The organism is Mesorhizobium sp. WSM4846, from assembly GCF_055811415.1.
In genome coordinates this window covers 1-57,039 of record NZ_JBVVPZ010000019.1, presented here as the reverse complement: position 1 = coordinate 57,039, position 57,039 = coordinate 1, and the positions used below count along the sequence as shown (strand labels likewise).

Genomic DNA, 57,039 nt, shown 5'->3' with positions numbered 1-57,039 from the left:
GCGTAGGTCGGCAAGTCCCAGCGTCGACAGATCGAAGCCAGGACCGAGGGCCTGGTCGATCGACTCGCGATAGAACGGACTGCCGGCATGGGCTTTCTGCAACAGCGCGCGCAGCGCGGCCAGATGAAATTGCCCGGCATAGATAGGATCCTCGGCGGCCATGGCGATCCGGCTCCGCCATGACCGATAGGTCGCACCAAATTTCACCCGCGTTGGCGCCAGCGCCAGCATGGGCGCCAGCAGCCGCCTGACCGCTGGCGGGCTTCGCACATAGGCACCGCGCGCTACGTCAAGAAAATTCATGATTTTGCTCCGGCCTGCCGTTTGCCGCCTCATGCCACACACGGCATATCGATGCTGCAAACGATGAAAGCTCAAGCCGTTCCCGGTGCACCGCCATGGCAGCCGAGCCAAGACGGGCGCGCAACGCCGTGTCGTCAACCAGTTCTGTCAGTGCCTCGGTCAGCGCCGCCACATCGCCGGGCGGCACCAGCAACCCGGTTTTCTTGTGCACGATGATGTCCTCTACCGCGCCGACAGGCGTGGTGACCACCGCGAGGCCGGAGGCCATTCCCTCGATGACCGAGACCGGGAGGTTTTCGGCGAATGAGGGGAGCGCCAGAATGTCGGCCGAAGCGATCAGCGATGCAACCTCGTTCGGACCCACCCAGCCTGGAAAGGCAATACATCCGGCAAGCCCCAGTCCGGCCGATCTTGCCCGTACGGTCTCGACGTCACCATCGCCGGCGATTGTGGCGCGCCACTGCTTGACAGGCTTCATGCGATGCAGTGCGTCCAACAATTGCGGCACGCCCTTGCGGTCGCCGATACGGCCCAGGAATAGGATGTGAACGCTGTCTCCACCACCGACATGGGCCAGGGACGGCACTTCGGTAGCATTGGGCACAATCACTATGTTCGCGGCCGCGCCTGGCGCCCGTGCAGTGACGAAGTCGCGCCAGATACGGCCCAGAACCACGATCCGATCGGCATGCTCGAACATATGCCGGATGCGGCGGCTCATGAAACTGCGCTTTTCCTTCCAGAACGTCTGGTATTGAGCTCCATGCAAATGCAGCACATAGGGGATGCCGAGCAATCGCGCGCACCTCGCGATGACCATCTTGCGGTAGGTACTGCCAAAGCTCGATACGTTGATGTGAACGACGTCGGCACGGCCGGCAATACGCGCGACCAACATCCGAAGGCAAAAGCCAATCATGTAGAAGACCGACAGCGCGACCGAGCCTGAACCGCGACTGGGAAGGAAGCGCGCCTCGATCTTTCCGTCTCCCTGCCGTTGGAGTTCGCGGTCGAGCGCCGCCATGATGCGGTCGATGCCCCCCTGCCCCGACACACCCGACGGGGTCGCGACCAGGACATGTATTTTTCGATCGGGTAAGAGACTTTGCAGCATGGTATTCTCGATAGCACGGACCGCGTAACCACAAAGCAAACGTTCCCGGTAAGTTTACGGCAAATCTTTTAGTTCAAACTGAATCTGTTCACCCTTCGCCGCTGTCGCGCTGGATTTTCCGCCGGTCGACGGTTAGTCGAGGCGGAATTTTCCGGGGACAACCCTTTGCTGCTGCGCTCCACGCTCATCTATGCCCCGGCGATCCTGCTGACGCGGATTTCCGCGCTGCTCCTGCTGGTCATCGTGACGCGGTTGATCGACCAGACCGAGTATGGGCTGCTGACCCTGGTGGTGACCGTCGGCGAAATGACCGACATTGCGGTCACCAACTGGCTGCGCATCGCTATGCTCAGGCTTGGCGGCAAAGGCGACGTCAGCCGCGGCAGCCTGATGCTGGCCGGGCGGGTGTTGCTTGCCAGCACGGCGCTGGCGCTGATCATATCCGTGATCGCCTCTGCAGTGATCGTGCCGGAGCGCTGGGTCGAGTTCGCGATCGCCGTCTGCAGCTACCTGATCGCCGGTTCCATCGGCCGCTACGCGTTGACGGTGCTGCAGATGCAGCAGCGTCATTCGGTCTATTCGATGCTCGAGTTCCTGCGCGCCGTGCTGCAGCTGGCGCTGCCGATCGGCGCCATCGTCATGTTTCAAGATTCCTTTCTGACGGTATCGCTCGGCTCGAGCCTTGGTGTTTTGGTCGCCGGCATCGTGGCGGGCATCATGGCATCCCGACGCGTCGTTGCCGGTCCGCCACGCTTCACCCAAAAGGAGTTCTTCGTCCTCGGCGTGCCCCTGGTCATCATGGCGCTGGTAGGCTTCGGCCTGCACAGCGCCGAGCGTGTGTTCCTCAAGATCTATTACGATGCCGGCGCAGTCGCGATCTTCGCTGCAGCCTATGCACTGGCCCGCCAGCCGATCGATATGGTTGCCAATTCCATCAACATGGGCGCCTTTCCCGAGGTGGTCAGCCGGTTCGACGACGACGGGCCCGCTGCATCGGGCCGGCTGCTGTCGCAATTGATGGCCTTGATGATGCGCCTTTGCCTGCCGGTTGCAGCGATGCTGGTCGCACTCAGCAGCGATATCACGCAACTCCTGCTGCCCGCCGAGTATCACGGCCGTTTCGGCCTGCTCTTTCCGATCATCGCCTTCAGTGTGCTGTGTGCCAATCTCGCCAGCTTCGTCTATGGCACCGTGGTGCACGCACACAAGCGGCCGTGGCTGCTGATCATCGCCAATTCCTTCGGCTCGGTGGCGACAATCGCATTGTCCGTGCTGTTGATCCCGCCGATGGCGGAGGTCGGCGCTGCTTTGGCGCTGGCGGGCGGATCGCTGGCAGGCCTTTTAGCCTGCATCGTCATCAGCGAACGGCTGACGCCGGTGCCGGTGCCATGGCGCGACATCGGCACGTCGGTCGTCATCTCGCTCAGCACCGGGCTGGCCGCCAGCCTTGCCAGCGCTCTGCTCGGCAATATGCCGGCCATCTTCTCGCTCGTTGCCGGCGGTGCCGCTGGCGCAGTGGTTTTCTTCGGGCTGACCTGGCTGTTTTATCCCGCCGCCGCGATGCAATTCGTAGCCAAGCTGAGGGCGCGGCTGCGGCTCGCATAGGCCGCAACGGCATTTGCCGAATTGTCGTTCCATAGTCCTGGAAAAAGCGGCTCCGACTTCGGACTGATGCAGCAGCCCAGGGTCGGCGCCCTGGTAAAGCTATTTATGGATCGACCTTCCGGCGTCCCCGACGGCCCCATAACTCCCGGCACAGCAGTGCCGCGTAGGCGGTGTTGGTGTCATAGTAGCGGCGCCACAAGCGTCGCGGCTCCTGTGCCACGCGAAACAACCACTCCAGACCGGCCGCTTGAACCAGTTTTGGCGCCCGCGCAACCTTGCCGCCATAGACATCGAAACTGCCGCCCACGCCCATGACGAAACTCGGGGTGAGTTCGTCACGATAGCGCTTGATAAAGCGCTCCTTGCGCGGCGTCGGCATCGCCACCAACAGGCAGTTGGCCCCCGAGGCGTTGATCGCCTCGACGATGCCGGCCTCGTCTTCCGGCTTGAAATAGCCATTGCGCATGCCGGCGACGACGAGACCCGGATGATCCTTGGCAAGTCGCATTCCAACGGCATCGAGAACGGATTGTTCGGCGCCCAGGAGGAAGGGCCTGAAGCCACGCTTCGCGCAGAGGCTCAGCAGATTGATCATGATGTCGACGCCGGCCACCCGCTCCGGCAGCGCGACGCCGCAAAGACGCGCCCCCCAAAGCACGCCGATGCCGTCGACGTTGATCACATCCGCCGTCGCGACATCCTCCCGCAGCTCGCTATTGTTGCGCATGTTCACAAGCTTGGCGACATTCACCACCACATGATGCAGCGGCCGCCGCAGGGTCATCGCCTCATCGGCGATGGCCAGTGTCTCGGCCATGGTCAGCGCATGGATCGGCCCGCCGAGGAATTCCCGGCGCCGCGATGCCAACAGGCGATGCTGCGCCCAGGCTGGGTCGTGCGCGTTCATGCGGCCTCCTCTGCACTTGCAGCAAGCGCCTCGAGCGCTGATTTCTTGCCTTCGATGCGGGCGTCGGGCTTGCGTGCCTTGCGCCAGGTCCACAAACCCCTGGTGTCGATGAGCTTCTTGTCCTTGAGCGCTTCGGGATCAACCAGATTGAACTGCCGATGGTCGACCAGCAGGACGACGATATCGCACTGGTCGATGGCGGAAAGCGCATCGGTGAAGACGATGCCCTTGCCCTCGAGCTCATGCGGCAGCCTGCGTGCGTTGGGTTCAGCCGCAATGATCTTCAGGTTGGGGATATCCGACAAAAGCTTCACCACCTCGACGGCCGGGCTCTCGCGCATATCGTCGATATTGGGTTTGAAGCTGAGGCCAAGGCAAGCGATCGTCTGCTTGCGGGATGGGTCGAGCAAGGCTTGTATATCCCTGACCACCGACAACGGACGCTCGGAATTGATCCGGCGTGCCGAAGCCATCAGCCGCGTGCTGTTGGGCGCGGCATCGATGATAAAATACGGATCGACGGCAATGCAGTGGCCGCCGACCCCCGGGCTCGGCTGCAGGATGTTGACGCGGGGGTGCCGGTTGGCGAGATCGATCACCTCCCAGACGTTGAGCGACAGATCCTGGCACACTGCCGCAAGCTCGTTGGCAAAGGCGATGTTGACGTCGCGGAACGCGTTCTCGGTCAGTTTCACCAGTTCCGCGCTTTCGGCCTGGGTCGTGAACAGGTCGCCGGCAACAAAGGTTGAATAGAGTGCCGCGGTGCATTCCGACGACTTGCGCGACAGTCCGCCGATCGAGCGATCGTTGTTGATCAACTCGGTAAGGACCTTTCCCGGCAACACCCGCTCGGGCGAATAGGCGACCAGGACATCGGCCTGTTCGCCATGCGCGAGAGGAAATTTGAGGTCGGGCCGCAACTCGGCAAGCAGTCCGGTCATGATGCGCGTCGTGCCGACCGGCGATGTCGATTCCAGCACCACAAGGTCTCCCCGCTTCAGCACCGAGGCGATGCTTCGTGCCGCCGCGAGCACATAGCTCACGTCAGGCTTGTGGTCCTCGGTCATCGGGGTCGGCACGGCGATGACAAAGGCGTCCGCCGGCTGCGGCGTGCTGAAAGCCCTGAGCTTGCCGTTGGCGACAACCTTCTGGATCAGACCGTCGAGGTCCGGCTCGACGATGTGGATCTCGCCGCGATTGACCTTCTCGACCACCGCTTCGTTGACGTCGACGCCGATGACGTCGAGCCCGCGACTGGCGAAGATGGCACAGGTCGGCAGGCCGATATAGCCCATGCCGATAACGGAAACGGTCTTGATCTCAGTCATGATGCAGCAGTTCCTCAACGATCCGGTCACTGGCCCGGCCATCGCCATATGGGTTGTGTCGTTCCGCCATGCCGCGATAGGCCGCCTGGTCGTCGAGCAGGCTGTTGGCATTCAACAGGATCTTTTGGATATCGGTGCCGACGAGACGGGCGGTGCCCGCCGCGATCCCCTCGGGCCGCTCGGTATTCTCACGCATCACCAGCACCGGCTTGCCGAGCGAAGGCGCTTCTTCCTGCACGCCGCCGCTGTCGGTCAGCACCAGATAGCTCTGCTTTTGGAGGAACAGGAACGGCAGATAGTCCTGCGGGTCGACCAGGTGGATGTTCGGCACGCCGCCCAGTTCTGCGTTCACCACCGAGCGCACATTGGGGTTGGGATGGACCGGATAGACGATCTGCACGTCCTCGCGCATTGCCAGCCCCTTCAGCGCCGTGCAGATACGATGGATGCCGCCGTCGAAATTCTCACGACGATGACCGGTGACGAGCACCATTTTCTTGGCCGGATCGAGGAACGGGAAACCGGCGGCGAGTTTTGCGCTCATCAGACTGTCGGCGTCGATCGCGCCGGAAAAATGCAACAGCGTGTCGATCACCGTGTTGCCGGTCACGAAGATGGTGCTCGCAGCCTTTCCTTCGGCGATGAGATTGTCGCGCGCCTGGATGGTCGGCGCGAAATGCCAAGTCGCGATATCGCCGGCAATCTTGCGGTTCAGTTCCTCTGGAAACGGAGAGTTGATATTGTGGCTGCGCAATCCGGCCTCGATATGGGCGACCGGGATGCGCTTGTAGAAGGCAGCCAAAGCCGCAGTCATCGCCGTGGTCGTGTCGCCTTGCACGAGGACGATATCAGGCTTCGCCTGCTCCAGCACTTCGGCCATGCCCAGCAGCACGCGCGAGGTCACGTCGAACAATGTCTGGCCGGGCTGCATGATGTTGAGATCATGATGCACCGGCAGGCCGGTCAGTTCGATGATCTGGTCGACCATCTCGCGATGCTGGCCGGTGATGCATGTCTCGGTGATGAAACCTGGATGGGCAAGCGCGGCACGCACCACCGGAAAGCATTTGAGCGCCTCAGGCCTGGTGCCGAACACGATCAGCAGTTTTTGCCTGGACGGCAGTTTTGGATGTGAAAGGATGTTCATTGCTGATCCTGGTCGCCAGAAGGCGTCGCGACCTGCCGATTATTCGCCACGAGCTATAATAGCGGCAGAAGCCGCCTCCGTGACCTTAAATCTTAATATATGATTAACAGCCAAGCCCACGTTCGCCCCGGTAACTCTTATGAAAGCCTGAACCGATAGGTATCCTGGCAGAGTAGTCTTGAAAAAGAATATATTCGATTGACTAATATTTTAATTATCGGCCACACGGTCGGATCTCGGCGCTGGGAAAATGCGCTTCTGGTGCGGTTGAGCGCAGGCGGTCACGTGGTTTCGAGCGGCCGCGCGCCGACGCCTGCGCCGATCGCACGCGGCCTGGATAATGTGCTGGCGATCGAGAGCCGGCGCTTCGGTCCCTCATTGGCAAGCCGCTCCGAGCCGTTGCCGTCTGGCGGTTCTGGTCCGGCCGAACTCGTGGTCGATCTTACCGGCACTTTCGCACGGCGAGGCACGCCGGTTCTGACGCTCGAATTTTGCGGCCGCAGCAGCTTCCCTGCCGGTGTGGCCGAGACGCTGGCGAGCGGGCGATTGCCCGAACTTGCCGTGCGCCTCGACGGCGTCACAGTCGCCCGGGGCCGACCGATGCTCGGCGACCGGCTCTGGCTGTCTCGCAGCTGCAACGACCTGCTCGCTGGGGCCATCTCGCTGGTTGCGCAAAGCGTCGCCCGTTTTGCCGCGGGCGAACTTGCGCCAATTGCCGATAGTCCGGCGCCGATGCTGAGGAACGCCGGTTTTGTCCGGCACTATCTGCCCTTTTTCTGCCGCGGGTTGCTCGATCGCGCCGTGCAAAAACTCAGGCTTGGACGGCGTCCCTTCTATTGGCAGGTTGCCTATCGGCTGATCGACGGGCCAGGTGTCGCCGAAACCCGGCAGCTCGACGGTAAGCCGTTCACCGTCCTCGCGGACGATGGCCAGCGATTCTATGCCGATCCGTTCGTCCTCGAGCGGGATGGCCGCCACTATCTGTTTGTCGAGGAATTTCCCTACGCTACCGGTCGCGGCGTGATTTCTGTCGCCGAACTGGGTGCCGACGGCAACTTCGGCGTACCGAGGGTGGTGCTGGAGGAAAAGCACCACCTGTCGTATCCGCAGGTGTTCGCTCACGCCGGCGAGATTTTCATGATTCCTGAAAGTGCGGCGGCGCGCGAGCTTGTGCTCTACCGCGCCGCGCAGTTTCCAGATCGCTGGGTACGCGACACCGTGCTGTTGACGGACAAGGATTTCAATGACGCCACGCTGCTCGAATCGGACGGCCGCTTCTGGCTGTTGGGGACGGAGCGGTTCGGTTATGGCAGCGCGTCGGACACGATGGCGGTCTATTCCGCACCCTCGCTGCGCGGGCCGTGGGTTGCGCACGCGCTCAATCCCATCGCCGTCGATCACTCGGCCGCTCGCCCCGGCGGCGCCTTTATCCGCCACGGTGACGCCCTGGTGCTGCCGGTGCAAAACGGCTCGAGAGCCTATGGCGGCGGTCTCGGGTTGATGCGGCTGGACCGGCTTGACGAACTAGATGTCCGTTTTGCGCCGCCCCGCCCGATCGGTCCGGGGCCGGCATGGGCCCGCGCGGGCATTCACACGCTCAACCGCGCGGGCAATCTCGAGGTTGTGGATAGCGCCGGCTGACGCGTCTGCAGTCTGCGCTATCCAGGCCGATCCAGTGTCGGCTCGGATGCCGCCGCGGCCGACAGTATGCTCCCCTGCGGGTTTCGAAACGGATCGTTTCTATAGGCAAGCAGCAACACCACGATAATGGTGATCTCCGGCGATTTTGACGAGAGCGCGTTGTTCGACAGCGCAGCAAGCAGGAACGTCATGGTGCCGATCCATGCCGGCAGCGGCGCCCCGCGCAGCAACCGGAAAATGAACCAGAATACCAGCACGATAAAGAGCGCGGCTATGGGCAAGCCGAAGAGCATGATGATGACCACCGGCGCGCTCTCGATGTAGGGCAGATGCAACTTCTCGTTGACGATTGCCAAGAGGTCGTCGACGTTCATGCCGAACAGGATGTCTTTCCAGCTGACAAGTCCGAACACCTGGTAGATCGTCACCCGCGCCATGAAGTTTTCGTCAAAGATCGTGTTACCGAATCGGTTCAGCAGCCCGCCCGAAAACAGTATGGCCACCAGCACTGCGCCGCCCGCCACGGCGAACAGCAGCACGACAGACTTGGCCTGCCGCTGATGCTTGAGCGACAGGCGCGGCCAAGGCACGAACATCAGCAGGATGAGGGTTTCTGCGGCAGCGAGCAACAGGGCGGCGCGAGCGCCTGACGCAGCACAGCCGACGAGCAATACGAAGATCGCCAGCACCCGCACCCATATGCGCCAGTTCGTCAGCGGTACGAACCCGATGACTGTGGCGCAGAGCGCGCCCAGGGCCAGCGGGTGCGCCGATAGCCCGATCGGCCTGAACTGCAGTTCGTTGAGACCGTAGGGCAGAAATCGATGCTGAGTCACCGCTTCGATCGTGCCCATCACAGCGCTGAGGACCACCATCCCAAGCACGAGGTCGCCCAAGGCACGCCGCACTTGCGCGTTCAGGGCCAGCATCAACAGGCCCGCGGCGCCCGCCACCAGATAGGTATCGATGATAAACCCGGAGGAGCCGGCACGGCCGGTGATGAACAGATAAGGCACCAGCGCGAAAATCACCGCAGAATAGAGCAGCAGAGCCTTGAATATTCCAATTTCGTCGCCCTGCAGCAGAAACGGTCGGCTGAAAAGGACGACAGGAAGCAGCAGAAAGATAGCATAGGTGCCGACATGCAGTTTCTCGTAGAATGAACCACCGTCGGCGGTATAGTCGACGACCATGTTCATAATCTGCGGTGAGACCGTGAAGCGGAGCAGGAACGCCAACGCAGCGCACAGGAAAAACAGAAGCGACAGCGCGTTCTGACGGCGCGCCTGGCTGGATCGTTCCGATACGGCAGCGGGATAGCTCATGGCCGATCCAAGTGAAGGTATTCAAACGGCATTCTGGCCAACGAGATCCATTCAACGGACCGCTGAACGGACGCGGTGCGTGACTCGGCAAAATATGCCAACTTGGAAAATGACATGTTAACGATCTTTCTGTAGTGCTGGTCCGCGTAGCGAATAACCAGAGTTAGCACCATGTCCGCCGCTTCCGGCACAACCCCTCCCTCTGCAGCGGGTTCCGACGTCAGCGCGTTCGAGCGGATCGCCAATGCACGGCGCGCCAGCAGGGCAAGGCTGCAACAGGATGCTCCGGTCATGGCACGCCCCCCTGCCCCAGTCACTCCGCCCACGCCCGAACCTGTCCCGACGGTGACGCTCGACAAGATCGGCGATTTCCTCGAGCTCGATTTTCGACGCCTTTTTGTCTGGCTGCGTGCCGGGCTCGTCCTGGCATTGATGCTGGCGGTGGCCGGCGGCGTCATCGGCGCCGCCTACGGATTGCTGAGCAAACAGCGTTATACCGTCACGACGGAAATCCTCATCAATCCTGCCAATTTGCAGGTTGTGGAAAACGATGTCTACTCGCAACCGGGCCAGGTCGACAGCCAAATACTGAACGCGCGCAGCAAGCAGCGCATCTTGACCTCCGGCAACGTGCTTGCACGTGTGGTGGACGAACTCGGTCTCGCCAACGATCCGGAGTTTTTCGATCCGGACCAGACCGCTTCCACCTCTGGTGCTGCAGTGAGTGGCGGCAAGTCCGATCCGAAGCTTGTCGCCCAGAAAAGCCTGGCGCAGCGGGTCAGCGTCGCTGCAGATGAAACCTCGTTCGTCACAACCCTCGCGGTATCGGCAGAAACCACCGGCAAGGCGATCCTGATCTCGCAAGCCATGGTGAAGGCTTTCCAGGAAGAACTGGCCACGGCCGAAGCTGTTGGCGCCGGCCGTGCCGCCGCTGCTCTTGAGGGCCGGCTCGGCCAACTCAAGCGCGACGTGCAGGCAGCCGAAGAGAAGGTCGAGAGCTACAGGCGCAGCCACAATTTGTCGGCCAGCAATGGCCAGCTTGTCAGTTCGCAGACGATGACGCAGCTCAATAGCGAAATTGGCGAGGCGCAATCGCGCGTCATCGCGGCGCAGGCAAGTTACGACGCCTTGGTTGCTTCCGGTGTCAATGGGGCCAATCCTGACCCCGCGGTTTCGGCAGCACTCTCAGTGCTGCGCGACAAGGCGAATGGCTTGCGGCAGCAGATCGATTCTCAGTCCATGACCTTTGGTCCGCGCCACCCGACGATCGTCCGGCTCAGGACAGAATTCGAAACCGTCAGTTCTCAACTCAGGGCGGAGTTCTCCCGCACGGTCGGCACGGCAAAAGCCAACCTGGACAAGGCCAACGCCTCGTTGGCTTCTCTCACCGCCAGGATGAACGCTCTGAAGAACAACGTTTTCACCGACAGCGAGTCCCAGGTCGCCCTGCGTGAGCTTGAACGCGACGCCGCCTCGAGAAGGGCGGTCTATGAAAGCTTCCTGTCTCGCGCGCGCCAAATCACCGAGCGCGAGCAGATCGACACCACCAATGTGCAGGTGATTTCCACCGCCGTGCCGCCACCGGGTCGCTCGTGGCCGCCCCGCACCCCTGTGACGGCAGGCCTGGGAGCTTTCGCCGGCTTTGCTCTGGGCATGCTGCTGGCCATTGCCATGGGTATCGTTCGCGACATGCGCCAGCCGCCGAACCGATCGGGCATCGGCGTCAGCCGAGCCTGAATCCAGGCATGGCGAAGCGCATTGTCTTTCACATCGCCAGTCTCAGGGGCGGCGGCGCCGAGCGTGTCTTCGTCCTCATGGCAAATGAATTGGCATCGCGTGGGCACGATGTCACCCTTTTTACCTGGAACGCGCAAGGACCCAACGCCGCGCTGCGCTCCCCCGCCGTGCATCTGGTCGATTTCGACCTTCTCATCCAGGGCGAAGGTTACGGCAAGTGGGAGACGCTGAAAGCCATCGTGCGAAGCGCAGGTTTGTTCAGCCGCCTTGGTCCGCATGCGGTCTACAGCGCCCCGGAATTTGCCAATCTGGTCGTGGCGCTGGCGCTTCTCCTGGCGCGAAGCCGGGCGCGGTTCTTCCCAAGCTTCCACGCAGCCGCCTCACTGCCTTCCAGCAGCCTCGGCGCGAGAATAGCGGTCTGGCTTTCCGCGCTGGTTGCAGCGCGCGCAACCAAAGCCATCGCGGTCTCAGCGGGTGTCGGCCGCGACCTTGCGGCCCGCGGCTTTCCTAAAACCAAAATTGTCGTCATCAACAATCCGCTGCCGCCGGTTGCGGCGCTCGAACGAGATTCCCAAGCATGGCAGGCACAGCTGGCGACGATGGGCGATGGCCCGGTCATCGCCACCGCCGGGCGCCTGGTGCCAGTCAAGGACCATCGGACCTTGCTGCGGGCTTTCGCCATCCTGCGCGCCGGCCGCCGCGCTCGGCTTGTCATCTTCGGCGAAGGTCCGCTGGCTGTCGAATTGCGCGCCTATGCCGAGGAAACCGGTATCGGCGCGGACGTGCTCTTTGCTGGCTACGTCAACGACCCAGCCGCCTGTTATGCCGCAGCCGATCTGTTCGTCCTTTCCTCGACGAGCGAAGGCTTTGGCAATGTGCTGGTCGAGGCCATGGCTGCGGGCGTCCCGGTAGTCTCCACAGATGCGCCACATGGTCCGCGCGAGATTCTCGGTGACGGTCGTTTCGGCGTCCTGGTGCCGGTCGGCGATGCCGCGGCTATGGCAAAGGCGATGGCTGACATGCTGGACCACCCCACTTCTGCCGCCATCCTGAAAAGCAGGGCGGCGGATTTCGAAGTTGAAAAGATCGGCGATCTGTACGAAGCGCTGCTCTAATGCATGTCGCCCAAAAGTGCGCAGCGGTTTTGGGTCAACGACATGCACAAAAACAAAGACTTAAAGCGCGTCGCATGAATCCCTTCAGACACGACGCGCTTTAGCCTAGAACTTCGCGCTGGCGTCGATTGCCGTCAGCCGCTATCGCCATTCGCGCCGACACCGAAATCTGATAGCAGCGGATGAAGAAAAGCAGCAGGTCGGTCACCGCGGCAGGAGCGCGGGCGGGCCGCACGGCGATTCTTTTTAAAGGAGTGTTCGAATGAGACATGTGTGGCGTTGGTTCGGCCCGGTCGACAAGGTGACGATTGCGGACGCGCGTCAAGCCGGGGCGCAAGGCATCGTCACGGCCCTTCACCACGTTCCTCACGGCGCCGTCTGGCTGCCCGCCGAAATCGACAGGCGTCAACGCGAAGTCGCATCCTTGCCGGATGGCAGCGCAAGCGAACTGAGCTGGGAGATTGTCGAAAGCCTGCCGGTTTCCGAAGCGATCAAGACGCAGGTCGGCGAATGGCGCAGCCATCTTGCCAACTACAGGACATCGCTGGAAAACCTGGCGCGAGCCGGCATTTCGGTCATCTGCTACAATTTCATGCCCGTGCTGGATTGGACCCGCACCGATCTTGCCTGGCGCCTGCCGCATGGCGGCACCACCATGCGCTTCGATCTGATCGACTTCGCCGCATTCGACATCCATATCCTGAAACGCCAGGCGGCGCTCGGCGACTACACACCGGAGATCGCCGCCGAGGCGGAGCGCCGATATGCGCAAATGGATGACCGTGCGCGCAAGGTTCTGGCAAGAAGCGTCAATTCCGGCCTGCCCGGCTCGACCGAAGACACGTCTCTCGACGGTCTCGCGGCTCAACTGTCAAATTATGACCGCATCGACGCAACCGCCCTGCGCCGGCATTTCGTCGATTTCCTGGCGGAGGTCGTGCCCACGGCCGAACGCCTCGGCCTGCGACTCTGCTGTCACCCCGATGATCCGCCGTTTCCGCTGCTCGGCCTGCCGCGCATCATGTCGACCGAGGCCGACTACAGCTACGTTCTGGACGCAGTCGACAGCCCGGCCAACGGCGCGACGCTGTGCACCGGATCGCTCGGCGCAAGACCCGATAATGATCTGCCCGGCATGATCGAGCGGATGGGGCCAAAAATCCATTTCGCCCATCTGCGCAATGTGCGCAAGGAAGCGGCCGGCACCCCCTGCTCGTTCCACGAGGACGAGCACCTTGCCGGCGACACCGACATGGTGGCGGTGGTGGCGGCGCTGCTTCACGAGGAAGCGCGGCGCAAAGTGGAGGGCCGGCCGGACGCCATCATCCCGATGCGCCCCGACCACGGCCAGGATATCCTCGATGACCTGACGCGCGGGGCGCAGCCCGGCTATCCGGCCATCGGTCGGCTCAAGGGATTGGCCGAGCTCCGCGGCGTCGAACATGCCATTCGCAGGCCGACATCAGGAGAGCCGATCTCCACTTACACCGCATAATCCAGAGGGAAATGCCACAGGCCGGTTCCGCGACCTGTGCTCGTTAAACATGCCATCTTCGACCGCTGGGCGTCCGGCAGTCCGCCTCCGGCCTGACGGCACCTTTTCACCCATTTGCGCGGACTTGTGTATAATAGCAGCATGCGGCTTGAGTCCGATTGCAATCCGCTAGGTTACGCTAGTTATTGGTCCACCCGCAGCCGGTGTTGAGAAGAACTCCAGGAGGCGGTTGGGAATTCATATCCTGGGAGGAAGTTGAGATGAGAAGATTCGCCGCCGCTCTGGCCGCCGCCGCCGTCACGCTGTATTCGTTCGCCGCGGGCGCGCAAACCTATCCCGAACGCACCATCACCGTGGTGGTGCCGTTTTCGGCCGGCGGCCCGACCGACACGGTCACGCGCCTCGTCGCGGAAGCCATGTCGAAAGATCTCGGCCAGCAGATCATCGTCGAGAATGTCGGCGGCGCCGGCGGCACGCTGGGCGCCGGTCGCGTCGCGAGCGCCGAGCCCGACGGCTATACGCTTCTCCTCCATCATATCGGCATGGCGACAAGCGCCACGCTGTACAGAAAGCTCGCATACGACACGCTGAACAGCTTCGAATATGTCGGCCTCGTCACCGAGGTGCCGATGACCGTCGTCGGCCGCAAGGACCTCGAGCCGACCGACCTGAAGGGGCTGGTCGACTACGCCAAGGCCAACAAGGATACCGTCACCGTCGCCAATGCCGGCATAGGCGCGGCCTCGCATCTGTGCGGCATGCTGTTCATGAGCGCGATCGGCACGCCGCTGGTCACCGTGCCCTACAAGGGCACCGGACCGGCCATGACCGACCTTCTCGGCGGCCAGGTCGACATCATGTGCGATCAGTCGACCAACACCACCAAGCAGATCCAGGGCGGCACGATCAAGGTCTACGCCGTCACCTCGGCTGAACGCCTCGATGTTCTGCCGGACGTCCCGACGACGACGGAAGCCGGTCTCCCGGAGGTGCAGGTCGGCATCTGGCACGGCCTCTACGCGCCCAAGGGCACGCCGACCGAGGTCACCGAACGCCTGTCGAAGTCGCTTCAGGTCGCGCTGAAGGACCCGAATGTCGTCGCCCGCTTCGCCGAACTCGGCACCAAGCCATCGCCTGAAGCTGATGCGACTCCGGCCGCGCTGAAGGCCAAGCTGGAGGGCGAGATCGCGCGCTGGAAGCCGATCATCGAAGCCGCCGGCCAGTACGCCGACTGAGATTTTGAACGGGGCGCCCACCAGCGCCCCGTTTTTTTCACACCGGCCCCATTTTCACACCGGCATCGGCGCGCCCGCGGCGCGGGCCTGGGAGGACGTCATGAAACCCTTCACAATCGACACGACCAACGGCATATGCGCCGCGCTGTTCATCTTTCTCGGCGGATTTTTCGCGCTGCAGTCGCTCGACCTCGAAATCGGCACCGCCTTCCGCATGGGACCGGGCTATTTCCCGCTGGTCCTGGCAATCGTTTTGATCCTGCTTGGCGCCGTCATCCTCGTCGAAGCGGTGCGCTTCGAGAGCGAGCCGATCGGCCATGTAGCCTGGCGCGGCATGCTGTTCATCCTGCCTGCCCCGATCTTCTTCGGCCTGACCGTGCGCGGCCTCGGCTTCCTCCCCTCGATCTTCCTGACGGCGCTGATCGCATCCTTTGCCAGCGGTCGCATGAGGCCGCTGACCGCGCTCGTGCTCTCCGCCGGCCTGACGCTGTTTGCGTTCCTCGTCTTCAGCTATGCGCTCGGCCTGCCGTTCCGGCGCTTCGGCCCGTGGCTGCAGTTTTGAGGAGATGAACATGGAACTCCTCGACAACCTCGCGCTTGGTTTTTCGACGGCCTCGTCGCTGGCAAATCTCGGTTTCTGCCTGATCGGCGTCCTTCTCGGCACGCTGATCGGCGTTTTGCCCGGTATCGGCGCCACCGCCACCATCGCCATGCTGTTACCGATCACCTTCCAGATCGGCGACCCGGTTTCCTCCCTTATCATGCTCGCCGGCATCTATTACGGCGCGCAATATGGCGGCTCGACCACCGCCATCCTCATCAACATGCCTGGCGAATCCTCGTCGGCTGTCACCGCCATCGACGGCTACCAGATGGCCAAGAACGGCCGCGCCGGGGCGGCACTCGCCATCGCGGCGATAGGCTCATTCTTCGCCGGTACGGTGTCGACCTTTCTCGTCGCCGTCTTTGCCCCGCCGCTGACGGCGATCGCGCTGGAATTCGGCGCGGCCGAGTATTTTTCGCTGATGATCGTCGGCCTCGTCTCGTCCGTCGCGCTCGCCCACGGCTCGATCGTCAAGGCGCTGGCGATGGTCGTGCTTGGCCTGCTGCTCGGCATCGTCGGCACCGACATCTACACCGGCACGCCGCGCTTCACGCTCGGCATCCGCGAATATGCCGACGGGCTGAATTTCGTCGCGGTGGCGGTCGGCGTCTTCGGCGTCGCCGAGATCCTGCGCAACCTCGAAAACGAGCACGAGCGCTCGGTGATGATCCGAAGCGTCTCCGGCCTGATGCCGACCCGCGACGACTTTCGCCGCATGGCGGCGCCGATCGTGCGCGGAACCATCATCGGTTCGGCGCTCGGCATCCTGCCGGGCGGCGGCGCGATCCTTGCAGCCTTCGCCTCCTACACCGTCGAAAAACGCATATCGAAAAACCCCGGGGAATTCGGCAAGGGCGCCGTCGAAGGCGTCGCCGGGCCGGAATCGGCCAACAATGCCGGCGCGCAGACCTCCTTCATCCCGATGCTGACGCTCGGCATTCCGGCCAACCCAGTCATGGCGCTGATGATCGGCGCGATGATCATCCAGGGCATCGTTCCCGGCCCCAATGTCGCGATCGAGCAGCCGGCCCTGTTTTGGGGCATCATCGCCTCGATGTGGATCGGCAATCTGATGCTGATCATCTTGAACCTGCCGCTGATCGGGCTTTGGGTGAAACTCCTGACGATCCCCTATTACGTGCTCTTCCCGATAATCATGGCGTTCTGCTCGATCGGCGTTTACAGCGTCAACACCAACATCTACGACCTCTACGCCGTCGCCTTCTTCGGCTTGCTCGGCTACCTCCTGACCAAGCTGCGCTGCGAACCGGCGCCGCTGCTGCTCGGCTTCGTGCTCGGCCCGCTGCTCGAGGAAAACCTGCGCCGCGCCATGATTCTCGCGCGCGGCGACCCGACCACCTTCGTGACGAGGCCGATCAGCGCCGGCCTGCTGTTCATCGCCTTCGCCGTGCTCGTCATCGTCTTCCTGCCGGCGGTCAAGAAGAAGCGCGAAGAGGTGTTCGTGGAGGAGAATTAATATGTGTCGCGCAAAAGCATGCCCTTGGGCCTGACCCGAGGGTGCGCAGCGGTTTTGCGATAGCGACATCCATACAAACAAGAACTTAAGTCACGCGGCCGCCTGTCTGCCGGCGCGGCCGCCGATGCGGGCTCCGGTTTCCGCATCGAACAGAAAGACGGCGGTATCCTGGAAGGTGATGCCGATCGGCTCATCCATGTCGTAGTGCGCCGATTTATCGGCCTTGACGGTTACGGTGGCCCCACCGAACTGGCAGGTGATCAAGGTATGATCGCCGATCAGCTCCACGGCATAGACCCGCGCCGCAATCTTGCCCTCCGATGGCGCCGTGACCCGGCAATCCTCGGGCCGGAGGCCGGCAGTGACCTTCTTACGGCTTTCGGCAACGCTGGTCGCAAATCGCCCTTCCGCCCAGGCGAAGCTACCCTCGACCAGCTCGCCCCTAAGAAAATTCATCGGCGGCGAGCCGATGAAGCCGGCGACGAACAGGTTCGCCGGATCGTCGTAGATCTGTCGGGGCGTCGCGATCTGCTGCACGACGCCGCGGTTCATGATGGCAACACGGTGCGCCAAGGTCATGGCCTCGATCTGATCGTGGGTGACGTAGATCGTCGTCACGCCCAGATCGGCCTGCAGGCGCTTCAGTTCCGAGCGCATGTGGCCGCGCAGCTTGGCGTCGAGGTTGGAGAGCGGCTCGTCCATCAGGAAGACGCTCGGCCGCCGCACCATGGCGCGGGCGAGCGCGATGCGTTGCCGCTGACCGCCGGAAAGCTGCCGTGGATAGCGGTCGAGGAACTCCTCGAGATGCACCTTGACGGCGGCACTGCGCACGGCGGCGTCGCGCTCAGTGCGCGGCATGCCACGCAGCTTCAGCGGATATGCGATGTTCTCGGCAACCGTCATGTGCGGATAGAGCGCGTAGGACTGGAACACCATCGCCACGTCGCGATATTTGGGCAGCACATGGGTGACGTCGCGGTCGCCGATGAGGACGCGGCCGGAACTCACCGATTCAAGCCCGGCCACCATGCGCAGCGCTGTCGTCTTGCCGCAGCCTGAAGGGCCGAGCAGCACCAGGAACTCGCCGTCCTCGATCTCCAGGTCGAGCCCTTTGACCACCTCGACCGCGCCGAAGGACTTGTAGATATCGGACAGTGTGACCCGCATATTGACTAGCCCTTCACCGCGCCGACCAGCAGTCCGCGCGCGATGTGCTTCTGCAGGATGCTGGAGATAATGATTACGGGGGCGATCATCACGGTGATCAACACCGACATGTTCCACCATTGCGGCCCACGGGTCGTGTTCTGTGCCGATACCAGCACCGGCATGGTCTGCGCATCGGCATTGGAGAGGAAGAGGGCCAGCAGATACTCGTTCCAGGCAAGGATCAGCACCAGCAGGAAGGTCGCGACCAGGCCGGACCGCACCAGCGGCAGCGCGATGGTGAAGAAAACGCGGAACTTGGAGGCGCCATCTATTTGTGCGCTCTCCTCGAGGTCGAGCGGGATGCCGGCGAAGAAATCGCGCGTCAGCCACACGACGATCGGCAGGTTGATGGCGGTGTAGGTGGCGATCAGCGCCACCTGCGTGTCAAGCAGGCGCATCTGCTGGAACATCACGTAGATCGGCAATACGGCGACGATCGGCGGCATGATACGGTTCGAGATGATCCAGAACTCAATGTCGCTGTTGCCGACCGCAAGCTTCGTGCGTCCAACGAGCGTGAACAGCGCAATGACGAAGAGAGCTGCCGCCACGACAATGGCGATCTCCCACCGCACGCCGAAAGTGGCCACCGCCACGATGATTGCGGTGAGCAGGATCAAGAAGATTGCAACCGCGGCGAGCTTCACCTGGAAGCGGATACGCACGAGCGCGTAGGCCGCCAGCGAGCCGATCAGGACTGCGAGCAGCGTGCTGGCGACCGCGACAACGACCGAATTCATGTAAGGGCGCAGCGTGTAATTCTGCACGAGCATGAAGTCCCATGCCTGAAGCGAGGGAGCAAAGTCGATGAACGGGAGATAGAACGGCCCGTTGTCGACCTCGCCAGGCCCCTTGAAGGACGTGATGAACACCCAGTAGAGAGGAACCACCACAACCAGCGTCCACAGGAACAGCAGCACATAGGTCACCACCCTGGCGACCGGCGCCTGGCTGTCGATCGAGGCCGGCTCGAACAGCCGGCGCGCCAGCGAGCGCGGCTCGGTGCTCATGCTTCGAACCGGCGCGCCGGCCGGACCACGAAGTTGAAGAACGAGACGCATACGATGGTCGAGATGAAGAGCAGCATGTAGCCGATAGCGGCCGAGCCGCCGAGATCCTGGGTGCGCCAGGAAATGAAGGAATGGAGCGTCATCGATTCCGTCGCCAAGCCGGGACCGCCGCCGGTGAGCACGTTCGGCAGGTCGATGATCTTGAAAGCCTCGATGAGCCGGATCAGCACGACGGTAGCGGCAATCGGCGCGATCGCTGGCCAGGTAATGTCGCGAAAAATCTGGAAGCCGTTGGCGCCGTCGAGCCGCGCTGCCTCGACCTGATCGCGCGGCTGGTTCTCAATGGCCGCCAGCAGCACGATGAACATGAACGGCGTCCACTGCCAGGTGTCGCCGACCAACACCATGAGGCGCGCCGACCAGGCCTCTGTCGCCCACGACCACTCGCTGATGCCGAAAGCGCGCACGAGCGGGGCGAAAGGCCCCTTCTGCATGTCGGCGAGCATTCGGAACGTGTAGGCGATGCCGACCGGGGTTACCATCAGCGGGATGAAGAAGAGGACGCGAAAGAAATTCCGGCCGCGGATCGGTTGGCCGCACAGCAGCGCGAGGCCGAGCCCCAGTGCGAACTGCACGGACACGCCGACGAACACGTAGAGAAGCGTGTTGACGACAGTCCCCGGCACGCCGCCCGGCGCCATGGTGGCCAGCGCAAGAACCGCCAGGCCCATCGCCATCGCCGTCGCGAGAAGCCGACCAACCGTGCCGACGATGGTCGGCCTGCCACGCAACAAGTAGCGGGCGAGGAGGAAAAACAGCCCTGCCGCGATCAAGGCAAGCAAAGCGGATTGGACAAAGCCGAACGTGCCAAACTTACCGAGCAGGTGATACTGCTGCGAGCCGACCAGCAGCTTGCGGAAGTTCAAAAGTCCGATGAATTTCAGCGTGAATCCGCCCGGCGCGAGCGCAAAGCGCGAAAGCGCGAGGTAGGCCGAGATGATGAGCGGAAAAATTGCGAAGCAGAGAAGCACGATGACGGCTGGCAGCACCATGATCCGGCCGGAGTGACCGTCCAGCCATTCGGCCCAGCTGCGGCGGTCGGCAGCGTCTGGCATCGTGTCGGTTGCGGTCATCATACCCTGAGAAAGTGGGGCAGGCATCAGGCCCGGCGCGGACCGATGCCACGCCGGGTCGTTTGCTTGGCTGCCTATTTGGCGCCGATGGTCGCCTTGTAAAGCTTGAGCTGCTCGTCTTTGCCAATCTCTTCGTTCAGCTCATTCCAGCCTTCCTCGACCGCCGCGACGGTCGCTTCCTTGTCGATTTCGCCGGCGAGAAAGCGCGAGACCGCCTCGTCGAGCACGACCTGCTGGTACTTCTGATTTTGTGGGATGCGCAGGTCGAGGATCATGTTCGGGCTGCTCATGCTGTCGTTGATCGCGCCCAGGTAGACTTTGGCCTCCTCCTCGCTCATGCCGGCCTTCTTCCAAAGATCGCTGTAGCTGAGCTGCGAGGTGCGGTACGGGTTGAAGCCGGTGCCGCCGACGGTGACGTCGGCATTCGACTGTGCCGGCTGCGTCATGAACGAGAAGTAGGCATAGGCGGCGTCCTTCACCTTCGGATCGGCCGCCGCGTTGATGCCGCCGCCCCAGCCGCCAAAGGCGGCGAATGGCGCATGGTTCACGCCGTCGATCGCGTGCGGGCAGTTTTCTGCCGTGCAGGCCTCGAGCTTGCCGGTGTCCCAGTTCAGGACCTCCTTGGATCCGGGCATAATCGCCGCGCCCCATTTGCCCATCACCTTGGACTGCTTCGGATCGATCGAGATCGTGCCTACATCACCCCAGTCGAGGTTCAGCGCGCAGCGGCCGGAAGCGAAGAGCGGCCTTGTATCGCTGACGTCGAGGTTCAACTCGTCCGGCGGGCCGTACTTGGTCGATTCGGACAGGAAGTCGAGCGCCTTGCGGAAGGCGTCGTTGTTGACGAGCGGCGTCATGTCCTTGGTGTTGAAGAAGGTGCCCTGGCTGGTTCCCTTGGACTGGGTCATCGAGCCGACCACATCGGTGACGAACCAATAGCTCTGCGCGTTGCGCTTCTTGGCGATGCAGGAGCCGAAATCCGGCGTGCCATCGCCGTTCATGTCCTTGCCATGCGTGGCCTTGGCGACCTCGAGATACTCGTCCCAGGTTTTCGGCACCGCCAGGCCGGCCGCTTCGAGCACGTCCTTGCGGTAGTACATCATGTGGAAGTCGCCATCGAGCGTGATCATGTAGGTCTTGCCGCTGTACTTCTCGGAGAAGTCACGGAAGAACGCGCCCACATCGTCCTGCTGAATGTCCTTGTCGGCCTCCACTCGCGGCGTCAGGTCCTCGAGATAGCCGCCGGCAATGTAGTCGACCATCCATTGCGGGGCGAACACGCCGGCATCGACCGAGTTGGTGCCGCTCGCCCAATCGGTGAGAATCTTCTGATAGAGATCCGAGAAGGGCACCGCGATGACATTGATCTTGGCGCCGGTGAGCGCTTCGAACTCGGGCGCGCGCCGCTGCAGCGGCTCCTGAATCGCACCGGTCTGCGTAATGACGTTCACGGTAACGCCCGCAAACGGTTTGTCCTGCGCGAAGGCAGGCGCGCCAACCAGCGCGGCAAAAGCCGAAAAGCCGGCCAGAAAGACCCCAATTCTCATCAGACTTCCTCCCGTGTTGACCGGGACTTGTTCCTGCGAAAACCAAGCCGCCGGTATCTCCCCGTCGGCTGCCGTCGCCAGAGCACGGCACCAACGCTCCTCAAGCACAATATCGGCATCGCGCAGCGAGTCCAGTGCCTTGCCGTCACGGAAGGTGAGCTGCCCAGCGGGGCTTCCCGGCTAATGCATGTCGCCCAAAAAGCGCGCAGCGGTTTGAGCGCGGAGCCGCCAGAAAACCGCTCGGTCTTGCCTGGGGAATATTCCACCGCATCGACAATCCCCGTCACCGATGCTCACCACCGTCGGCATGGGCGTCACTGCAAGTTGGTGTGGCGGTGCAACATCAGTCTGTGCGCGTCTGGTATCTGCTGCGCCAAGCCGAGCACAATGCTGTCGAGCAGGATGAGGCAGGATTGCTCGAACAGGCTGCCGCCAAACTGTTTCGAACCCTCGACAGGGACATGCAGCGTGACATCGGCAATGCCGGCCAGGCTCCCGGCTGGCTGATGCGTCAGCGTAACGACCTTGGCGCCCTCCGCCTTGGCGATGCGGGCAAAACCTGTACTGACCGGCGTCTCTCCAGAGCCGGAGACGATCAGCAGCGCATCGCCCTCGCGGATCGATGGCGCCGATACCTCACCGACGAAATGCACCGTTCGGCCAAGATGCATGAAGCGCATCGCACCCATCTGCGCGACAAGGCCGGAGCGTCCCTGCCCGGAAAAGAACCATCGCTGATCGGGGTCATCGAACGCCTGCACCAGCCTTGCAAAGGCGTCGGCGTCGATCCGGCCAAGAACTTCGGTTATCTCCTGTCCCACGGCCAGCCACGGCCTGGATTGGGCAATCTGTCGCGAATCCATCGGGCTACCTCTTTCGAACTTGCGGATTCTGTGATGGCGCTGCCAACCACGAGGATTTCAGGCTCGACTGCGATCACCGCTTCCAGCGTGTCGGGGCCGATCCCGCCGGCGAGCGAAACCAGAAAGCCGCGATCATGCATCTTTCTCACGGCGTCGATATGTGAGGTGGAGGTGTTGCCTGCCAGTCGCGCATCGGTTGGCGAGTGGACCGCGACATAGCCGAAGCTTTCGGGGAAGACAGCATTCAAGGGAAGCAATTCTGCCTTGCCCGCCTCGGTGATGGTGTCGACGACGACCGTCGCGCCGAAGGCGGCGGCACGTTTTCCGACCGCCTCATGCGTGGCGGACGAAGCACATGACAGCACCGTCATGAACGCGGCGCCGGCGCCGAATACCATATCAGCCTCGAACCGGCCGGCGTCGACGGTTTTGGTATCAGCCAACACCATGACTTCAGGGCAGAGCTCGCGCGCTGTGGTGATGGCCGAGAGGCCGAGGCGTTTCAGCAACGGCGTGCCGATCTCGATAATGTCGGCAAATTCCTTCATCTGCGCGAGCAGAGCCAGGTGCTCAGGCTTGTCGAAGGCGACCTGGAGGAGCAAGGCGGGTCTCCTGGATTGCTTAAGACAGCGGATGCGGCATGCCGCCCAACCCACTGTCGTGTGCTTCGTGGTCGAAATCTGCCATAATCCAGCAACCTCCATGCTGGTCTGCATAGGCAGAGCAAATCGTACCCTGCAAAGCAAGTGGTCTTGTCGAAAGCAGGAGGTGCGGGCCAGATCAGCGCCGACGCCCCCGGCGATGCAATATGAGGTAGTCCTTTGACGAGACTGTTTGAGCCCATTGGATGCAAGGTCGACCTGTCGACTGGTGCGATGGGAAATGCAACCGGCAGCTACCAGAAGCGTTTCCGCGATCTGGACGGGCTCTATGCCGACGCCGCGGCGTTCGAAGCCATGCGCGTGACATGGGGTGAGCGCATCGTCTACGAGGTCTCCGAGTTCCGACCGACCGAGCAGTCGGGCGATCTGATTTTCGGCGTCACGCACATGGCGCCAGGCAAGGTCGGCGACGAATATTTCATGACGCGCGGTCACATCCACAGGCAGGCCGACCGGCCCGAGATCTACTATGGCCAGAAAGGGCACGGTCTCATGCTGATGGAGTCGCCAGAGGGCGAGGTTCGCATCCTGCCGATCGACGCCCAGACCGTCTGTTATGTTCCGCCGTTCTGGATCCACCGCTCGATCAATGTCGGGGAAGGCGATCTGGTGATGCTGTTCTGCTACCCCGCCGATTCAGGGCAGGACTACGAGATCATCGCGAGATCGGGAGGCATGCGCTCGCGCGTGGTCGCCGGCGATGGAGGCTGGAGGCAAGTCGACAATCCGGATTGGCGACCGCGTGACGCAAAGCTGATCTCTGCCCTCTATGGGCAGCAATCCGTCACGGTGCCGCCATGAAGATGCGCGCGGAGAAAATCCGGGAGAATGGCAAATGAGCCGCTATCTGCCGGCCACCCAGCCGACATTCTATTTTATCGGCGTCACGACGACGAGCAGCTCGATCATGCGGGTTTTCCCGGCATGGGCGCGCCACCTCGGGCTGAAGGAAGCGGTTCTCAAAGATGCGGTTCTCAGGGGCATCGACTTTCCACTCCATGCCGATCCGGAGGCCTACCGTGAGGTCGTCTCCTTCATAAAATCCGACCCGCAGTCGCTTGGCGCGCTGGTCACCACGCACAAGATCGATCTTTTCAACGCAGCGCGCGACCTGTTCGATGTGATCGATCCGCACGCCCGCCTGATGCACGAGACCAGTTGCCTGTCGAAGCGGGGCGGAAAACTCGTATGCCATGCCAAGGATCCGATCTCTTCGGGCCTTGCGATAGACGGTTTCATTCCGGCGGGATATTTTGCGGACACCGGCGCGGAGGTCCTGTCGATGGGCGCCGGCGGATCGACGATAGCGATCACCTGGCACCTGATGCGCAAGCAACGTGGCGCCGATTTGCCTTCGCGCATCATTGTCAGCGACCGTTCGCAGCCGCGTCTCGATGAAATCGATCGCATCCACAGAGACATGACGTCGGCGGTCGAGCTCAAATATGTCCTGGCGGACCGACCAGAGATCAATGACGAGACGTTGGCGGCGCTGAAGCCAGGCTCGCTGGTGATCAACGCGACCGGACTTGGCAAGGACGCGCCCGGCTCGCCGATTACCGATGACGGCGTGTTCCCCAAGCGCGGCATTGCCTGGGATCTCAACTATCGCGGCGACCTGATCTTCCTCGACCAGGCAAGGCGGCAGCAGGCCCGACAGCAGTTGCAGATCGAGGATGGTTGGACATATTTCCTGCATGGCTGGACGCAGGTGATCGCAGAGGTCTTCGACATCGCGATCCCGGTGTCCGGCCCGGATTTCGACGAGATGTCGCGCATCGCCATCGAAGCGGCGAAAGGCTGATGCCGTGGGTCTCGTCACGCCGCGCTCGCTCTAACCGATAGACGGAGGGTCACATGTTTGCCCATCTCAGGACTCTCCCGAAATGAGCGGCGAGCTTTTCCTCGCCATCGATGTCGGCACCGGCAGCGTCCGCGCCGCACTGATCGATGTCGCCGGCAAGATCCTCGAGCTTGCGTCGCGAGAGCACGACCAGATCGTGCCGGAATTCGGCTGGGCCGAACAGCGGCCGGTCGACTGGTGGGAGGGTGCGCTAGCGAGCGTCAAGGCGGTGCTGGACCGCGTCGATGGCGCCCGCGAAAACATCTCCGCCATCTGCGTCTGCGGGCAGATGCACGGGCTGGTCCTGCTCGACGCGCACGGAGCGCTGACGCGCGAGACGGCACCGCTGTGGAACGACAAGCGCACCGTCGATCTCGTCCGTCGCTTCGAGCAAGCGAACCAGCCGGACAGCTACCTGCCCGAAAGCGGTAACACGCCGACCCCCGCATGGCCGGGCTTCAAACTGCAATGGGTCCGAGACAACGATCCCGCCGCATACGCCCGCAGCGCAGTCGCCATCATGCCGAAGGATTACATCAACTACCGGCTGACCGGCGAGATCGCCATGGATACAGGCGACGCGTCCTGCAGCTTCCTGATGAACCCACAGCGGCTCGACTGGTCGCCGAAGATGATCGAGCGTATGGGTCTGGACGCCGCCAAGCTGCCGCCGATCCGCAACCCGCTGGATGTCGTCGGCCACGTCACCGAACAGGCGGCGCTCGACAGCGGCCTGCGCTCTGGAACCCCGGTGCTGGTCGGTGGCGCCGACTATCCGGTGGCACTGCTCGGCTCAGGCGCCTGTCGCCCGGGACTGGGTTCCGACAGCACCGGCACGGGCGCCATCATCACGGTTATCGCGGAGACGCCGCTGCTTGACCCGGAAATCTCGAACGTTGCGACGGTCGAAGGCAACTGGGCGCAATTCGTGCTGCTGGAGACCGGCGGCGACGGCATGCGCTGGGCACGCCGTGCCTTCCACGGCAACGCGCTGTCCTATGACGAGATCGTCGCCCGCGCCGCCGAGGCGCCGGCCGGTTGCGACGCGCTGCTGTTCATGCCCTTTCTCACCGGCGAACGCCTAGGGCGCCATCGCAACGCCCGCGCGCAGTTCTTCGGATTGGGCGCCGGGCATGGCATGGAGCATCTGCACCGCTCGATCCTGGAAGGCATCGCCTTTGCCATGACCCGCCACATCCGCATCATGGAACACGCGTCGAACAGGCCGCTGGAGCGCGTTATCGCTGCGGGTGGCGGGGCGCGCACCGAACTCTGGCTGAAGATCAAGGCCAGTGCCTTCAACATTCCGATCCTGGTCCCGCGGGAGCCCGAATGCGGCATTGTCGGCTGTGCCGCGATGGCCGCGACGGCGACAGGCCGCTTCTCGCGCGTCGAACAGGCGGCCGAGCGCTTCGTGAGCTACGGCGCCGAAATCCTGCCGAACCCCGGATGGGCCGAAATCTACAGCCGCACTCAACCGGTTTTCGAGCAGCTCTACCACCACAGCCAGGCGCTCTACGACGACATTGACGCACTGGCGGCCGCCACGCGCCAGACGCAGCCGTGACCTCTGCCTGGCGATTGCACGGGGTTTTGCGCAGCTCCGAGGCTCGGGTCCCAGAGCTCGGCAGTCCCGAGGAGAAGCTCGAGGCCGCCGCTGCCTCATGGCATTGCTCGGCGGCCTCGACAGCCTGATGGGGCTTCGGAGGGCCGCCTCAGACGGGTTGATACTCCTGCGACTTGAACGACAGGTGCTTCACGCCTTCCGGCGCATCCGAGATTTTCCGGATGTTCGCCCAGGTCTGCTTGTAGTTCGGCAGGATCAGCTCATTGGTGCCGGCGTTGATGACGTTGCCCTGCACGCCGGTCGGGAATCCGAACAGCATAAAAGTCTCGCCCTTTCTGGCGCTCGGCGTCGGGTAGACCATCGCCTGGGTCGAGCCGCTCTCGTTGTAGACCTCGACGAGGTCGCCGTTCTTCACGCCGAGTTCGCTCATGTCGTCCGGACTCATCTCGATGAACGGATAGGGCCAGCGGTCCATCACGAATTCGCTCTCCTGGTCCAAGAAGGCATTTTGCCAGACCTGGTTGGCGCGCCCGTTGTTGATGAGGTACTTGTTGTTCTTCTTCTGCTCCTCCTTGCCCGGCGCCTGCAGGCCGCGCCATTGCGCTTCCATGAAAGTCGCCTTGCCGTCCTTTGTCCCGAACTTGCCATCGGTATAAAGACGCTTGGTGCCGACGATCTTGCCGTCTTCGAAACCGGTGGCGGGCTCCTGGAAGCCGTTATTGCCCATCGCCTTCAGACGCTCATAGGTGACGAATTCGCCGCCTCCGGCATTTTTGTTGTAGCCGTCCATGAAGGCGTCTTCCTCGGTCTTCCAGTCGTAACCCTTGAAGTGGTCGGCATAGGCATTGTCGCCCATTTCGCGCAGCACCTTCTCCATGTGCTGGGCAAGCCCGGCGGCGATGAGACAGTCCGGCCTGGCGTTGCCGGGCGGGTCCATGTAGCGCTCGACCAGCCGCATGCGCCGTTCACCGTTCATCGACGTCAGGTTCATTTCGCCCGACTCGGCCGCCGGCAGCCAGACATGGCTTGCCGCGCCGATCTTCGACGGGATGATGTCGACGTCGACCGAGAACAGGCCGCCGGCCTTGATGGCGGCCAGGATGGCTTCGACCATCGCCTGCCGGTCGCCATACGCCACCTTGCTCATCGCATCCTTCACGATGTCCGTGCGCTTCTTGTAGACCATGTTGAACTGGTGGGCGTTCAGTGTGGTCTTGTAGTGGTCGCAGGCCCAGATGTGGTGAACGCCGCCCTTGCCCTCGATCAGCAGCTTGTCGACATAGGCGGCGGGTCGGCCGACATGCGCGTCGGAGGGACGGACATAGCCTTCCTGGTGGCCGCCCATGCGCACGCAGCCGCCGCCCTCGCGACCGACATTGCCGGTGGCGAGCGCGACGTTCACCAGCGCCGCATTGGTGCGATAGTTGTCGTTGCCCCAGATCAGGCCTTTCTCGTAGGCGAACATGGTGCGTCGACGCTTACCGTCCTTGGGCTCGGCGATCCATGCCGCCGACTGACGGATCTGGTCGACAGTCAGCCCGGTAATCTTGGCCGCGTCCTCGAGCGTGGTTTTGTTGGCGGCGAGCGCCTTGTCGAAATCGGTGGTCGACGCCTCGATGAACGCCTTGTCGACCCAGCCCTTGTCGGCAATCTCGGTCAGCCAGGCATTGAACAGCACCATGTCGGTGCCGGAATTGATGGCAAGGTGCATGACGTTTTCCTTGCCGGCTTCGGCCTCGGCCGCATTGACCGATACGGTGCGGCGCGGATCGACGAAGATGATGCGTGCCTTGGCATGCGGTTCGTCCGGAAGCTGCGCCTGTTTTTTCTGCATCGAGGTGCCGCGCAGGTTCGGGACCCAGTGGTTGAGGAAATAGTTGGTCTGCGTCTCCAGCGGATTGTTGCCGACCGAGACGAGCGTATCGGCGAGTTCGGCATCCTCGTAGCAGTTGTTCAACTCACCGACGCCCATGTCGCGGGTCGCATGGACTTCGGAATTGTAGGCCGGCCTGTTGTGGATGCGGATGTTCTTCACCTTCATCGAGCCGAAATAGAGTTTTCCGGTGCCCCAGGTGTTTTCGTAGCCGCCGGCTGAACCGCCGTGGTCGAAAACGGAGACGAACAGCCCATCCTCGCCCTGATCCTTGACGACGGCGGCGGTGACACGGGCAACGAGATCGAGGGCATCCTCCCACGAGGTCGGTTGCATCTGGCCGTAGCGCCAGACCATTGGATCGGTCAGACGTTGCTGCTGCGAGCCGCGGGCGGCCGAGTAACGCAGCTCGCCCATGCGGGCGCCGCGCACCGAGCCGAGGCCGGAATTCACTTCGCAGTCGTGGTCCGGCTTGATGACGATGTGGACGTCCTTGCCGTCCTGCTTGACGATGTTGTACATCGACGGCGCATACCAGGCGTCGGTCTCGGCGGCCTGCTGCTTGGACAGCTCGACACCGAACACATTCGAGGCGGCATCGGTGCCGCCCTGCTTGTTGGTCGGCCAGGTGTAGGCGTGATAGCCGCAGCCGACGATGCAATAGTGGCAGGTGACGTTGTGTTTCTTGGCATCCGCCGGAATGATCGGCAGCCGGTCGATGTGACGTTTGTAGGCCATGATCCGATCCTCCTTTAAAGCACGTTGCTCAGACGGCCGTAGAGCAGCTCGTCCACGCCCTCGGCATAGATGTCGCCCTTGTCGTCAATGCGGAGCGCGTATTGCGGCAGGTTGGCGGTCGACTGCCCCCAGATCTGTTGCCCGCCGGCATCCGCGTCGAAGCGCGAATAGTGACCGGGGCAATTGAAGGAGTGGTCTTCGGCGTTGTAGTTGAGCGGGAAGCCCTTGTGCGGGCAGATGGTGGAGAAGCCGACGATGTCGCCGTCAGGACCGGCGCCACCTTCCACCTTCATTCCAAGTTTCAGCAGCACACCGGGCGCGTTCTCATCGGGGTAGCCGACATCGAAAGGCTCATTCGGCTTCAAATCGGCTATATTGGCCAACTTGTTCGACGGGTATTCGACCAGCGCCAGACCGGGTGCAGCCTTGGTCTGGGCTTGCGCCGGCAGCGCCACTGCAGTGGCCATGCCGGCGGCGGCGAACGCCCCTCCCCTCAAGAATTGACGGCGGCCGACGTCGACCAGCCTGTTGCAGCGATCCATGCATTCCTCCCATTGGCGAAATCGTCGCAAGCGGTCCTGCAACGCCTGTGCCAACCGAAGAAGTCACCGATTTCATTGGAGAAACTGCTGGAAAGCCAGCGCCAAGTGGCCTGCATGTTCGGAAATCCGGACATGCTGCACTGCCGAAGGTTCAGGAAGTCGAACGCGCCCGATCGGCAACGCCCAGTCGCGTCATCTTCTCCCAAAGCGTCGTTCGCGAGATCGCCAGCAACCCGGCTGCTTTTGCGATCTGACCGCCGGTTTCGTCCAGCGCGCGCTCTATCTGCCGCCGCTCGGCGGCATCGCGAACGTCGGCCAGCGGGGCGAATGCCGCGTTTCCGGGCTTTGTTGTCCGTTCCGGGAACAGGTCACCGGGCATGATCCATTCACTGGTCGACAACGCCACCGCCCGCTCAACGCGGTTTCTAAGCTCCCGCACATTTCCGGGCCAGGAATAGGCAAGTGCAGCCTCCTCCGCCAGCGCGCTGAAGCCCCGGATCCGGGCATCGGATCGGGCCACTGCATTTTCAAGGAACTTGTCGAGAAGCCAGGTGATGTCCTCATGCCGCTCGCGCAGCGGTGGAATCGTCACCGGCAGGACCGCAAGTCGAAAATACAGATCTTCGCGGAAGCTCGACGGCCCGTCGCGCTGGGCAAGGTCCTGATGGGTGGCTGAAACAACCCGCGCACGGAACGTGCAGGGCGTCTCGCCCCCCACGCGATTGAAACTGTCATCCTCGATGAGCCTGAGCAGTTTTGCCTGGAGCGGCGTTGGCATGTCGCCGATCTCATCCAGGAACAATGTGCCCTTTCCGGCCCGCTCGGCATATCCGAGATGCCGCTGTTGCGCACCGGTAAATGCCCCTTTTTCGTGACCGAAAATCTCGCTTTCCAGCAATTCGGCCGGGATGGCCGCACAGTTCACGGCGATGAACGGCTCCAGGCGCCGAGATGAAACCTCATGGAGCAGGCGGGCCGCGACTTCTTTCCCGCATCCGGTTTCGCCGGTGATCAGCACGGGCAGTTCGTGGCCCGCGTAACGACGCAGCAAGTCTTCGGCATGCTGGATGGCCAGGGACTCGCCGAGAAAGTAGCCCTTGAGACGCAGCTCGCTATGCGTTGTCCGCCGCCCGGCATCGATGCGCCGCAGGAATTCATCCATCGCGAACGGCTTGGTCATGAAATCGACGGCGCCGGAGCGCATCAACCGGACAGCTTGGTCAATCTCGCCATGGCCGGTCACGAAGATAAAGGGTGGGGAATTCGGCAGGTTGGCCAGCTCGCTGAAAACCACTTCGCCGGAAATATCCGGGAGACGAACGTCACAAATCACCAGATCGAGGGAATTGCGCAGGCCTTCAATTCCGGAGATGGCATCTCGCCCTGACTGCCACCAGGTCACTCGCCAGCCCTCGAGCTCTAGGCGCTGGACGATCGAGCCGCCCATGACGGGATCGTCCTCGACGAGGCCTATCCGGGCGCGGTCAGGCAGCATGGGCTTTGACATCCTTCCTGTCGAACGGAATTGTCAGCGTGACCACCGTCCCTCCCCCACTTTTGGCTGCGATACTGGCACGTCCGCCGAGATCGTCAACCACGCGGCGGACCATCCAGAGACCGAGACCACGCCCCGCGCGTACGGCCGGACCGGGGTCCTGATCGATGAGAATCCCCGCTATGTCGGCCGGCATTCCGCAGCCCTGGTCAGCAATCTCGATGTGCAACCGGTCTTCCCAGCTCATCGCCTTCAGCGAAACCGTCCCGTCTTCCGGGGTGACCGCGCTCGCATTGAGGAGGAGATTGAGGACCGCCTGACGGACCGGACCGCCTCGGATGGGCAACTCTCGCGCACCGTTCCATGCGACGCTCCAATCCAGCCGCTGCCACTTGCGGCGCAATTCCGGCTTGAGCAGCAGGCGGACATCATCCAGATCGGCAGCCGTCATCGGGCGCTGCGATCGTTCTGGCCGATACGTCGCAAGCGCGGCCTCGACCACGTCGCGAATGCCGGCAAGGCCGCGCTCGATCAGGCTGATCGATGTGTCGCGAACACCGGGGGTTTCGCCATGGGTCTTCAACGTATCCAATGCGTTGAACAGGCCGCCAAGCGGATTGTTGATCTCGTGCGCCATGCCGGAAGCGAGACGCCCGAGGCTCGACAGCTTCTCTTCCTCGGCGAGCTGCATGGCGAGGTTCGCGCGCTCACGCTCGGCATGGACAAGGGCGTTGTAGCCGCGGAACAGGCCGGCGACTTCGGAGTCCCCGGACGGGATTTCCCGGGACGAGATCGGCTCCGCCGCGCCATGCGCGGCAGCGCGCATGTGATCCTCCAGCACCCGCATCGGGCCGATCATCTGCCTCACCAGCACGAAGCCGCCCAGCGCGAACAACGCCGCGAGGACGCCATTGGTAATGAGCAGGGTACCCAATATCTCACGGCGCTCGGCAAAGAGATGCGAAACATCGAATGTCGCGTGGATGGTGCCGATCGGCTGGCCCTGATAGACGAGATCGCGGTGGGCGAACCCGGTCAGCCTGGCCTCGTCGATGGTGACGACATCGGGCCCATAGCGATTCCGGTAGTCGGCCGACAATTCGGAATAGGTCGCGATCCGGTTCGGATCGCTTGCCGCGAGCACCCTGTCGTCTGAGCCGGTCACCACGGTCTCGATCGGAGCGAGCGATTTATATGACGCCGAGGACCTGTCGAGCGCGTCGAACACCTCCCAGACGTCGGCCCGCAACACGGCCGGCACGACCGCTGACGAAAGCCCGTCCAGATAGGTCTCGGCAAGACCGTTGAGGAAGCTTTCCTGTGTCCGCGACAGCCGGCTGAGCACGCGCTCGGAAATGGCCGCACTGATGACCACCATGAGCAAGGCGACAAGGACCGGCACGCGGTAGGAGACGGGAATCGATCGGAAACGCCAAAACAGTTTCATCCGAACTGCCTCACGGTTTCCACCTTGGCCGCAATCGCGTCGAAGTGCGACGGACCGGTTGCCACGAACCCGTCCAGCCGAAGCAGGGCAAGGACCTTGCGACCCTCGGCATCATCCTGCATGGAAATCAAGGCCTGTTGCAACGCCCTGACACGTCGATCGTTGGGGACGGACTTCGGCGACGCTATGGGCGGAAAGCCCAGCCATTCCGACTTGCGCACGATCCTGGTCTGCTTCACCAGGTCCGGCTCGGTCTCGCGCATGACCTCGTAGACATAGCCGTCGACACTGCCCGACTGAGCGAGGCCGGAGGCGACGGCCCTGATGACGTTTCGGTGGCCATAGGTGAAAAAGCTACGCGCGAAAAAGCTGCCGGGAAGCTGGCGGTTCTCCGCAAGCAGCGCCCGCGTCACCAGAAAACCCGAATTCGAATCAGGATCCGAGAACGCATGGACATCGCCTATTAGTCCGGTCCAGTCATCCACTTTACGATCGGCCGAAGCGATCAGGTACGACTGGTAGAGCGGCTTGCCGTGCCAGACCGGGGTTGCGACAAGGTCGAGATCGGCCTTGAACTGCACGTAGGGATAGCCGCAGATCCATGCCGACTGGATCTGGCCGGAAACCAGCAGCGCGGTGATCTCCTGATAGGTGCGGCGCGTCACGAGCTCGATCCGGCCACCGATCCTGGCGCTGAGATAGCTGCGCAGATGGCCAAGCAGTTCGAGATCGTTCGAGAGGAAGACCGGCGTCAGGCCGAATTTGAAACTCTCTTCTTCGGCGCCGAGCGCAACGGGGGCGAAGACCGCACCCGAAACGGCGGCCGCAATCAGATCACGCCGTGTGATCGGAACGCCGTCGGTGGCCCTGTGCGGGTTGCCTAGGTTCCTCAACAATCGCCTCCCGACCTGAGCGAGAGCGCGCCCGGTCGATCCGATCATATCCGAAAATGCAGAGGTCTAGGAACTGCAAAACGAAGCCGGATTTTGGGCCGGATCTTCGAGCGAGCCGACGCATCCCGTCTGGGATGCATCGGACGATTGACTCGCTGCATGTCGCGCAAAAGTGTGCAGCGGCTTTGCGATAACGACATGCAAAAACAACAACCTAAAGCGCGTCGCATGAGGCCGTCAAACGTGGCGCGCTTCAGTTGTGGCGGATTTCCGTTCCCAGCACCTTCAGGCACTCGCGGATGAACGCGGCAAGTGCGGTCCAGCCCTTTGCCGAGACCATCGTTCCGTCGACATAGGCCTCGGTCGGGGACAGGTCGATATAGGTTCCACCGGCGAGGGTCACTTCCGGCTCGCAGGCGGCCAGTGCACCGACTTTCTTGCCACGCACGACGCCGTCGACGGCGATCAGGATCTGGACACCATGGCAGATCGTGAAGATCGGCTTCTCGTTTTCATGGAAATGGCGGACGATCGCCTGTACGCGCTTATCCGTGCGGATGTACTCGGGGCCACGACCGCCCGCGCAATAGACGGCATGATACTGGTCGAGCTGTCTTTCCGCCTCCGAAAAGGTCTTGTTCAGCAAAGCATAGTGGCCGGGTTTTTCGGTGTAGGTCTGGTCACCTTCGAAATCGTGAAGCGACGTCTTGATCAGGTCGCCAGCGTTCTTGTCAGGACAGACAACGTGGACGATGTGGCCGACCGCCTCCATCGCCTGCTGATAGACGAAGATCTCGTATTCCTCGGTAAACTCACCGGTCAACATCAGTATTTTCTTGCCTGGCATGGTCGGTTCCTCTTTTGTGGATGGAAGGCGGGCATTGCACGCGCCCGGCGGCGCGGGTTTTAGAAAAGGGGATCCGGGACGACGCTGCGTTCAGCTTGACGGCGCCGCTCCCGACGGTGACGAACATCGTGCCAGCCTCAATCGAACGCCGGCAGCAAACGATCACGGGAATGCTCGATATGACGGCGCATCGCCTGTTCCGCCGCCGCGGGGTCGGAGGCAGCGAAGGCGGCCAGGATGGCCTGATGCTCGTCGAGCGCTTCCTCGGTGACGCGCGAATGGAACATCAGGCGGAAGATGTGGAAGTGGGTATGCTGGAACGCGAGCGTCTCGCGCACGAGGCCGTTGTCTGCATATTCCATGATTCGGTCGTGGAAAATGGCGTCCTGCCGCGCGAAGTTGGAGTAACGCAGGCGTTCATCCTTGCCTTCGCGGCGCGCCATGCCCCCTGCGGACTCCTCCAGCACCGTAAGTTTCGTCTCATCCATCAATGCGGCTGCTTTGGCCGCCGCATGCGGCTCGAGCAGCAGGCGAAGCTCATAGAGTTCGTCAAATCGGCGCCTGGTTATCTGCGGCGCGGCGCGGTAGCCGATCAAATGTGTCTTCAGCACAAGGCCTTCGCCTTCGAGGCGGCCAAGCGCTTCACGGATCGGCGTGTGCGATACGTCGAGTTCCTTGACCAGGCTGTCGACGGTGATCCGTGAGCCAGGCGCGATCTTCAGCGACATGAGTTGCGCGAAGATCGCTTCATAGACGTCCTCCACCAGGCTGGTGGATCGCTGGATGCGCCCGCTGGCGGGGTCGACTTCTCGGGCATTGCTTGCGTTCGTGACCTGCATCTTTGCCTCTTGACAGGATCACTGGCTAACACGATGCTTCGCTCAATACAATCCTATATCCTATACGATTTGATAGAGGATATTTTTTTGGGCTTCAACGAGCTTTCGCTTTCCACTCCCAACATCATCGAGAGATGCTGAACATGAGCCTTTTCGCTGCCATAAGGCTGCCGCGTGAAATCCTCTTCGGGAAGGGCCAGCGCCATGTCATTCCAACCGTTGCGGCAAGGCTCGGCCGTCGCGCTCTTGTCTGTACGGACGAGCGCTTTGCCGCCACCGTCGCCTTCGCAGAGATCATGGCGGCGCTCGAGGGCGCATCGATCGATGTGCTGGTGCACGACCGTGTGCTGCCCGATGTGCCACGCGACACGGTTGCCGTCTGCGTCGAGGAGGCGCGGGATTTTGCGCCCGACATGGTGATCGGCATCGGCGGCGGCAGTTGTCTCGACATGGCCAAATGCGCCGCGTTGCTCATCAGTCACGGCGGCCTGCTCCAGGACTACTACGGTGAGTTCAAGGTGCCCGGTCCGACGCTGCCGCTGATCGCGGTGCCAACGACAGCCGGCACCGGCTCGGAAGTGACCCCTGTCGCGGTGATTTCCGATCCGGATCGCACCATGAAGGTAGGCATCTCCAGCCCGCATCTGATCGCGGCAGCCGCCATCTGCGACCCGGAACTGACGATGACATGTCCCCCGGGACTGACGGCGATCGCCGGCGCAGACGCGCTGACCCATGCGGTCGAGGCTTTTACCGCCGCCAGGCGCGGCACCGACCCCAGCCTGCCGCAACAGCATGTCTTCATCGGCAAGAGCGCACTGACCGATCATTTTGCGCTGCTCGCGATCAAGCTGCTTGGCCGCAGTCTCGAGAAGGCCTGCCGCGACCCCGCCGACGAGGACGCTCGCGCCGATGTGATGATGGGCGCGCTTGCAGCCGGCTGTGCGTTCGGGACGGCCGGAACTGCGGCGGCGCACGCGGTGCAATATCCGGTCGGCGCCCTTACCCACACCGCTCACGGGCTGGGTGTAGCCACCATGCTGCCGTATGTCATGAAGTACAACCGGGCCGCCGCGGTCGCCGAGATGGCTGAGATCGGCCTTGCCCTTGGTCTCGACGGCAGGTACCTGAACACCGCTGAGATGGCCGACGCGACGATCGACGAGATCGGCCGGCTGTTTGCAGCGATCGGCATCACGCCTACGCTGGCCGGGCTCGGGCTTCCCGCCGACAAGCTCGATTGGACGGCCGAACAGGCGCTCGGCATCGACCGTCTCATCAAGAACAATCCGCGTCCATTCGATCCGGCAGCCATGCGGGGCCTGATCCAGGCCGCCTATGATGGCGACCTCGCCGGCTCTGTCATGTGAGCAATCGAGGAGCAGGCCATGAACATATCTCATCAGTTGCTGGAGGACGAGCAGGACACTGCCCGCTTCCATAGATTCTCCCACGGCTTGTATATCGCCGGCCGATGGCGGCAATCCGCCGACGGCAGGGAAATCCAGGTCGTCGACCCCTCCACCGAGGCGGTGATCGCTGCAGTTCCCGATGCGACGATCGAAGATGCCGCGGCCGCCGTCGAGGCAGCGGCCAGGGCCGCCGATGGCTGGCGCACGACGGCGCCCCGCAAGCGTTCCGAAATCCTCAGAAATTGCTTCGAGCTGATGACGCAGCGTTGCGAGACGCTGGCCACCCTGATCTCGCTGGAAAACGGCAAGGCACTGCGGGATGCGCGTGGCGAGATCGCCTATGCTGCGGAATTCTTTCGCTGGAATGCCGAGGAAGCCGTTCGCATCACCGGCGAATTCGGAATGGCGCCTTCCGGCACCAACCGCATCGTTGTCGACTACGAACCGATCGGCATCTGCGTCCTGGTCACACCCTGGAATTTTCCTGCCGCCATGGCGACGCGCAAGATCGCGCCCGCCCTGGCTGCAGGGTGCACAGTGATCCTCAAGCCGGCCAGCGAGACCCCGCTTACCGCCTACGCGCTTGCCGCACTCTATGAAGAAGCGGGTGTCCCACCGGGGGTTGTCAACGTTCTGACAACCTCCAAGCCCGGCCCGGTGACCGCCGCGATGCTGGCCGATCCGCGGGTGCGCAAACTCTCCTTCACCGGCTCGACTTCTGTCGGGCGCGTCCTGCTGGCCGAGGCCGCAAAGCACGTGGTTTCGTGTTCGATGGAGCTTGGCGGCAACGCGCCATTCCTTGTGTTCGATGACGCGGACCTCGACGCGGCGGTCGATGGGGCGATGGTGGCGAAGATGCGCAACGCCGGCGAGGCCTGCACGGCTGCAAACCGCATCTATGTCCAGTCCGGCGTTTACGATGCGTTTTGCGAAAGCCTCGCCAGGCGGATGTCGGCACTCAAGGTCGGCTCCGGCACGGACGCGGCCACGGAGTGCGGGCCGATGATCACCAGGAAGGCCGTCGACAAGATCGACCGTCTGGTCAACGATGCCGTCGCCCGTGGCGCGCGGGTGCTGTGCGGAGGCAAGGCAGGCTCGGGAACGGGATACTACTATCCGCCGACCGTGCTCTGCGACGTCCCGGCCGAGGCGGAGATGGCGCACGAGGAAATTTTTGGGCCGGTGGCGCCGATCTCGAGCTTCGAAACGGAAGCCGAAATCATCGCGCGTGCCAACAACACCGAATACGGTCTTGCCGCCTACATATACACGCGCGATCTTGCGCGTGGAATGCGGGTGGCATCCAGGATCGAAGCCGGGATGGTCGCTCTCAACCGCGGCTTGATGTCCGATCCGGCAGCACCGTTCGGCGGGGTCAAGCAGAGCGGCCTCGGCCGCGAGGGCGGCCAGCATCACGGCATTGCCGAGTTCATGGAGGCGAAATACCTCGCCATCAGCATCTGAGCGGAGGAAGAGTGCAAAACGATCCGTTCCGCATCCGCGACCATGTCGCCGATTTCGATCACATCGTCCAGGACATCGTTCACCGCAGCGAGGCCGTCCGCGCAGCCATCCCGATGACTGCCGACGTCGCCTATGGGCCGGGTCAGACCGAAACCATCGACCTGTTCTTTCCCCCGGGCAAAACAAGCGGCCTGCCGGTGCACATGTTTATCCATGGCGGCTACTGGAGAATGTTCTCCAAGCGCGACTACTCATACGTCGCGGCGACGATTACCCAGGCCGGTGCGATTGCCGCCATCGTCGACTATGCTCTGATGCCCAAGGTCAGGATGGCGACGATCGTCGACCAGGTGCGCCGCGCCAAGCAGTGGGTTCTGGCCCATATCGCCGACCATGGCGGAAACCCGGCAGACCTCACCGTCAGCGGCCATTCGGCCGGAGCACATCTTTCAACGTTCCTGTTCAACAGCGAGCATAGCCCTTCGAATGTGCGGGCAGCCCTTCTGCTCGGCGGGCTCTACGATTTGAAACCGCTCCAGGACTCCTTTCTCGCCAACGAAATTGCAATCACCGATGAGGAAGTCGCCAGGTTTACACCGCTTGCCCATCGGCATGATCCTCAAACCAGGGCGATGGTTCTGGTCGGAGCCAACGAGACGCCGCCTTTCCATCAGCAGGCAGATCGATTCAAAGAGCACCTGCTGCAGCAGGGTTCGCCGGTAATTTCGCTTGTTCTCGCCAACCGCAACCACATGGACAGTGTCAGAGATCTCGGCCTGCCGGAGAGCCAGGCGGGTGATTGCCTGACGAGACTGATTGCCAACGACGATCGTTGACCCAGCAGACATGCCGGCCATGGCGGCTTAGCGGCAATGGCGTCAGCAGCACGCCTCAGCGAGGGAAAAGAACCTCCCCCATGCCAAGCACCGCGTTGTCACCGCCGTATTTCTGCGGCGCGTTGCCCAGCAGCGGCCGTTTCAAAATACCCTCGGCGATCAGATGGCGACCGATGACGGCGGCGAAGACGCTTTCCGGGGCGCCGCATTCGACGAAGCTCGGCGACAGGCTTTTCGGCGCGCGATCGAGCAGGATCGAACCGCGACGCATCAGATAGCCGGGCATCTCGCCGGTGCCGCCGGCCACCACCAGCGTGCCGGCGATCATGCGGCTGCCGGCATTGTCGCCTGAGCCTTTCAGCACCGCGATCAGGCCGCGCCGCATGCGGTCGGCGGCAAAAGCGCCGGCTTTGCCCCTGACGATCAGCACGCCGCCATTCATGCCGGCCAGTTCCCCGGCGAGCGGCGCCCCAAGGTGATCACCGGCGTTGCCCGTTATTTCAAGCCTGCCGCCGCGCATGCCGGAGCCGGCATGCGGGCCTGCATTGCCTTCGATGGTGAGCGTGCCGCCGCGCAGGGCGCGCCCGGCCTGGGCGCCGGCATCGCCGACGAGGCGAACCGAACCGCCCCGCATGGCTTCCGCCACGCGGTCGAGGCGCGCGCTGCCGCCTTCGAACACGATGTCCTGCGGATCGTTGCCGGCGACGCGAAAGATATCACCGACCTTCGATCCATGCTTCGACATGCCGATCTGGATCTTTTCGATATCGCGCCTTTCGATCCCGGCAAGCCGCTCCGGCGTCAGCTGCGACAGGTCAAGGCGCTCGGGCGGCTCGGCGACAAGGGTGAAGGTCAGCGCTTTCACGGCAGCATATCCTTCAGCGAATAGATGAACTTGCCGAGCTTGCCACCGTAATTGCCGGCGCTTATGCGAACCGCGCCTCGCTTCGGCCCGAGTTCGATGACGGCCTTGATGCCGGCCTTCATCGCGGCGGCAACGGCATCGTTGGTCTCGCCGTCGATGACGATTTCCAGGACGGCGTTGACGTCGGCACCGAGCTCACTCCTGACGACACCGCGCAGTGTCGGCGCATAGGCTTCGTTGGCCGAGGCGATCATGCCCTTGTATTTACCGCCGATCTTGGAACCCGAACGAGCGATGCCGCCCGGAAACGGCACGATCGCGCCCGGCACTAGGCCGATCGCGGCAACCGCGGCCTCGGCGGCAGCCAAAGCCCTGGCGCTGCTTTCAGCCATGACGAAGAAATTGCCGCCGCCGACGGCGCCCTTCGTCAGCCCGGTCGTCGCTTCGCACAGGAATTCGCCGTCCATGACGGGAACGCGCCAAAAATGCCTGCCGCCGATTTTCTTGGAGATCTGCCAGCCGTCGCCAAAATAACGCAGCGCCGAACCGAGCTTCAGCTCGGCGCTGCCCTGCAGTCCGGCGAAGCAGGCGGAACCCGGCGAGGTCAAGACACACTGGCCGACGCGATTGAGCAGTTGTTTCTGCAGCTCGTCTGTTCCCATCGCAAAGATCATCACGCGGCAGCCGGGCCGGCCATCCGGTGTGGCCGATGGCGCCAGTTCGACATCGATTGCCGCTTCGCAGCCGCAGCCGATCACCGAGGTGGCAAAGCCGGTCATGGTGATCGCCGCCTGGCGCGCCCATTTCCGGTTCGGCGCGGTGATGATGATGGCGGTCGCGCGCATGCCGAAGGCCTCGGCAAAGGTATCGTCGATCACTATGCCATTTACGCTCACGTTCGGCATGCAACCTCGCCGAATGGCTGTTCGCGCGCGATCGCCGATTCCGGGAAATTGAACCAGTCCAGCGACAGGCCGTAGCGCTGCTGGTGATAATCCTCCAGGCGCCGCAGCATCGCCTTGTCCGGCGGCGGATTGAGCCTGAGCGCCTTGCCCCAGCGGTAATGGGTGATCTCTCCGTCCTGCACGACGAGATCGCCATCCTTGAAGACATACGCCGCCTGCCCCAGCATTTTCGCGATATTGTCCTCCCTGCGGTAGACAGCGATATCGGCGATAGCGCCGGCGCCGAGATGGCCTCGATCCGTCAGCCCGAGCAGCTTGGCCGGGGCAGCACGCGTCATGATGGCGATTTCCTCGAACGTGTATTCGCGGTCGATTGCGGCCAGGGTGGAGAGCGCCATGGCGGATTTTGGAAGTCCGGCAATCATTTCGGTGCGCGCTTCCCGGCTCATCAGCAGCTCGAACAGGGCCGGATAGGAGGTAAAGGGCGCGCCGTTGGGATGATCGGTGGTGAAGAAGACACGCCACGGATCGCCGATCAGGAGAAAAAGCTCGAGCCCGATCGCCCACTGCATCGTGCCATAGAAATCCTTGCCATAGCGGTAGGGCACGATGCCGCCGCCATTGCCGTCGCCGTCATGAATGATGGATTTCTTCGGCTGCGCACTGCCACGCGCCGAAAACTGCCGCATGACGTCGGAGGAGACGGTGACCGTCTGGCCGAACATCACCTGGCCGATATCGATGGTGACTTCCGGCGTCGCATTGACCAGTTCGGCAAGGCGCGCGGCGGCCGAGGAAAACCTGCGCTTGCCTTCCGTGCCGTAGCCGTAGAACTGGAGATGGGCGAGGTGCAGCGGCAATCCTTCCGCCGCGGCGATCGTCGCAGCCGCCGTGTCCGCCGATCCGGGGCTGCCCAGATTGTTGCAATGGACATGCAGCGGATGCGGGACGCCAAGGCTGTCGACGGCCGCCTGCAGCGTCTTGACGATCTTGCGCGAGCTGACGCCATAGGAAGGCACCACATCGTCCAGCGAGAAGGTGCGGACGTTTTCCTTGAAGGCGGCCGCCGCGCCGGCATTGATCACCTTGACCCCAAGCGCCCGCGTCGAGGCGACCGTCCAGGCGACATAGTCCTCGATCATCGTTGAGGAGGCGTCGTCGCGGATCATCGACAGCAGGAAATCGTCGTTGCCGAGAATGGCGAGCGTCGCCTTGTCGATGATCGGGATGTCGGCCAGTTCGAGATGGGTGTGAAGCGCGGCTCCCGGCGACATCGCCGGCTCGACCACCGTGGTGAAACCCATCTTGGCGTAGAGGCACCCGGTCTGGAAGGTCGACCAGCCGGCATTGGAAAGCGGCGTCGTCGCCGGTCGCGCCTGGTGCGCCGCATGCTGCTCCGGCAGGAGCAGCCGTGCCGTATTCACGTTGCCGCCGCCGATGTGGGAATGGATGTCGATGGCGCCCGCCATCACGATGCAGCCGGCTGCGTCGATGGTCCGGTCGGCAGCGCCCGCCGCCGGCGCCGCAGCGATCTTGTCGTCGCTGATCCACAGGTCGCCCTTGCCGAGACGGCCGTTGACCGGATCGATGATGTCGCCGCCGGCGATTTTCGTCAGCATGGCAACGCCGCCTCGGCGGAGAAATGACTGGCAACCAGCCGGATAACGGTCGCAGCGGAGGGCAGTTCCGACGCCGCTCGCGCCTCGACCGACCTTAGCGAACCGGTGCGGCTGGAATAGGCCACCGCCTGGTGATCGACGCCGGCTTCGCCGATGGCGATGGTGACCGCAGCACCCGCGACCGGCTCATGCGTTTTCGCGAGGGCGATCAGCGCCATGCGGTTCCTTTTCTTCTGCGGCTGGACAATCGAGGACGAGATCCGCAGGTGCAGGTCGGCTTCGCCGGCGGAGATCATGCGCGCGACATCGTAACGCCAGGGATCGAAGTCCGGGAAGCGGCGCGCAAAGCCGGTGCGCAGCGGAAAACCGGTCATCCAGGTCGAGGCGAGCGCGCTTCCCCAGCCATTTTCGCTCGCCGGCAGATGCAGGCCGGATGCGCGTGATTTGCGGTTGAGATCGCTGACCAGTCCCTGCAGCATCTCCAGCGCCAGCCCTTCGGTTGCGTCGCCTGAAAACAGGAAGACGGGAAAATGCGCAGCCTCCAGAGCTTTGGCGAAATCGTCGAAATTCGACACCGGCTGCGACGTCTGGCGCCCCCTCCACTGCGCCCTCAGTGCCGCCAGCGTCGCGCCGAGGCTTGCCTCGCCGCAGGACAGCAGCGTCGCCGTCCGCCCGTTGCTCAACGGCGGCGCAGCCGTCCCGTTCGACCCGACCAGAAAGATCTCGCGCTGATTCCTGGCCGAGAGATCGGGAACGGTCTCGGCAAGCTCGCCGACAAATTGATGATGGATCTGCGGGAGTTCGCCGACGATCACCACGACATCGGCGCGCCGGCGCGTTTCGCCGGGCGCGACGGTCATCGCGCCTTTGTCGGTAAAAAGCGCGGCCTCCCGGGAAACTGCCGCGCCATCGGCATGATCGTATGCCGCGCCAACCCGCTCAGCCAGCGCGATCGCCGCCCTGGTGCCGTGTATATCCGTATCCAGGCTGAAAACCGGGCACCGGCTTGACCCCAACAGCGCGGCGGCATGTGCGGCCGCGCGCTCGACCAGCGTTACCCGGTTGCCGATCCAAGCAACCGCCATTCACTACGCTACTTTCTGGTGCCGGCCCAATCCTAGACGAAACTGGATTGGCCGTGAACCCCGCCTGTCAGCAGATTAGCGAATGTTTTCTTACGCCATCAACAAATTCCGACCGCGCTTAATCATATTTGATGTAAGCGAAGCGCTGATCGGTCGGCGGAGTGCCTTCCAGCGCGCCGCCTTCCCGGGCCGGCTGCCACTGGACGACATCCTCGATCTTTTTGGCCAGCTCGAAGTCTTTGTCAGTGATGCCCTTGGCTGCATGGTTCATCAGGCGCACCTCGACCCAGGCATAGGAAGCCGTGATGTCGGGGTGGTGCCATGCCGCCTCGGCGAGATGGCCGACCGTGTTGATGACCATCAGTGTCGATTTCCAGCTGTGGGTCTTGTATTTGCGCCGGATCCAGCCGTTCTCGTAATACCATTTCGGCAGTTCCTTCTCGATCCGGTCGGCAATCTCGGCTTCCGAATAGACTTTTTCCCTCGGCGTCTCGTTCATCTCGACCTCCGCGAATTGCCCGGTCCGTTCTCGCGCCGAGCCAAAAGAAGATAAAACGAATGCACTCTCTGCGGCTTGCCCCTTCGACGAAAACAGCTATCATGGCGACGGGCACCTAAACTTCCATGATGCGTCTATGATGCACCCATCGGGGGGTAGATGTCGAATTCTGTTACCATACAAGTGCCCGCCCGCCTGCATCTTGGCTTCCTCGATCTCAACGGCGATACCGGGCGTCGCTTTGGCAGCGTCGGGCTGCCGCTGAGCGAACCCGAAACCGTCGTCACCCTGTCACGGTCCAGCGAGACCATCGTCGAAGGCGCCGACAGCCGGCGCGCCGGCGAACATCTGTCGACGCTCTGCAGCCATCTCGGCATTCGCGGTCAGCACCGTCTGGTGGTCGAACAGTCGATCCCGAGCCATGCCGGCCTGGGCTCCGGCACGCAGATCGCCCTTGCCGTCGCCGCGGCGCTGCGCACGCTCCACAAACTGCCTCTCGATATCGGCAGCGATGCGACCCTGCTCGATCGCGGCGGACGATCCGGCATCGGCATCGCCAGCTTCGAAAGCGGTGGCGTCATTGTCGACGCCGGCAAGGACAACAGCGGCAGGCCGCCGCCGGTCGTGGCGCGACTGCCGTTCCCGGAAGAGTGGCGCGTCATCCTGATCCTCGACCATGGCGGGCATGGACTGCATGGCGATGCCGAGATCGCGGCATTTCGTTCGCTGCCGCCGTTCCCGGCATCCGGCAGCGGCGAGATCTGCCGGCGGGTGCTGATGGGCATCATGCCGGCTCTGGTCGAGCACGACCTGCAAGCCTTCGGCGCCGCCGTCACCGCGATCCAGATGCTGATCGGCACCCATTTCGCGCCGGCGCAAGGCGGCGTGTTCACCTCCAGGCGGGTCGAGAGCGTGGCACACGGCCTCAACGAAGCAGGCGCCGTCGGCATCGGCCAGAGCTCGTGGGGGCCGACAGGGTTTGCCTTCGCCCCATCGCAAGACGCTGCAGTCAGCTTCGTCAGCGCGGTTCAGCAGACAGTTAAAGACGGCATCGAGATCAGGATCGTCAAGGGCAGGAATTCCGGCGCGAAGATCAGTTCGACCAAACTTGATCTCGTCGGCAGCTGACGGCTGGGCAACACCATCAGGTTCAAGAAGAAAGGCGAGAAATGGCCCGCAAACATATCCTGCACATGCTGACGCCGTTGAAGCATATGAGCCCTTTCGACGTGAATATGGCGCTCGATGCAGGTTTCGACGCCGTCGTCCCCTATGTCGATGTAAGCCTGGCAGAGGTGACAGGCCTCGTGCAGGACGCGATCTTTTCGCGCCCGCCCGATGCGGGCGTCGACACCGGCATTTTTATCGCCGGCAAGGATGCCTCGCTGGCGCTCGACATGTTCGACGCAGCGCGAAAAGCGATGGTGCCGCCTTTCCAGGTTTCGGTATTCGCCGATCCGGCCGGCTCGTTCACCACGGCCGCGGCGATGGTGGCCAAGGTCGAAAAAGCGCTGGAGAAGAAATTCGAGCGCGGGCTGAAAGACACCAGGATCGCTGTTTTCGGCGCCACCGGCGTCGTCGGCTTCTGCACCGCCGTCATCGCCGCCAGGGAAGGCGCCCGGGTGACGCTTGTCGGCCATGACGGCATCGAAAGGGTCAAGCAGATCGCGGCCGAGATCAAAAGCCGGTTCAACATCGCCGTCGATGCGGCCGACGGATCGAGCGACGCCCGCAAGACGAAGCTGGTCGAGGCGAGCGAGGTGATCCTGGCGTGCGCCAAGGCCGGTGTCCAGGTGGTCTCGAAAGCCCAGTTGAAAGGCGACGGCCTGCTCATTGCCGCCGACGTCAATGCGGTCCCGCCGGCCGGCATCGAAGGCGTGGCCGTCAATGCCAATGGCGATCCGCTTGAAGCGGCAAAAGCTGTCGGCATTGGTCCGCTCGCCATCGGCAACGTGAAATACAAGGTCGAATTCGGCCTCTTCAAAAGAATGATCGAATCCGAAAAAACCATCACGCTCGATTTTCAGGAAGCATTTTCCCTTGCACGCGAGACTGCCAAATAACGCCGGATCTCTGCTGATCGCGGCGATTTCAGGCCGGGCGCTGGCTGCCGCTGCGCGCCGCGCCGGCTATCGTCCGCTGGTCGCCGATTTCTTTTGCGATACCGACACGGTCGCGCTTGCCGAGCGCGCGACGATGCTGCCGGGCGACCTGCAAGGCGGCATCGACGGCGAGCGCATCATCGAGACGCTTCGGCAACTGGCCGGAGACGACCAGCCGGTCGCCATTGTCCTGGGCTCGGGCTTCGAGCGGATGACGGAGACCGTCGACGAGATCGCGCGCCATTTTCCGCTCGCCGGCAACAGCGGCGCCGCGATCCGCAGGATCAAGGACCCGCAATTGCTGGCAGTCGATTGCGCCGAACTCGGCATCCCGCATCCGGAATTCCGATGGGACCCGCCGCCCGATCCGGAGAACTGGGTGGTCAAGACCGCAGGCGGCGCCGGCGGCGCGCATATCAGGCGGGCCGCCGGAGAAACCCCGATATTACAGTGTCAGGCTCCTGGCGGCCGCTATTTTCAGCGTTTCGTTGCCGGTCGCAGCATCTCGGCCCTGTTCGTCGGCGACGGCCAAAGCGCTGACATCGTCGGCTTCAGCCAACAATGGGCGTCGCCTGCCCCGGCAGCGCCCTATCGCTATGGCGGCGCCGTGCGGTTGAGGCGCTTCGATCGCAGACCGGCGGCGATGATCCGCGGCTGGCTTTCAGGTCTGGCGCGTCGCGCCGGCCTGGTTGGATTGTGCAGCGCCGATCTCATTCGCGGACCGGATGGCTACAAGCTCATCGAGATCAATCCGCGGCCCGGCGCCACGCTCGACATCTTCGACGATGCCGACGCGCCACTGATCGAAGCGCATCTGCGCGCCGCGGCGGGCAAGAAATTCCGTCTGCCGCGCTTTGTCGATTCGATGGCGTCGATGGTGACCTATGCGGCGGCGCCGATCGCCCGCTTTCCATCGATTGCCTGGCCTGAATGGACTGCCGACCATCAGTCGCCCGGCACCCGACTGATCGCCGGCGATCCGGTCTGCACCATCTTCGCGCGCGGTCCGAGCGCCGATCTGACCAGGCGGCTGATCAAGGGACAAGCCAGCCGATTGCAACACCAATGGGAAGGAGACCGGACATGAAAGACGGTTCGGCATTCCTCAACGACAATGCGCAGCGCATCATCGACGGCATGATCGGCGACGCCGAACGCCTGCGTATCGGCGTTTCCACCGGGCCTTTGGGCGAGTGCCTGATCGACGCCGGCGCCAAGGCCGCCGGCGGCGTCGAGGCCGGGCTGCGCATGGCGGAAGCCGCGATGGGCGGCCTCGGCAGCATTTCGGTGTGCATGGACCGTGCGTCGCCAAAATGGCCGTTCACTATCGAAGTGCGGTCGTCGCAGCCGGTGCTTGCCTGCCTGGGCAGCCAGTATGCGGGCTGGAACCTGTCGAGCCAGGATTATTTTGCCATGGGATCGGGACCGGCGCGGGCGCTCGCCCGCGTCGAACCGCTGTTCGAAACACTCTCCTATCGCGACACCGCGTCATCCGCCGTGCTGATCCTGGAGACGGCCAAACCGCCGCCCCAGGCGATCGTCGAGAAGGTCGGCAGGGCAACCGGATTGCCAACCGAAAAGCTCACCTTCCTCTATGCGCCGACACAAAGCCTGGCGGGCGGCGTGCAGATCGTTGCTCGCGCGCTCGAGGTCGCCCTGCACAAGACCAACGATCTCAAATTTCCGCTGGACAACGTTGTCGACGGCATCGGCACGGCGCCTATCCCCGCCCCGCATCCGGATTTCCTGACCGCCATGGGCAGAACCAACGACGCCATCATCTATGGCGGCAGCGTCCAACTGTTCGTAAAAGGCTCGGCGAAAGACGCCAGCGAGCTCGCTGAGCGACTACCGAGCCGCGCCTCGCGCGACCACGGCCACCCCTTCGCCGAGGTCTTCAAGCGGTTCAAGGGAGATTTCTATGCCATCGATCCGCTGCTGTTCAGCCCGGCCGAAGTGATCGTCACGGCGATCGAGACCGGCGATACGTTCCGCGCCGGCGAGCGTGATCTGCAGATGCTCGAACGGAGCCTCGGCTAGACCATGGCGCTGCAAATGGATCCGTCTGTCATCCGCCTGCCGGGCCGCCGCGCTGCATCCCTCACCCCTCGAGGCGCGACAACGCGAAACCTTCGGTATACCGGTATCCGAGGCGCGACATGATCCCCCGCATCCTGATCGTCAGCGACGTCTCGGACGCCCGCTCCACGGGCCTGGCGGCAAGGCTGGACCGGCGCGGCGCCGTGGTCGCAACCGTGCCGCTGGCGGCTATCGCGTTCGACACCGGCAGCCCGAGCGGACTGTCGATCCCCGGCTTCGACGGCGCGCTGCCCGACGCCGTGCTGGTCCGTTCGATCGCCGCCGGATCATTCGAAGCGGTCACCCGGCGTCTCGGTGTGCTGCACGCATTCGGCAAGCTTTCCATTCCGGTGTGGAATTCCGCGCAAGCGATAGAACGCTGCGTCGACAAGTCGATGACCACCTTCCTGCTGAAGAATGCCGGCCTGCCGACGCCGCCGACATTCGCGGTCGAGGGTCTTGCCATGGCCGAAGCGGTCGCCAGACGCGAACTGCCGTCCACGTCGCTGGTGCTAAAACCGCTTTTCGGCGCCCAGGGCCGCGGCATCCGGCTGATCGAAACACTGTCCGACCTCCCCGCCGACGAAGAGGTGGACGGCGTCTATTATCTCCAGCATTACGTGCCGCGACCCGGCCCGCCTTTCCGCGATTTTCGCGTGTTCGTCTGCGCCGGCGAGGTTTTGGCGATGATGAGCCGCCGCGGCGACGACTGGATCACCAACGTCAATCGCGGGGCGGTGCCCGAACTGGTTTCGGGGCAGCTTTCGCTGCATGGCGAAACCGAACTGGCGGCGCTGGCAAGGGCCGCCGCCGCCGCTATGTCAGCGGATTTCGCCGGCGTCGATATCGTGCCGGCGGCCGACGGCAAGCTGTTGGTGCTGGAGGTCAACAGCATGCCCGCCTGGTCCGGGCTTCAATCGGTCGTCGCGGTGAACATCGCCGATGCGATTGCCGACGCCCTGCTGAAATTCCTGGCTGATCGCCCAGCTGATCACCCAGAGGCGGCGGCGCGACCCTACCGCCTCACCGCGCCGGCGAATTCGTGACCGACGGCATGGCGCTTTCGCGAGAACGCCTCCGGGCTGCCTACAAGGACGCCTGCCGGATGGAGATCGAGGCGCTGAAACCGGGCAACGTCCATCTGTTCGCCGACGGGCACGGCATGTCCGCTGCCCAGTTCATGACCAGCGCCGAGGTCTCGTCCGTCCCGCTGACCGATCCTCGCCTGCCGGTCGGACAGCGCATGCTGGAAGCGGTCCGCGCGACACGCCAGGCGGTCGCGACCAATACCAATCTCGGTATCATCCTTCTGGCAGGGCCTCTGCTATGCGCCGCCGAAATGGCGGGCGCTCGACTCCACGACAATCGACTGCACGACAATCTCGACGCGGTGCTGCACGCGATGAGCATGGACGATACCAGGGCGGTGTTCGAGGCGATCGTCGCCGCCGCGCCGGGCGGCCTCGGAGAGGCGGCGAACGATGTGCGGCAGGAGCCGAAGGTTCATCTGCTCGAAGCCATGCGGGAGGCGGCCGAACGCGACATGATCGCCCGCCAGTATGTTACCGGTTTCGGCGACGTGTTCGGCGTCGGGCTTGCCGCTCTGCAGGCCGCCTTGGCGCGCGGCGAAGGCGGCATGTGGCCAACGGTGTTCGCCTATATGGCGTTTCTCGCCGGCTTCCCTGACAGTCATGTGGTGCGCAACCATGGCGCTGAAGTCGCAAATCAGGCGCGGCAAGAAGCCCTTGCCATTGAGGCGGCGCTGCATGGCAATGACGACAGGGCGTCACGCATTCGTCTGCTCGTGGAGCTCGACCGCCGGCTGAAAGCGAACAACGTCAACCCCGGTACCTCGGCCGACCTGACCGTGGCTACTCTTTTAGTCCACACTCTCGGCGTTCAGCTTGCATAATCGCAACGTTGGTGGTTGACTTTCAGGAGCGGAAGCTGGGCTTCCGCGGCTATCCAGCCAACCGGTCCGGATCCCCGGGCGCTGCCAACAAGGATAGCTGTCCATCGAGCGCTCGCTCGGTTTGCGGCGTCTTTGGACACCATAACTGTGTCTTGGAGGAAAATTGGCATGGCAAAGATCTCGAAAGTAATGGTCGGTGAATCGCTCGTAGGAGACGGCAACGAAGTGGCGCATGTCGACCTGCTCATCGGCCCGCGGGGGAGCGCAGTCGAAACAGCATTTTGCAACGCGCTGACCAACAACAAGGACGGCTTTACCTCCCTTTTGGCGGTGATCGCGCCCAATCTTCAGTGCAAGCCCAACACCGTGATGTTCAACAAGGTCACGATCAAGGGCGCCAAGCAGGCCGTGCAGATGTTCGGCCCGGCCCAGCATGCAGTCGCAAAGGCCGTGCAGGACAGCGTCGCCGATGGGACCATTCCTGCCAATGAGGCGGACGACCTGTTCATCTGCGTCGGCGTTTTCATCCATTGGGACGCCGCCGACGACGCCAAGATCCAGAAGTACAATTACGAAGCGACGAAGGAAGCCATCCAACGCGCCGTTGCAGGAACGCCAACGGCCGCCGAAGCCACGGATAAGCGGGACCAGGTGAAGCATCCGTTCGCGGCTTAGACAAGAGACAGCCCCGCACAGGCAAAACCCTCCGCGGAGCCGGATGGTCTGTTGCGTCGCCTGAAAAAGCTTCTGGGCCTTTAGAGCACCGGATAAAGAGCCTGCCCTCGGGCCTGACCCGAGGGTGCGACTGGTTTTGGGAATCGATGCTCCAGTAAAGAGATAGAGCGGCGAGACGATCGACGTGAGAGTCCGCCGCTCTACGAGGCCCTGTACACGACTATCAGGTGCCAAGCGTTGCGAGGTGCCCCGGCGTGAGCGTGCCGTCATGCAGCGAGGTCGCGACCAGCGCCGCGGCGATACCGAGCGATGAAAGGGCGCGAATGTCAGTCTCGTTGCGCACCCCGCCGGCCGCGATGACGGAGCGGCTTCCAGCCTTCGCCTTGATCGCCTTGAGCCGCGTGAAATCGGGACCGGAGGCGGAACCTACCTTGGCCAATGTCATGACGATCACCTTTTGCGGCCAAAGCGCCGGCTCGTCGAGAAATGATGCCGGACCGCGAAACCCGTCGTCGAAGAAATCCAGCGACAGGATAAGCTCCGGATGATCGCAAAAACGCCGCAACAGCGCGTCGTCCTGCTGCGATTCGGAGCCCAGGACCGGGCAAAGCCAGGGTTCGGCAAGTGCTGCCGAAAGGGTTTTCTCGTCGGCGAAGCCGGCATCGACCCAAAGCTCAGGCGGCTCCGCCATCGCCTTCAGCCGGGCAAGCGCGCCGCTGTTTGGCGTTCCGCCTTCGATGGCATCGAGATCGGCGATATAGAAGGCCGGAAAAGGGCAAAGCCGGCGTAGGCCCTCAGTGACCGCAACGACATCGGAAGTTTTGCTGAGCGGCGTGACGATCGGCCTGTAGCGATCGCGTTTTCCTTGCTGGGCGCGGACCACTTCGCCGCCTTTCAGGTCGAGAACCGGAATGATACGCAACGCTCTTTTTCTCGCTGACCAACTGCCCCTGACCAACTCTGATGAAAGCTTGAAGTGTGGAAAAAAGAAAGAGCATCGTTGCCGGCTTCGATATTGGCGGCGCCCATCTGAAGGTGACGCGCGCGCAAGACGGCCGCATCGTCGAGGCAGTAACCATCGCCACACCGCTTTGGCTGGGGCTCCATACCCTGACCTCGGCGTTCAGGGAAACGGCCCCGATTTGTGCCGGCGCCGATCTCAACGCATTCACCATGACCGGCGAACTGGCTGATATCTTTCCGTCTCGCGACGCCGGAGTCGCGGCCCTGCTGGATGAGATTTCAGCGCGGGTCCCAGGCGAAAACTTGATCTATGCCGGACCGTCCGGATTTGTCGGGGTCGAGCAGGCAGCGCGGCTGAGCGCCGACGTCGCCTCTGCCAACTGGCATGCGACAGCGTCATTGGTGGCGAAACTCGCCGGCGATGCCCTGTTCGTCGACATGGGATCGACCACCACCGACATCATCGCCATTAGAAATGGCGCCGTCGCCAATGACGGCTACACCGATGCCGGACGGCTGCTGAGCGGCGAACTGGTCTATACCGGCTTCACCAGGACGTTCCTGTTCGGCGTCGCCTCGTCGGCCCCCGTCCGCGGCAGGCTGACACCGCTGATGAACGAGTATTTCGCCTCGATCACCGATGCGCACCGGATCCTCGGGGTGCTCGACGAAAAGGACGACAGGCACGCTTCCGCCGACGGCAAGGAAAAGACCGTCGATGGCTCGATCGCGCGGCTGGCGCGCATGATCGGGCGCGACGCCGCCGAGCTGACCCTGCCGGAATGGCATGAAATCGCGCGCTGGTTCAGCGAACAGCAGTTGCGCAAGATCCACGACGCAGCGTCCCTAGTTGCCGGCTCTCTTGTCCCGGATGTGCCAATCGTTGGCGCCGGAACCGGCCGCTGGCAGATCAGGCGGCTGGCCGAACGCATGGAACGCCGCTTCGTCGATTTCGCCGAGATCATCCCCGCAGATGACGCCGTTCGCGGCGAAGCCAGCAGCGTCGCGCCCGCGTCAGCGGTGGCGCTGCTGGCGGGATCTCAATTGTAGGTGCTGTATCATGGCCATCCAATCAATCGGATCGATGAGATATTTCCCCCGGCTCGAAAGATCCCGACCCGTACCAGCGCAGGTCGCAACAGGGTGGAAGGTTCGCGTTCGGCACCCGCTCGGCGCATGTCCGGTTCGCCCCATGACGTCGCGTTGCTCCCGCCCGAGACATAAGGCGGGAGACCGCAATTTGTTGCATCAAGCCGGCAGCGGCTCGTGGAAACGGCACCAGCCATTTGGGCTGATTGCACCGGCAACGATCTCGCACCCGTTTGGCTCTCGGAAGTGAGTACACCCACCGCAGCGTCGGCCACGATTTGGGGTGTCCTGGTACAGCGCCAGCGCCTTGGTTGTCTTTCCGGCTGCCATCGGTCCAGTCATACAGGCTGAAAGGCCGCCGGCGCTGGCAATCGCCGCACCGGTCACAGAGACTTTCAGGAAATTGCGGCGAGACAGCGCTCGGCTTGAAGCTGCCGATCCGTGGTTCACATCATCATCTTTACTCATGGTCTTTCGTCGCAGTTAGCTCAGGTGCTCTTGAGCGTGCCGTTCATCCCTTCCGGATAGAAGCCGCCCTTGCTCACTCCGTCCTTGTCGGTGAGGTAGACGATCCGGAGCACCTCCTGCGGCGTTCTGGTGAACGCGATCGCATCGGGCGTCGACGGAACGATGTTGGCTTTTCCGTCCACCTGGATTCCCTGGTCCTTGTCTTCCGATCCGTCGATCTTGTCGCGGGCGTCGGAAACGGCGTTGGCGACCTTCCAGGCTTCCTCTCCCTTCCGGTATAGCGTCGATCGCGCCATCCCCATGTGGTAGGCCTCGACCGCCAGGATGCCTGCGGCGGCGGCGAGGAAGTCCTTGTTTTTCAGAACTGTCGCCGCCCCGGCATAGGCGGTGACGCCGACATCCTCGAACAACATCCCGCCGAGAACGAAGTTCGTTTCGTTGCCGAAGGGGTCAAAGTCCGACCCGAGGCCCGCCGCTTCCGCGACGGCCTTGAAACCGGCATCGAAATCGATCGCCGGCCGGTCAACAGCGTCCGTTCCAAGCGTCTTGCGGTAGAAGCGGACGTGCGCGAGTTCATTTTCGGCGACTTCCTGCATGAATTCGCCGATGGCCGGCGTCTCGAAGGAGACTTGCTTGCCGCCAACGACGTCGCCGGGTTTCGAACCGACATCGGCTGCGTCGATGCCTTTTCCGGTGGTGCCGCGGAGGTAGTATTCAGCCTCCATATATTCGAGGTTGAGCGCAAAGCGGAAAATGTCCTCGTCCGATATGTCCTGTGCCAATACCGGAGAAGACCGTGCGATTCCGCCGAGTGCCGCTCCGGCACCGAGTACGACAAGTCCCTGAAGCGACTGACGCCGGGATAGGTGAAGTGCGCCCTGCATGGCGGTCTCCTATGTTTGTTGATTCAACGCCGCTGTCAGCACCGCGGCGCCGAGTGCATTTGCCTGATGATTAGATGGTCCGGGCCGCCAAAATATTCCCGCGTCCCGCTACAACATCCCCGCGAAAGGAGCCGGCGTAATCTCGGCGTGGACCGGCGTCTACGTGCGCTCAGTCGCCGTGTTCAACGGATGAGTATCCTTTCGAACTAGGCGGATTGCGAGCCGGTCTAAGACTGATTGCGCGAGGCGGTCACAACGGGCGCCAGCGAAGAGAAACGTATCCGTGAACACGGTGGCGAGCTTGTCCCGCAGCGCCTCGCGAAGCAGCCGGCGTGCGCGATAAAGACGGGTGCTCACCGTCTGAGGTCGCAATGCCAAGAGAAAAGCCGTTTCCTCAATGCTCATTTCCTCGACGTCTCGCATGACAAAGACGATGCGAAAGGGCTCTGGCAAGCCACCGACGGCTCGCTCCAGGAGGTTGCGGATTTCAGCGAGAGCGGCCGCCTCTTCGGGATCAGGCTTGTGGGCGCTGAACGGAGCGACCATGCCCTCGATGGCTTTCACGTCGACGGTGGGCCGCCTTTTCCGGCGGCGTCCCAGCGCCTCGTTCAGCGCGATCCGGGTGAGCCAGGTCGACAGCTGCGCCTCCGCGCGGAATTCGGCCAGATGGGTGAAGGCGTGGATATAGGTCTCCTGAAGTACGTCCTCGGCCTCGGTGTCGTCGTTCAGGACGGCGCGGGCGACCCGGTGAAGCCGCTGATTGTGACGCTTGACGATTAACCAGAATGCGGCGGGGTCACGCTGTCGCGCGTGTTCAACCAGGCCCGCGTCGTCAAGGTCCTCGATCCTCACTGCCTCGGTGGATCCGGTCGGCTTCATCATAGGCGCTCCAGATGCATCAGCCTGCCGCGATGCGGGCGGGGTGGCTCCGCGCGGCGTGGCCTGAGGACGTTCACCTCAAATTGCTCTTCGGAAACAGCACGCGATCGGGTTTTGCATTCATTCGCGCCAGCATTTCCTTGATCAAGCGTGTTTTGGTGCGCCCCGCTTCCTTCGGCGGCACGAGGTAACGCACGATGGCCTCGAGCCAGGTGTTTTCACTCACGCGAAAATGAACCGCGGGATGCTCCCTCACTTCGAGTTCGTCCACCGGCGTTTGCGACAGGATGTGCTTATAGACCTTCACCTTCTGGCTCATGGTGTCGCCGATCTGCTCGTCGACGACCTCTCTCATGGTTTTCGCTACGAATTCCAAATCGCTTTCATAAGCGAGCTGAAACTTGATTTCGTTCCAGACATAGGGAAACAGCGGCCAGGAATAGTTGAAGACCGGCGTGTCAAACACGGTGGAGTTCGGAAACTTGATGACGCGTCCGCTCGGATGATCGGTCCAAAGATGTTCGCCGCCAAATTCCCATAATGTCGTGTCGAGATAGCTGACATCAATGACATCGCCATGGGCATCGCCGATGCGAATGCGGTCGCCAACGCGATAAGGCGCCCTGGCCAAAATATAAATCCACGCGATGAAACTGGAGATCGGCATTTGCAGCGCAAAGCCGAGAATCAGTGAAATCAGGCCGAGTGAAACAACCGCAGTGTACCAGTTCACAAATAAGACTGAAATGGCCACGAAGACGATGGCGACGACGACGACTAATCGAAAAATACGTTGCAAGTTGAAGCGCGAAACACGATTGGGAATTCGGCCAATGAGAAAGACTTCGATAACATTCGCAACGGTCAGCATAACGAAAATGAGAAGGCCGCCCCTGACGTAGTTCAGCACGCGAACGCGCAAAGGCGCGTCAAGCCATTCTAAGCGCCAATTGATCAGGACTTGGATGCCAAAAAGCAGCAAGGCAGCGGCAGCGAAACCAACCGTCCACCAGACGTCTTCCTTGCGTAGGCTGAAGCGGAATTTTTCCTCGGGCTTTTTCGCCTTCTGTTCCATAGTTTTTGGGTCAGCAGTCTGTTGCGCGGCCCGTTCGAGTCGGGAAAGGTTCTCCTGTTTCTTGGCGCGCGGTTCCATGGGTTCACCTCCCGATGTGGCCATCAACACCCAGCCAGTGCCTTCTCGTTCCTCGACGGCGGCATTCCGGCAAACGACCCAACGTCAGTCGCTGACTGGCTCCCTGCCGGTCCCCGACAGCTGGCCTTCATTCCGGCGGGCCCGTCTTTGGTGAAATAGGGCGGCAAGCACGTCGCCACCATATTCGGCAAGTGCCTTATAGCCCAATCCGAAATTAAGTTGAGTTTGGTATCAGCAGCTCCCCGATAGCTCACCGGTAGAGATCTCGACTGTTCATCAAGCGGCCGTTGGTTCGAATGCAACTCAGCCTTCATCGGCCGGCGCGTTTCTTGCGTGAGGCGGACTTCGCTCCTGCGGCGGGATCATGCCGGCGGATAGCCGCCAATCCATTGGATTGCACGTCTTGACTCGAGCCCATCACAACGACTGAGCGAAAGGCGGGATTCGGGATCGAGCTGAGCGTCGACGAACGGCTGAGATTAGGCGCGTTGCTGCCATTCGCAACGCCGAGAATGAAGGTCTCGAATGGGTCGATAGTGTTGAAGAAGTCGGCGATGAAGCCGTGGATCCACTCGCACCGAAGCGTCTTGATTAAGGTCGACGCGACCT

At 62.8% G+C, this 57,039-nt stretch carries 53 protein-coding genes (1 of these 53 only partly in view); 22 read left to right on the top strand and 31 right to left on the bottom strand.

Annotated elements, in window-relative coordinates; genetic code table 11:
* Positions 1 to 303 carry the start of a phenylacetate--CoA ligase family protein gene (locus AC0L15_RS17495; protein ID WP_473496642.1) on the bottom strand. Its footprint begins 1,116 nt before the window's first position, so only the first 303 of its 1,419 coding nucleotides appear in the window; it begins with the start codon at positions 301 to 303; its stop codon lies beyond the left edge, outside the window.
* On the bottom strand, positions 290 to 1,417 hold the full coding sequence (locus AC0L15_RS17490; protein ID WP_287249398.1) for a glycosyltransferase family 4 protein: 1,128 nt from the start codon (positions 1,415 to 1,417) through the stop codon (positions 290 to 292). Before AC0L15_RS17490 ends, AC0L15_RS17495 begins: the two co-directional genes overlap by 14 nt.
* A 165-nt stretch (positions 1,418 to 1,582) precedes the next feature.
* On the opposite strand from AC0L15_RS17490, the gene AC0L15_RS17485 reads away from it, so the two are divergent.
* Positions 1,583 to 3,022, top strand: a complete 1,440-nt coding sequence (locus AC0L15_RS17485; RefSeq protein ID WP_287249396.1) for a lipopolysaccharide biosynthesis protein — start codon at positions 1,583 to 1,585, stop codon at positions 3,020 to 3,022.
* A gap of 103 nt (positions 3,023 to 3,125) precedes the next feature.
* Here AC0L15_RS17485 and AC0L15_RS17480 read toward each other — a convergent pair whose 3' ends face one another.
* Genes AC0L15_RS17480 through wecB form a run of 3 tightly spaced genes read right to left on the bottom strand, consistent with a single transcriptional unit; the run spans position 3,126 to position 6,404 of the window.
* Positions 3,126 to 3,929 (bottom strand): WecB/TagA/CpsF family glycosyltransferase, encoded by an 804-nt coding sequence (locus AC0L15_RS17480; RefSeq protein WP_287249395.1) that lies wholly within the window; start codon positions 3,927 to 3,929, stop codon positions 3,126 to 3,128.
* Positions 3,926 to 5,257, bottom strand: a complete 1,332-nt coding sequence (gene wecC / locus AC0L15_RS17475) for a UDP-N-acetyl-D-mannosamine dehydrogenase (protein ID WP_287249394.1) — start codon at positions 5,255 to 5,257, stop codon at positions 3,926 to 3,928. Before wecC ends, AC0L15_RS17480 begins: the two co-directional genes overlap by 4 nt.
* Entirely contained in the window at positions 5,250 to 6,404 is a 1,155-nt protein-coding gene (wecB, locus tag AC0L15_RS17470; protein WP_287249392.1) for a non-hydrolyzing UDP-N-acetylglucosamine 2-epimerase, read from the bottom strand. The genes wecC and wecB overlap by 8 nt, the downstream gene beginning before the upstream one ends.
* A 519-nt stretch (positions 6,405 to 6,923) precedes the next feature.
* Between wecB and AC0L15_RS17465 the strand changes: the two genes are divergently transcribed.
* On the top strand, positions 6,924 to 8,045 hold the full coding sequence (locus tag AC0L15_RS17465; protein WP_287249391.1) for a glucosamine inositolphosphorylceramide transferase family protein: 1,122 nt from the start codon (positions 6,924 to 6,926) through the stop codon (positions 8,043 to 8,045).
* Between the two features lie 17 nt (positions 8,046 to 8,062).
* On the opposite strand, the gene AC0L15_RS17460 is transcribed toward AC0L15_RS17465, so the two are convergent.
* Together AC0L15_RS17460 and AC0L15_RS17455 are read right to left on the bottom strand one after the other, a co-directional pair.
* Positions 8,063 to 9,370 (bottom strand): VpsF family polysaccharide biosynthesis protein, encoded by a 1,308-nt coding sequence (locus AC0L15_RS17460; RefSeq protein WP_287321145.1) that lies wholly within the window; start codon positions 9,368 to 9,370, stop codon positions 8,063 to 8,065.
* Positions 9,367 to 9,663 carry a hypothetical protein gene (locus AC0L15_RS17455; RefSeq protein WP_287070247.1) on the bottom strand — a complete coding sequence of 99 codons (297 nt, stop codon included), beginning with the start codon at positions 9,661 to 9,663 and terminating at the stop codon, positions 9,367 to 9,369. Before AC0L15_RS17455 ends, AC0L15_RS17460 begins: the two co-directional genes overlap by 4 nt.
* Here AC0L15_RS17455 and AC0L15_RS17450 point away from each other — a divergent pair.
* From AC0L15_RS17450 to AC0L15_RS17425, 6 genes are all read left to right on the top strand, one after another.
* Entirely contained in the window at positions 9,662 to 11,107 is a 1,446-nt protein-coding gene (locus AC0L15_RS17450) for a GumC family protein (protein WP_473496641.1), read from the top strand. The genes AC0L15_RS17455 and AC0L15_RS17450 overlap by 2 nt on opposite strands.
* Positions 11,108 to 11,115: 8 nt before the next feature.
* Complete coding sequence (locus AC0L15_RS17445; protein WP_473496640.1) at positions 11,116 to 12,222, top strand: glycosyltransferase; 1,107 nt, start codon at positions 11,116 to 11,118, stop codon at positions 12,220 to 12,222.
* Positions 12,223 to 12,484: 262 nt separating this feature from the next.
* Entirely contained in the window at positions 12,485 to 13,717 is a 1,233-nt protein-coding gene (uxuA, locus tag AC0L15_RS17440; RefSeq protein ID WP_473496639.1) for a mannonate dehydratase, read from the top strand.
* Between the two features lie 260 nt (positions 13,718 to 13,977).
* The gene (locus AC0L15_RS17435) at positions 13,978 to 14,952 is read left to right on the top strand and encodes a tripartite tricarboxylate transporter substrate-binding protein (RefSeq protein ID WP_128173293.1); all 975 of its coding nucleotides are present in this window, start codon (positions 13,978 to 13,980) and stop codon (positions 14,950 to 14,952) included.
* A 100-nt stretch (positions 14,953 to 15,052) separates the two neighbouring features.
* Positions 15,053 to 15,514: a tripartite tricarboxylate transporter TctB family protein gene (locus AC0L15_RS17430; RefSeq protein ID WP_023797766.1), complete on the top strand. Its 462-nt coding sequence runs from the start codon at positions 15,053 to 15,055 to the stop codon at positions 15,512 to 15,514.
* A 10-nt stretch (positions 15,515 to 15,524) separates the two neighbouring features.
* Positions 15,525 to 17,033, top strand: a complete 1,509-nt coding sequence (locus AC0L15_RS17425) for a tripartite tricarboxylate transporter permease (RefSeq protein WP_027151366.1) — start codon at positions 15,525 to 15,527, stop codon at positions 17,031 to 17,033.
* 90 nt (positions 17,034 to 17,123) lie between these two features.
* On the opposite strand, the gene AC0L15_RS17420 is transcribed toward AC0L15_RS17425, so the two are convergent.
* The 6 genes from AC0L15_RS17420 to AC0L15_RS17395 all read right to left on the bottom strand — a co-directional run bounded on the left by AC0L15_RS17420 (position 17,124) and on the right by AC0L15_RS17395 (position 23,511).
* Positions 17,124 to 18,200, bottom strand: a complete 1,077-nt coding sequence (locus AC0L15_RS17420; RefSeq protein WP_128184032.1) for an ABC transporter ATP-binding protein — start codon at positions 18,198 to 18,200, stop codon at positions 17,124 to 17,126.
* Positions 18,201 to 18,205: 5 nt separating this feature from the next.
* Entirely contained in the window at positions 18,206 to 19,252 is a 1,047-nt protein-coding gene (locus AC0L15_RS17415; RefSeq protein ID WP_287321159.1) for a carbohydrate ABC transporter permease, read from the bottom strand.
* Positions 19,249 to 20,385, bottom strand: coding sequence for a carbohydrate ABC transporter permease (locus AC0L15_RS17410; RefSeq protein WP_036261268.1), 1,137 nt, complete (start codon positions 20,383 to 20,385; stop codon positions 19,249 to 19,251). The genes AC0L15_RS17415 and AC0L15_RS17410 overlap by 4 nt, the downstream gene beginning before the upstream one ends.
* Positions 20,386 to 20,459: 74 nt before the next feature.
* Entirely contained in the window at positions 20,460 to 21,932 is a 1,473-nt protein-coding gene (locus tag AC0L15_RS17405) for an ABC transporter substrate-binding protein (RefSeq protein ID WP_473496638.1), read from the bottom strand.
* Between the two features lie 314 nt (positions 21,933 to 22,246).
* Entirely contained in the window at positions 22,247 to 22,753 is a 507-nt protein-coding gene (locus AC0L15_RS17400) for an SIS domain-containing protein (RefSeq protein ID WP_473496637.1), read from the bottom strand.
* Positions 22,738 to 23,511, bottom strand: a complete 774-nt coding sequence (locus AC0L15_RS17395) for an orotidine 5'-phosphate decarboxylase / HUMPS family protein (protein ID WP_473496636.1) — start codon at positions 23,509 to 23,511, stop codon at positions 22,738 to 22,740. The genes AC0L15_RS17400 and AC0L15_RS17395 overlap by 16 nt, the downstream gene beginning before the upstream one ends.
* A gap of 105 nt (positions 23,512 to 23,616) precedes the next feature.
* Here AC0L15_RS17395 and AC0L15_RS17390 point away from each other — a divergent pair, with 105 nt between their 5' ends.
* The 3 genes from AC0L15_RS17390 (at position 23,617) to AC0L15_RS17380 (ending at position 26,867) form a co-directional block, all read left to right on the top strand.
* Positions 23,617 to 24,258 (top strand): glucose-6-phosphate isomerase, encoded by a 642-nt coding sequence (locus tag AC0L15_RS17390; RefSeq protein WP_473496635.1) that lies wholly within the window; start codon positions 23,617 to 23,619, stop codon positions 24,256 to 24,258.
* 34 nt (positions 24,259 to 24,292) lie between these two features.
* On the top strand, positions 24,293 to 25,261 hold the full coding sequence (locus AC0L15_RS17385; RefSeq protein WP_473496634.1) for a shikimate dehydrogenase family protein: 969 nt from the start codon (positions 24,293 to 24,295) through the stop codon (positions 25,259 to 25,261).
* 82 nt (positions 25,262 to 25,343) lie between these two features.
* Positions 25,344 to 26,867 (top strand): xylulokinase, encoded by a 1,524-nt coding sequence (locus AC0L15_RS17380; protein WP_473496633.1) that lies wholly within the window; start codon positions 25,344 to 25,346, stop codon positions 26,865 to 26,867.
* Between the two features lie 148 nt (positions 26,868 to 27,015).
* Here the strand turns inward: AC0L15_RS17380 and AC0L15_RS17375 are convergent, their stop codons facing one another.
* The 7 genes from AC0L15_RS17375 to AC0L15_RS17345 form a co-directional block, all read right to left on the bottom strand.
* Entirely contained in the window at positions 27,016 to 29,478 is a 2,463-nt protein-coding gene (locus AC0L15_RS17375; protein WP_473496632.1) for an arsenate reductase (azurin) large subunit, read from the bottom strand.
* A gap of 14 nt (positions 29,479 to 29,492) precedes the next feature.
* Positions 29,493 to 30,020 (bottom strand): arsenate reductase (azurin) small subunit, encoded by a 528-nt coding sequence (locus tag AC0L15_RS17370; RefSeq protein ID WP_287249364.1) that lies wholly within the window; start codon positions 30,018 to 30,020, stop codon positions 29,493 to 29,495.
* Between the two features lie 151 nt (positions 30,021 to 30,171).
* Complete coding sequence (locus tag AC0L15_RS17365; protein WP_473496631.1) at positions 30,172 to 31,515, bottom strand: sigma-54-dependent transcriptional regulator; 1,344 nt, start codon at positions 31,513 to 31,515, stop codon at positions 30,172 to 30,174.
* Positions 31,505 to 32,962, bottom strand: coding sequence for a sensor histidine kinase (locus tag AC0L15_RS17360; RefSeq protein WP_287249362.1), 1,458 nt, complete (start codon positions 32,960 to 32,962; stop codon positions 31,505 to 31,507). Before AC0L15_RS17360 ends, AC0L15_RS17365 begins: the two co-directional genes overlap by 11 nt.
* The gene (locus AC0L15_RS17355) at positions 32,959 to 33,855 is read right to left on the bottom strand and encodes a substrate-binding domain-containing protein (RefSeq protein ID WP_287249360.1); all 897 of its coding nucleotides are present in this window, start codon (positions 33,853 to 33,855) and stop codon (positions 32,959 to 32,961) included. Before AC0L15_RS17355 ends, AC0L15_RS17360 begins: the two co-directional genes overlap by 4 nt.
* Before the next feature lie 253 nt (positions 33,856 to 34,108).
* On the bottom strand, positions 34,109 to 34,702 hold the full coding sequence (locus AC0L15_RS17350) for a DJ-1/PfpI family protein (protein ID WP_287057360.1): 594 nt from the start codon (positions 34,700 to 34,702) through the stop codon (positions 34,109 to 34,111).
* A gap of 137 nt (positions 34,703 to 34,839) precedes the next feature.
* Positions 34,840 to 35,541, bottom strand: coding sequence for a GntR family transcriptional regulator (locus AC0L15_RS17345; protein WP_287249358.1), 702 nt, complete (start codon positions 35,539 to 35,541; stop codon positions 34,840 to 34,842).
* A 143-nt stretch (positions 35,542 to 35,684) separates the two neighbouring features.
* On the opposite strand from AC0L15_RS17345, the gene AC0L15_RS17340 reads away from it, so the two are divergent.
* Genes AC0L15_RS17340 through AC0L15_RS17330 form a run of 3 tightly spaced genes read left to right on the top strand, consistent with a single transcriptional unit; the run spans position 35,685 to position 39,253 of the window.
* Positions 35,685 to 36,911 (top strand): iron-containing alcohol dehydrogenase, encoded by a 1,227-nt coding sequence (locus AC0L15_RS17340; RefSeq protein WP_473496630.1) that lies wholly within the window; start codon positions 35,685 to 35,687, stop codon positions 36,909 to 36,911.
* Between the two features lie 18 nt (positions 36,912 to 36,929).
* On the top strand, positions 36,930 to 38,417 hold the full coding sequence (locus AC0L15_RS17335; RefSeq protein ID WP_473496629.1) for an NAD-dependent succinate-semialdehyde dehydrogenase: 1,488 nt from the start codon (positions 36,930 to 36,932) through the stop codon (positions 38,415 to 38,417).
* A gap of 11 nt (positions 38,418 to 38,428) precedes the next feature.
* Complete coding sequence (locus AC0L15_RS17330) at positions 38,429 to 39,253, top strand: alpha/beta hydrolase (protein WP_287249354.1); 825 nt, start codon at positions 38,429 to 38,431, stop codon at positions 39,251 to 39,253.
* A 55-nt stretch (positions 39,254 to 39,308) separates the two neighbouring features.
* Here AC0L15_RS17330 and AC0L15_RS17325 read toward each other — a convergent pair whose 3' ends face one another.
* From AC0L15_RS17325 to AC0L15_RS17305, 5 genes are all read right to left on the bottom strand, one after another.
* Positions 39,309 to 40,118, bottom strand: a complete 810-nt coding sequence (locus AC0L15_RS17325) for a formylmethanofuran dehydrogenase subunit C (protein ID WP_287249352.1) — start codon at positions 40,116 to 40,118, stop codon at positions 39,309 to 39,311.
* Positions 40,115 to 41,023: a formylmethanofuran--tetrahydromethanopterin N-formyltransferase gene (gene fhcD / locus AC0L15_RS17320; protein ID WP_287249350.1), complete on the bottom strand. Its 909-nt coding sequence runs from the start codon at positions 41,021 to 41,023 to the stop codon at positions 40,115 to 40,117. The genes AC0L15_RS17325 and fhcD overlap by 4 nt, the downstream gene beginning before the upstream one ends.
* The gene (locus AC0L15_RS17315; RefSeq protein WP_473496628.1) at positions 41,011 to 42,642 is read right to left on the bottom strand and encodes a formylmethanofuran dehydrogenase subunit A; all 1,632 of its coding nucleotides are present in this window, start codon (positions 42,640 to 42,642) and stop codon (positions 41,011 to 41,013) included. Before AC0L15_RS17315 ends, fhcD begins: the two co-directional genes overlap by 13 nt.
* Positions 42,636 to 43,727 (bottom strand): tungsten formylmethanofuran dehydrogenase, encoded by a 1,092-nt coding sequence (locus tag AC0L15_RS17310; protein WP_473496627.1) that lies wholly within the window; start codon positions 43,725 to 43,727, stop codon positions 42,636 to 42,638. Before AC0L15_RS17310 ends, AC0L15_RS17315 begins: the two co-directional genes overlap by 7 nt.
* A gap of 118 nt (positions 43,728 to 43,845) precedes the next feature.
* Complete coding sequence (locus AC0L15_RS17305; protein WP_023797744.1) at positions 43,846 to 44,226, bottom strand: 4a-hydroxytetrahydrobiopterin dehydratase; 381 nt, start codon at positions 44,224 to 44,226, stop codon at positions 43,846 to 43,848.
* A gap of 159 nt (positions 44,227 to 44,385) precedes the next feature.
* Between AC0L15_RS17305 and AC0L15_RS17300 the strand changes: the two genes are divergently transcribed.
* The 7 genes from AC0L15_RS17300 to fae all read left to right on the top strand — a co-directional run bounded on the left by AC0L15_RS17300 (position 44,386) and on the right by fae (position 50,994).
* Positions 44,386 to 45,354, top strand: a complete 969-nt coding sequence (locus AC0L15_RS17300) for a beta-ribofuranosylaminobenzene 5'-phosphate synthase family protein (RefSeq protein ID WP_287249345.1) — start codon at positions 44,386 to 44,388, stop codon at positions 45,352 to 45,354.
* A gap of 41 nt (positions 45,355 to 45,395) precedes the next feature.
* On the top strand, positions 45,396 to 46,289 hold the full coding sequence (locus AC0L15_RS17295; protein WP_287219607.1) for an NAD(P)-dependent methylenetetrahydromethanopterin dehydrogenase: 894 nt from the start codon (positions 45,396 to 45,398) through the stop codon (positions 46,287 to 46,289).
* Positions 46,267 to 47,415: an ATP-grasp domain-containing protein gene (locus AC0L15_RS17290; RefSeq protein ID WP_287249344.1), complete on the top strand. Its 1,149-nt coding sequence runs from the start codon at positions 46,267 to 46,269 to the stop codon at positions 47,413 to 47,415. The genes AC0L15_RS17295 and AC0L15_RS17290 overlap by 23 nt, the downstream gene beginning before the upstream one ends.
* Positions 47,412 to 48,368 (top strand): methenyltetrahydromethanopterin cyclohydrolase, encoded by a 957-nt coding sequence (gene mch / locus AC0L15_RS17285; RefSeq protein ID WP_287249343.1) that lies wholly within the window; start codon positions 47,412 to 47,414, stop codon positions 48,366 to 48,368. The genes AC0L15_RS17290 and mch overlap by 4 nt, the downstream gene beginning before the upstream one ends.
* 119 nt (positions 48,369 to 48,487) lie before the next feature.
* On the top strand, positions 48,488 to 49,453 hold the full coding sequence (locus AC0L15_RS17280) for an ATP-grasp domain-containing protein (RefSeq protein WP_287249342.1): 966 nt from the start codon (positions 48,488 to 48,490) through the stop codon (positions 49,451 to 49,453).
* Positions 49,450 to 50,319, top strand: coding sequence for a triphosphoribosyl-dephospho-CoA synthase (locus tag AC0L15_RS17275; protein ID WP_473496626.1), 870 nt, complete (start codon positions 49,450 to 49,452; stop codon positions 50,317 to 50,319). Before AC0L15_RS17280 ends, AC0L15_RS17275 begins: the two co-directional genes overlap by 4 nt.
* A gap of 168 nt (positions 50,320 to 50,487) precedes the next feature.
* Positions 50,488 to 50,994, top strand: coding sequence for a formaldehyde-activating enzyme (gene fae / locus AC0L15_RS17270; protein ID WP_023797737.1), 507 nt, complete (start codon positions 50,488 to 50,490; stop codon positions 50,992 to 50,994).
* Between the two features lie 223 nt (positions 50,995 to 51,217).
* Here the strand turns inward: fae and AC0L15_RS17265 are convergent, their stop codons facing one another.
* Positions 51,218 to 51,916, bottom strand: a complete 699-nt coding sequence (locus tag AC0L15_RS17265) for a HisA/HisF-related TIM barrel protein (protein WP_287249341.1) — start codon at positions 51,914 to 51,916, stop codon at positions 51,218 to 51,220.
* A gap of 56 nt (positions 51,917 to 51,972) precedes the next feature.
* On the opposite strand from AC0L15_RS17265, the gene AC0L15_RS17260 reads away from it, so the two are divergent.
* Positions 51,973 to 53,007, top strand: a complete 1,035-nt coding sequence (locus AC0L15_RS17260) for a hydantoinase/oxoprolinase family protein (RefSeq protein ID WP_287249339.1) — start codon at positions 51,973 to 51,975, stop codon at positions 53,005 to 53,007.
* Positions 53,008 to 53,205: 198 nt separating this feature from the next.
* Here the strand turns inward: AC0L15_RS17260 and AC0L15_RS17255 are convergent, their stop codons facing one another.
* The 5 genes from AC0L15_RS17255 to AC0L15_RS17235 all read right to left on the bottom strand — a co-directional run.
* A complete protein-coding gene (locus AC0L15_RS17255) occupies positions 53,206 to 53,514 on the bottom strand; it encodes a twin-arginine translocation signal domain-containing protein (protein ID WP_091593897.1) in 309 nt (102 codons plus the stop codon).
* 20 nt (positions 53,515 to 53,534) lie between these two features.
* On the bottom strand, positions 53,535 to 54,398 hold the full coding sequence (locus AC0L15_RS17250; protein WP_473496625.1) for a ferritin-like domain-containing protein: 864 nt from the start codon (positions 54,396 to 54,398) through the stop codon (positions 53,535 to 53,537).
* A gap of 159 nt (positions 54,399 to 54,557) precedes the next feature.
* The gene (locus tag AC0L15_RS17245; protein WP_287062192.1) at positions 54,558 to 55,280 is read right to left on the bottom strand and encodes an RNA polymerase sigma factor; all 723 of its coding nucleotides are present in this window, start codon (positions 55,278 to 55,280) and stop codon (positions 54,558 to 54,560) included.
* 70 nt (positions 55,281 to 55,350) lie between these two features.
* On the bottom strand, positions 55,351 to 56,430 hold the full coding sequence (locus AC0L15_RS17240) for a mechanosensitive ion channel family protein (RefSeq protein ID WP_287249337.1): 1,080 nt from the start codon (positions 56,428 to 56,430) through the stop codon (positions 55,351 to 55,353).
* A 310-nt stretch (positions 56,431 to 56,740) separates the two neighbouring features.
* Positions 56,741 to 57,039 (bottom strand): hypothetical protein (locus AC0L15_RS17235; RefSeq protein ID WP_473496624.1); only part of this gene is annotated, 299 nt, incomplete at its 5' end.

Coding starts and splice junctions, on each gene's coding strand:
- AC0L15_RS17450 (WP_473496641.1), top strand. CDS start 9,662: ATGGCACGCCCCCCTGCCCCAGTCACTCCGCCCACGCCCGAACCTGTC.
- AC0L15_RS17310 (WP_473496627.1), bottom strand. CDS start 43,727: ATGGCGGTTGCTTGGATCGGCAACCGGGTAACGCTGGTCGAGCGCGCG.
- AC0L15_RS17445 (WP_473496640.1), top strand. CDS start 11,116: ATGGCGAAGCGCATTGTCTTTCACATCGCCAGTCTCAGGGGCGGCGGC.
- AC0L15_RS17490 (WP_287249398.1), bottom strand. CDS start 1,417: ATGCTGCAAAGTCTCTTACCCGATCGAAAAATACATGTCCTGGTCGCG.
- fhcD (WP_287249350.1), bottom strand. CDS start 41,023: ATGCCGAACGTGAGCGTAAATGGCATAGTGATCGACGATACCTTTGCC.
- AC0L15_RS17360 (WP_287249362.1), bottom strand. CDS start 32,962: ATGAAACTGTTTTGGCGTTTCCGATCGATTCCCGTCTCCTACCGCGTG.
- AC0L15_RS17425 (WP_027151366.1), top strand. CDS start 15,525: ATGGAACTCCTCGACAACCTCGCGCTTGGTTTTTCGACGGCCTCGTCG.
- AC0L15_RS17435 (WP_128173293.1), top strand. CDS start 13,978: ATGAGAAGATTCGCCGCCGCTCTGGCCGCCGCCGCCGTCACGCTGTAT.
- AC0L15_RS17370 (WP_287249364.1), bottom strand. CDS start 30,020: ATGGATCGCTGCAACAGGCTGGTCGACGTCGGCCGCCGTCAATTCTTG.
- AC0L15_RS17385 (WP_473496634.1), top strand. CDS start 24,293: ATGAGCCGCTATCTGCCGGCCACCCAGCCGACATTCTATTTTATCGGC.
- AC0L15_RS17480 (WP_287249395.1), bottom strand. CDS start 3,929: ATGAACGCGCACGACCCAGCCTGGGCGCAGCATCGCCTGTTGGCATCG.
- AC0L15_RS17255 (WP_091593897.1), bottom strand. CDS start 53,514: ATGAGTAAAGATGATGATGTGAACCACGGATCGGCAGCTTCAAGCCGA.
- AC0L15_RS17340 (WP_473496630.1), top strand. CDS start 35,685: ATGAGCCTTTTCGCTGCCATAAGGCTGCCGCGTGAAATCCTCTTCGGG.
- AC0L15_RS17345 (WP_287249358.1), bottom strand. CDS start 35,541: ATGCAGGTCACGAACGCAAGCAATGCCCGAGAAGTCGACCCCGCCAGC.
- AC0L15_RS17455 (WP_287070247.1), bottom strand. CDS start 9,663: ATGACCGGAGCATCCTGTTGCAGCCTTGCCCTGCTGGCGCGCCGTGCA.
- wecB (WP_287249392.1), bottom strand. CDS start 6,404: ATGAACATCCTTTCACATCCAAAACTGCCGTCCAGGCAAAAACTGCTG.
- uxuA (WP_473496639.1), top strand. CDS start 12,485: ATGAGACATGTGTGGCGTTGGTTCGGCCCGGTCGACAAGGTGACGATT.
- AC0L15_RS17410 (WP_036261268.1), bottom strand. CDS start 20,385: ATGACCGCAACCGACACGATGCCAGACGCTGCCGACCGCCGCAGCTGG.
- mch (WP_287249343.1), top strand. CDS start 47,412: ATGAAAGACGGTTCGGCATTCCTCAACGACAATGCGCAGCGCATCATC.
- AC0L15_RS17245 (WP_287062192.1), bottom strand. CDS start 55,280: ATGATGAAGCCGACCGGATCCACCGAGGCAGTGAGGATCGAGGACCTT.
- AC0L15_RS17375 (WP_473496632.1), bottom strand. CDS start 29,478: ATGGCCTACAAACGTCACATCGACCGGCTGCCGATCATTCCGGCGGAT.
- AC0L15_RS17295 (WP_287219607.1), top strand. CDS start 45,396: ATGGCCCGCAAACATATCCTGCACATGCTGACGCCGTTGAAGCATATG.
- AC0L15_RS17365 (WP_473496631.1), bottom strand. CDS start 31,515: ATGCTGCCTGACCGCGCCCGGATAGGCCTCGTCGAGGACGATCCCGTC.
- AC0L15_RS17280 (WP_287249342.1), top strand. CDS start 48,488: ATGATCCCCCGCATCCTGATCGTCAGCGACGTCTCGGACGCCCGCTCC.
- AC0L15_RS17300 (WP_287249345.1), top strand. CDS start 44,386: ATGTCGAATTCTGTTACCATACAAGTGCCCGCCCGCCTGCATCTTGGC.
- fae (WP_023797737.1), top strand. CDS start 50,488: ATGGCAAAGATCTCGAAAGTAATGGTCGGTGAATCGCTCGTAGGAGAC.
- AC0L15_RS17315 (WP_473496628.1), bottom strand. CDS start 42,642: ATGCTGACGAAAATCGCCGGCGGCGACATCATCGATCCGGTCAACGGC.
- AC0L15_RS17430 (WP_023797766.1), top strand. CDS start 15,053: ATGAAACCCTTCACAATCGACACGACCAACGGCATATGCGCCGCGCTG.
- AC0L15_RS17350 (WP_287057360.1), bottom strand. CDS start 34,702: ATGCCAGGCAAGAAAATACTGATGTTGACCGGTGAGTTTACCGAGGAA.
- AC0L15_RS17380 (WP_473496633.1), top strand. CDS start 25,344: ATGAGCGGCGAGCTTTTCCTCGCCATCGATGTCGGCACCGGCAGCGTC.
- AC0L15_RS17250 (WP_473496625.1), bottom strand. CDS start 54,398: ATGCAGGGCGCACTTCACCTATCCCGGCGTCAGTCGCTTCAGGGACTT.
- AC0L15_RS17420 (WP_128184032.1), bottom strand. CDS start 18,200: ATGCGGGTCACACTGTCCGATATCTACAAGTCCTTCGGCGCGGTCGAG.
- AC0L15_RS17460 (WP_287321145.1), bottom strand. CDS start 9,370: ATGAGCTATCCCGCTGCCGTATCGGAACGATCCAGCCAGGCGCGCCGT.
- AC0L15_RS17305 (WP_023797744.1), bottom strand. CDS start 44,226: ATGAACGAGACGCCGAGGGAAAAAGTCTATTCGGAAGCCGAGATTGCC.
- AC0L15_RS17405 (WP_473496638.1), bottom strand. CDS start 21,932: ATGAGAATTGGGGTCTTTCTGGCCGGCTTTTCGGCTTTTGCCGCGCTG.
- AC0L15_RS17240 (WP_287249337.1), bottom strand. CDS start 56,430: ATGGAACCGCGCGCCAAGAAACAGGAGAACCTTTCCCGACTCGAACGG.
- AC0L15_RS17335 (WP_473496629.1), top strand. CDS start 36,930: ATGAACATATCTCATCAGTTGCTGGAGGACGAGCAGGACACTGCCCGC.
- wecC (WP_287249394.1), bottom strand. CDS start 5,257: ATGACTGAGATCAAGACCGTTTCCGTTATCGGCATGGGCTATATCGGC.
- AC0L15_RS17415 (WP_287321159.1), bottom strand. CDS start 19,252: ATGAGCACCGAGCCGCGCTCGCTGGCGCGCCGGCTGTTCGAGCCGGCC.
- AC0L15_RS17395 (WP_473496636.1), bottom strand. CDS start 23,511: ATGCAGACCAGCATGGAGGTTGCTGGATTATGGCAGATTTCGACCACG.